The 57,671-nt window shown below is 64.5% G+C and carries 45 protein-coding genes and 1 tRNA gene (1 of these 46 running past the window's edge); 20 read left to right on the forward strand and 26 right to left on the reverse strand.

Annotated elements, in window-relative coordinates:
- Positions 1 to 178: 178 nt before the first annotated feature.
- Positions 179 to 1,501 carry a M20/M25/M40 family metallo-hydrolase gene (locus tag WP12_RS11805; RefSeq protein WP_046193921.1) on the reverse strand — a complete coding sequence of 441 codons (1,323 nt, stop codon included), beginning with the start codon at positions 1,499 to 1,501 and terminating at the stop codon, positions 179 to 181.
- Positions 1,502 to 1,694: 193 nt separating this feature from the next.
- Here WP12_RS11805 and WP12_RS11810 point away from each other — a divergent pair, with 193 nt between their 5' ends.
- Positions 1,695 to 3,062, forward strand: coding sequence for a DEAD/DEAH box helicase (locus WP12_RS11810; RefSeq protein WP_046193922.1), 1,368 nt, complete (start codon positions 1,695 to 1,697; stop codon positions 3,060 to 3,062).
- A gap of 97 nt (positions 3,063 to 3,159) precedes the next feature.
- Here WP12_RS11810 and WP12_RS11815 read toward each other — a convergent pair whose 3' ends face one another.
- The 6 genes from WP12_RS11815 to WP12_RS11840 all read right to left on the reverse strand — a co-directional run bounded on the left by WP12_RS11815 (position 3,160) and on the right by WP12_RS11840 (position 16,687).
- Positions 3,160 to 4,320, reverse strand: coding sequence for an aminotransferase (locus WP12_RS11815; RefSeq protein ID WP_046193923.1), 1,161 nt, complete (start codon positions 4,318 to 4,320; stop codon positions 3,160 to 3,162).
- A gap of 8 nt (positions 4,321 to 4,328) precedes the next feature.
- On the reverse strand, positions 4,329 to 4,961 hold the full coding sequence (locus tag WP12_RS11820) for a DedA family protein (protein ID WP_046193924.1): 633 nt from the start codon (positions 4,959 to 4,961) through the stop codon (positions 4,329 to 4,331).
- 44 nt (positions 4,962 to 5,005) lie between these two features.
- Positions 5,006 to 6,823, reverse strand: a complete 1,818-nt coding sequence (locus WP12_RS11825) for a CHASE3 domain-containing protein (RefSeq protein WP_235399109.1) — start codon at positions 6,821 to 6,823, stop codon at positions 5,006 to 5,008.
- A gap of 123 nt (positions 6,824 to 6,946) precedes the next feature.
- The gene (gene ligA, locus WP12_RS11830) at positions 6,947 to 9,073 is read right to left on the reverse strand and encodes an NAD-dependent DNA ligase LigA (protein WP_046193926.1); all 2,127 of its coding nucleotides are present in this window, start codon (positions 9,071 to 9,073) and stop codon (positions 6,947 to 6,949) included.
- A 169-nt stretch (positions 9,074 to 9,242) separates the two neighbouring features.
- Positions 9,243 to 11,312 carry a response regulator gene (locus WP12_RS11835; protein ID WP_052730353.1) on the reverse strand — a complete coding sequence of 690 codons (2,070 nt, stop codon included), beginning with the start codon at positions 11,310 to 11,312 and terminating at the stop codon, positions 9,243 to 9,245.
- Positions 11,309 to 16,687 (reverse strand): HAMP domain-containing protein, encoded by a 5,379-nt coding sequence (locus WP12_RS11840; RefSeq protein ID WP_046193927.1) that lies wholly within the window; start codon positions 16,685 to 16,687, stop codon positions 11,309 to 11,311. The genes WP12_RS11835 and WP12_RS11840 overlap by 4 nt, the downstream gene beginning before the upstream one ends.
- 198 nt (positions 16,688 to 16,885) lie before the next feature.
- Between WP12_RS11840 and WP12_RS11845 the strand changes: the two genes are divergently transcribed.
- From WP12_RS11845 to WP12_RS11855, 3 genes are read left to right on the forward strand one after another with little or no spacing between them, the layout of a single operon-like run.
- Positions 16,886 to 17,254: a hypothetical protein gene (locus tag WP12_RS11845; RefSeq protein ID WP_046193928.1), complete on the forward strand. Its 369-nt coding sequence runs from the start codon at positions 16,886 to 16,888 to the stop codon at positions 17,252 to 17,254.
- Between the two features lie 2 nt (positions 17,255 to 17,256).
- On the forward strand, positions 17,257 to 17,529 hold the full coding sequence (locus tag WP12_RS11850; protein WP_046193929.1) for a DUF5985 family protein: 273 nt from the start codon (positions 17,257 to 17,259) through the stop codon (positions 17,527 to 17,529).
- Positions 17,530 to 17,793, forward strand: a complete 264-nt coding sequence (locus WP12_RS11855) for a DUF5985 family protein (protein ID WP_235399110.1) — start codon at positions 17,530 to 17,532, stop codon at positions 17,791 to 17,793.
- A gap of 1 nt (position 17,794) precedes the next feature.
- On the opposite strand, the gene recN is transcribed toward WP12_RS11855, so the two are convergent.
- Positions 17,795 to 19,456: a DNA repair protein RecN gene (gene recN, locus WP12_RS11860; RefSeq protein ID WP_046193930.1), complete on the reverse strand. Its 1,662-nt coding sequence runs from the start codon at positions 19,454 to 19,456 to the stop codon at positions 17,795 to 17,797.
- Between the two features lie 93 nt (positions 19,457 to 19,549).
- On the opposite strand from recN, the gene WP12_RS11865 reads away from it, so the two are divergent.
- From WP12_RS11865 to WP12_RS11875, 3 genes are read left to right on the forward strand one after another with little or no spacing between them, the layout of a single operon-like run.
- Complete coding sequence (locus tag WP12_RS11865) at positions 19,550 to 20,512, forward strand: acyltransferase family protein (RefSeq protein ID WP_046193931.1); 963 nt, start codon at positions 19,550 to 19,552, stop codon at positions 20,510 to 20,512.
- A gap of 58 nt (positions 20,513 to 20,570) precedes the next feature.
- Positions 20,571 to 22,121, forward strand: coding sequence for a hypothetical protein (locus WP12_RS11870; RefSeq protein ID WP_235399111.1), 1,551 nt, complete (start codon positions 20,571 to 20,573; stop codon positions 22,119 to 22,121).
- 4 nt (positions 22,122 to 22,125) lie between these two features.
- Positions 22,126 to 22,914: an FkbM family methyltransferase gene (locus WP12_RS11875; protein ID WP_046193932.1), complete on the forward strand. Its 789-nt coding sequence runs from the start codon at positions 22,126 to 22,128 to the stop codon at positions 22,912 to 22,914.
- Between the two features lie 3 nt (positions 22,915 to 22,917).
- Here WP12_RS11875 and WP12_RS11880 read toward each other — a convergent pair whose 3' ends face one another.
- On the reverse strand, positions 22,918 to 23,784 hold the full coding sequence (locus WP12_RS11880; protein ID WP_046194011.1) for an alpha/beta hydrolase: 867 nt from the start codon (positions 23,782 to 23,784) through the stop codon (positions 22,918 to 22,920).
- Positions 23,785 to 23,887: 103 nt separating this feature from the next.
- Here WP12_RS11880 and WP12_RS11885 point away from each other — a divergent pair, with 103 nt between their 5' ends.
- Positions 23,888 to 24,313 carry an OsmC family protein gene (locus tag WP12_RS11885; RefSeq protein WP_046193933.1) on the forward strand — a complete coding sequence of 142 codons (426 nt, stop codon included), beginning with the start codon at positions 23,888 to 23,890 and terminating at the stop codon, positions 24,311 to 24,313.
- 82 nt (positions 24,314 to 24,395) lie between these two features.
- On the opposite strand, the gene WP12_RS11890 is transcribed toward WP12_RS11885, so the two are convergent.
- Complete coding sequence (locus tag WP12_RS11890; RefSeq protein WP_046193934.1) at positions 24,396 to 24,731, reverse strand: hypothetical protein; 336 nt, start codon at positions 24,729 to 24,731, stop codon at positions 24,396 to 24,398.
- Between the two features lie 194 nt (positions 24,732 to 24,925).
- On the opposite strand from WP12_RS11890, the gene WP12_RS11895 reads away from it, so the two are divergent.
- The 3 genes from WP12_RS11895 to recJ all read left to right on the forward strand — a co-directional run bounded on the left by WP12_RS11895 (position 24,926) and on the right by recJ (position 29,158).
- Positions 24,926 to 26,218: a homoserine dehydrogenase gene (locus WP12_RS11895; RefSeq protein WP_046193935.1), complete on the forward strand. Its 1,293-nt coding sequence runs from the start codon at positions 24,926 to 24,928 to the stop codon at positions 26,216 to 26,218.
- 75 nt (positions 26,219 to 26,293) lie between these two features.
- Complete coding sequence (gene glpX, locus WP12_RS11900) at positions 26,294 to 27,268, forward strand: class II fructose-bisphosphatase (protein ID WP_046193936.1); 975 nt, start codon at positions 26,294 to 26,296, stop codon at positions 27,266 to 27,268.
- Between the two features lie 123 nt (positions 27,269 to 27,391).
- A complete protein-coding gene (gene recJ / locus WP12_RS11905) occupies positions 27,392 to 29,158 on the forward strand; it encodes a single-stranded-DNA-specific exonuclease RecJ (RefSeq protein WP_046193937.1) in 1,767 nt (588 codons plus the stop codon).
- 7 nt (positions 29,159 to 29,165) lie between these two features.
- Here recJ and WP12_RS11910 read toward each other — a convergent pair whose 3' ends face one another.
- Together WP12_RS11910 and WP12_RS11915 are read right to left on the reverse strand one after the other, a co-directional pair.
- Positions 29,166 to 29,750 (reverse strand): ClpP family protease, encoded by a 585-nt coding sequence (locus tag WP12_RS11910; RefSeq protein ID WP_046193938.1) that lies wholly within the window; start codon positions 29,748 to 29,750, stop codon positions 29,166 to 29,168.
- Between the two features lie 113 nt (positions 29,751 to 29,863).
- Positions 29,864 to 29,939, reverse strand: a tRNA-Glu gene (locus WP12_RS11915).
- Positions 29,940 to 30,189: 250 nt separating this feature from the next.
- On the opposite strand from WP12_RS11915, the gene WP12_RS26225 reads away from it, so the two are divergent.
- The 3 genes from WP12_RS26225 to yghU all read left to right on the forward strand — a co-directional run bounded on the left by WP12_RS26225 (position 30,190) and on the right by yghU (position 32,179).
- Complete coding sequence (locus WP12_RS26225; RefSeq protein WP_268794731.1) at positions 30,190 to 30,321, forward strand: hypothetical protein; 132 nt, start codon at positions 30,190 to 30,192, stop codon at positions 30,319 to 30,321.
- On the forward strand, positions 30,318 to 31,271 hold the full coding sequence (locus WP12_RS11920) for a methyltransferase (protein ID WP_046193939.1): 954 nt from the start codon (positions 30,318 to 30,320) through the stop codon (positions 31,269 to 31,271). Before WP12_RS26225 ends, WP12_RS11920 begins: the two co-directional genes overlap by 4 nt.
- A gap of 65 nt (positions 31,272 to 31,336) precedes the next feature.
- Positions 31,337 to 32,179, forward strand: a complete 843-nt coding sequence (yghU, locus tag WP12_RS11925; RefSeq protein WP_046193940.1) for a glutathione-dependent disulfide-bond oxidoreductase — start codon at positions 31,337 to 31,339, stop codon at positions 32,177 to 32,179.
- Positions 32,180 to 32,392: 213 nt separating this feature from the next.
- On the opposite strand, the gene WP12_RS11930 is transcribed toward yghU, so the two are convergent.
- From WP12_RS11930 to WP12_RS11955, 6 genes are all read right to left on the reverse strand, one after another.
- Positions 32,393 to 34,654 (reverse strand): CHASE2 domain-containing protein, encoded by a 2,262-nt coding sequence (locus WP12_RS11930; protein ID WP_046193941.1) that lies wholly within the window; start codon positions 34,652 to 34,654, stop codon positions 32,393 to 32,395.
- Positions 34,605 to 35,738 carry a FecR family protein gene (locus WP12_RS11935; RefSeq protein WP_052730354.1) on the reverse strand — a complete coding sequence of 378 codons (1,134 nt, stop codon included), beginning with the start codon at positions 35,736 to 35,738 and terminating at the stop codon, positions 34,605 to 34,607. Before WP12_RS11935 ends, WP12_RS11930 begins: the two co-directional genes overlap by 50 nt.
- 6 nt (positions 35,739 to 35,744) lie before the next feature.
- The gene (locus WP12_RS11940) at positions 35,745 to 36,449 is read right to left on the reverse strand and encodes a response regulator transcription factor (RefSeq protein ID WP_046194013.1); all 705 of its coding nucleotides are present in this window, start codon (positions 36,447 to 36,449) and stop codon (positions 35,745 to 35,747) included.
- A gap of 392 nt (positions 36,450 to 36,841) precedes the next feature.
- A complete protein-coding gene (locus WP12_RS11945) occupies positions 36,842 to 38,113 on the reverse strand; it encodes a DUF445 domain-containing protein (RefSeq protein ID WP_084691119.1) in 1,272 nt (423 codons plus the stop codon).
- A gap of 90 nt (positions 38,114 to 38,203) precedes the next feature.
- On the reverse strand, positions 38,204 to 41,296 hold the full coding sequence (locus tag WP12_RS11950) for an efflux RND transporter permease subunit (RefSeq protein ID WP_046193942.1): 3,093 nt from the start codon (positions 41,294 to 41,296) through the stop codon (positions 38,204 to 38,206).
- A gap of 13 nt (positions 41,297 to 41,309) precedes the next feature.
- Positions 41,310 to 42,485 carry an efflux RND transporter periplasmic adaptor subunit gene (locus WP12_RS11955; RefSeq protein ID WP_046194015.1) on the reverse strand — a complete coding sequence of 392 codons (1,176 nt, stop codon included), beginning with the start codon at positions 42,483 to 42,485 and terminating at the stop codon, positions 41,310 to 41,312.
- Between the two features lie 234 nt (positions 42,486 to 42,719).
- Here WP12_RS11955 and WP12_RS11960 point away from each other — a divergent pair, with 234 nt between their 5' ends.
- Positions 42,720 to 43,433: an SIMPL domain-containing protein gene (locus WP12_RS11960; RefSeq protein WP_443027867.1), complete on the forward strand. Its 714-nt coding sequence runs from the start codon at positions 42,720 to 42,722 to the stop codon at positions 43,431 to 43,433.
- 176 nt (positions 43,434 to 43,609) lie between these two features.
- On the opposite strand, the gene WP12_RS11965 is transcribed toward WP12_RS11960, so the two are convergent.
- The 4 genes from WP12_RS11965 to WP12_RS11980 all read right to left on the reverse strand — a co-directional run bounded on the left by WP12_RS11965 (position 43,610) and on the right by WP12_RS11980 (position 45,611).
- Positions 43,610 to 44,365, reverse strand: a complete 756-nt coding sequence (locus WP12_RS11965; protein WP_046193944.1) for a DUF6065 family protein — start codon at positions 44,363 to 44,365, stop codon at positions 43,610 to 43,612.
- Positions 44,366 to 44,492: 127 nt separating this feature from the next.
- The gene (locus tag WP12_RS11970; RefSeq protein ID WP_046194016.1) at positions 44,493 to 44,741 is read right to left on the reverse strand and encodes a GlsB/YeaQ/YmgE family stress response membrane protein; all 249 of its coding nucleotides are present in this window, start codon (positions 44,739 to 44,741) and stop codon (positions 44,493 to 44,495) included.
- 177 nt (positions 44,742 to 44,918) lie between these two features.
- Entirely contained in the window at positions 44,919 to 45,218 is a 300-nt protein-coding gene (gene sciP, locus WP12_RS11975; protein WP_046193945.1) for a CtrA inhibitor SciP, read from the reverse strand.
- 111 nt (positions 45,219 to 45,329) lie between these two features.
- Positions 45,330 to 45,611 (reverse strand): hypothetical protein, encoded by a 282-nt coding sequence (locus WP12_RS11980; protein ID WP_046193946.1) that lies wholly within the window; start codon positions 45,609 to 45,611, stop codon positions 45,330 to 45,332.
- A 111-nt stretch (positions 45,612 to 45,722) separates the two neighbouring features.
- On the opposite strand from WP12_RS11980, the gene mnmA reads away from it, so the two are divergent.
- Complete coding sequence (mnmA, locus tag WP12_RS11985; RefSeq protein WP_046194017.1) at positions 45,723 to 46,847, forward strand: tRNA 2-thiouridine(34) synthase MnmA; 1,125 nt, start codon at positions 45,723 to 45,725, stop codon at positions 46,845 to 46,847.
- A gap of 3 nt (positions 46,848 to 46,850) precedes the next feature.
- Here mnmA and WP12_RS11990 read toward each other — a convergent pair whose 3' ends face one another.
- The 4 genes from WP12_RS11990 to WP12_RS12005 are packed head-to-tail and all read right to left on the reverse strand — an operon-like array spanning position 46,851 to position 50,502.
- Positions 46,851 to 47,645, reverse strand: a complete 795-nt coding sequence (locus WP12_RS11990) for a PhzF family phenazine biosynthesis protein (RefSeq protein ID WP_046193947.1) — start codon at positions 47,643 to 47,645, stop codon at positions 46,851 to 46,853.
- Positions 47,642 to 48,532 carry a cation diffusion facilitator family transporter gene (locus tag WP12_RS11995; protein WP_046193948.1) on the reverse strand — a complete coding sequence of 297 codons (891 nt, stop codon included), beginning with the start codon at positions 48,530 to 48,532 and terminating at the stop codon, positions 47,642 to 47,644. The genes WP12_RS11990 and WP12_RS11995 overlap by 4 nt, the downstream gene beginning before the upstream one ends.
- Before the next feature lie 13 nt (positions 48,533 to 48,545).
- Positions 48,546 to 49,124, reverse strand: a complete 579-nt coding sequence (pdxH, locus tag WP12_RS12000; RefSeq protein ID WP_046193949.1) for a pyridoxamine 5'-phosphate oxidase — start codon at positions 49,122 to 49,124, stop codon at positions 48,546 to 48,548.
- A 4-nt stretch (positions 49,125 to 49,128) separates the two neighbouring features.
- A complete protein-coding gene (locus WP12_RS12005) occupies positions 49,129 to 50,502 on the reverse strand; it encodes an aminotransferase-like domain-containing protein (protein ID WP_046193950.1) in 1,374 nt (457 codons plus the stop codon).
- Between the two features lie 266 nt (positions 50,503 to 50,768).
- Here WP12_RS12005 and WP12_RS12015 point away from each other — a divergent pair, with 266 nt between their 5' ends.
- The 4 genes in view from WP12_RS12015 to WP12_RS12030 are tightly spaced (at most 41 nt apart) and all read left to right on the forward strand, a layout consistent with a single transcriptional unit that may run on beyond the window.
- On the forward strand, positions 50,769 to 51,380 hold the full coding sequence (locus WP12_RS12015; RefSeq protein ID WP_046193952.1) for a LysE family translocator: 612 nt from the start codon (positions 50,769 to 50,771) through the stop codon (positions 51,378 to 51,380).
- 41 nt (positions 51,381 to 51,421) lie between these two features.
- Complete coding sequence (locus WP12_RS12020) at positions 51,422 to 54,754, forward strand: transglutaminase family protein (RefSeq protein ID WP_046193953.1); 3,333 nt, start codon at positions 51,422 to 51,424, stop codon at positions 54,752 to 54,754.
- A gap of 8 nt (positions 54,755 to 54,762) precedes the next feature.
- A complete protein-coding gene (locus WP12_RS12025; RefSeq protein ID WP_046194018.1) occupies positions 54,763 to 57,294 on the forward strand; it encodes a circularly permuted type 2 ATP-grasp protein in 2,532 nt (843 codons plus the stop codon).
- Between the two features lie 10 nt (positions 57,295 to 57,304).
- Positions 57,305 to 57,671 carry the 5' end (the start) of a transglutaminase family protein gene (locus WP12_RS12030; protein ID WP_046193954.1) on the forward strand. The gene runs 512 nt beyond the window's last position, so the window shows 367 of its 879 coding nt (coding positions 1–367); the start codon lies at positions 57,305 to 57,307; its stop codon lies beyond the right edge, outside the window.

Here is a 57,671-nt window from a genome sequence, read left to right on the forward strand (position 1 = left end):
CGGCTTACCCAGACAATGCGGTTCCATCTTTGCCCACTGGGCGTCGGTCAGTACGAAGCGTTCCATCCAAAGTGTGAATCACATCTCCCCAAAAATGTGAATCCTAAATCCCCACAACCCCTAGTCTCCTCGGGGCGCTTTGACCTTTTGGCGGCCCCGGCCTCCGCCGGGGCGACGATTATCTTGCACGCCGCTCCGCGCTCAGCCGTGACATCAATATCGCCGCACGCTTGGCCTGAAGCGGGACCGACGTCAGGTCGACCGTTTCGCCCGGCGCGTGATCGCCGGTGCTGTACGGTCCCATGCCTGCAAAGCTGTCGACGTCCTTCGCCACGAAGCTGACATCGCCCGCGCCGCGCTTCAAAGGGTCGAGCACCGGCATTTCGGGCAGGCCCATGTCGCGGTTGACGATGTTGAGCCGGTCCAGGATCGCCTTGTTGCCCGGCGTCGGCGCCATCGCCGGATAGCCGCCCGCCGGAAATTCGATCGTCGCGCCAGTGCCCGGAAGATGATCGGCAACGATTGCCTTCATCTTCGTGCGTGCCCGTTCAGTCTGCTCGTCGGACAAGGTGCGCAGGTCGCCGCGCGCTTCGGCCAGCGGCGCTATTATGTTGGTCTTGCCGGTCGCGGTCGCGCGGATGCCCTCCGCATCGGTCGACTGGGTCGCGCCGCCTGCGATCAGGCCGACATTATAGGTCAGGTTGGTCTCCGGCAGTTCGCGGCGGAAGCGGTCGATGATCCGCGCCAGTTCATAGATCGCGCCATAGCCGGCCTTATCGCTGAATATGCCGCTCGAATGGCCGGTCTTGCCGGTCGCCCGCAGGATCCAGCTGTTCGAGGAGCGCCGCGCGATGGAGCCCATGTCGCGGCCATTGTCGCGCACCAGCCCTTCATAATCGAGCGCGACATCGGCGCGCTTGCCCGCCGCGATCAGGTCCGCGCGGGCGATCTCGATCGGGTCGCCTGCGTCCTCCTCGTCGCCGGTCAGCACGACTTCGATATCGGCGCCGGCCAGCGTTCCGGCCGCCTTCATCGCGCGCAAGGCGGCGATCATCACGACCATGCCGCCCTTGTCGTCGCCCGCGCCGGGGCCCTCTGCCTTGTCGCCTTTCACCGTCCATGTCTGGAACGGGCTGTCCGGTTCGAAAACCGTATCGAGATGGCCGATCAGCAAAAGGCGCTTGCCACGCCCATTGCCCTTGTGGGTCGCGACGATGTGGCCAGCGCGCCCGGCCTTTTCCATCGGCACCCACTTCACCTTGAAGCCCAGTGGTTCGAATTCCGCGCGCATCATCTCGCCTACCCTGGTCACGCCGGCAATGTTGCGCGAACCCGAGTTGGTCTCGACCAGCGTCCTGAGCAACTCGATGCTGCGCGCCCGTTCGGCGTCGACGGTGCGGACCATCTGCATTTCGCTCTTGCTCAACGCCGCGACAACGGGGGAGGCGGTTGAGATAAATAGGACACAGGCCGCGAGTTTCCGCCAGTTTCGGGTCGTCATGAACAGCTCCGCTTGTAATCTGGATCAGGATGGATCATATGCAGCGCTGCGTCGATGCTGTTTTGCAGCATTTGGCCGATGAGCAGCGTGATCTCCTGTCCATTCCAAGGGACAGGCCGGCTCGGGCCCGCAGGACGCAAACCAAGCTGAGGCTTCCCAATTCACGCGGGTCGTCATGTGAACCCGCTGTCGCATGAACGCCCGTTCGTGCGCCCGCACCTTTGAAAGTGCATCTGTGACCAAATTTTCCGAACTCGGTCTTATCGAGCCCCTGCAGCGCGCGCTGGCCGCCAAGGGCTATGACATTCCCACCCCCATTCAGTCGCAGGCGATCCCGCCGCTGCTGGAAGGCCGCGACCTGTGCGGCATCGCGCAGACCGGCACCGGCAAGACCGCGGCGTTCGCGCTGCCGTCGCTCCACCATCTTTCCGAAAATCTGAAGCATACGCCGCCGCAGGGCTGCCGCATGCTGATCCTGGCGCCGACCCGCGAACTGGCGAGCCAGATCGCCGAGAGCTTCGTCCAATATGGCAAGTTCCTGCGGCTGAGCGTCGCCACCGTCTTCGGCGGCGTGCCGATCAACAAGCAGATCCGCCAGCTGTCGCGTGGCGTCGATGTCCTCGTCGCCACCCCTGGCCGCCTGCTCGACCTGATCGATCAGCGTGCGCTGAGCCTGAAGTTCGTCGAGATCTTCGTCCTCGACGAGGCCGACCAGATGCTTGACCTGGGCTTCATCCATGCGCTCAAGCGCGTCGATCAGCTGCTGCCGAAGAAGCGCCAGTCGCTGTTCTTCTCGGCGACGATGCCCAAGGCGATCGCCGAACTGGGCGACCGTTTCCTGACCAACCCGGCCAAGGTGTCGGTCGCGCCCGCCGCGACGACCGCCGAGCGGGTTGAGCAGTACGCAACCTTCTGTAACCCGGCCGAGAAGCAGGCGCTGCTGACGCTGCGCATCCGTTCGGAGCCGATCGACCGCGCGCTGGTGTTCACCCGCACCAAGCACGGCGCCGATCGCGTCGTGAAGAATCTGCGCGCCGCCGGCATCGAATCGGAGGCGATCCACGGCAACAAAAGCCAGCCGCAGCGTGAACGCGCGCTGGGCCTGTTCCGCAAGGGCGACATCCGCATCCTCGTCGCGACCGATATCGCCGCGCGCGGCATCGACGTCGGCGGGGTCAGCCACGTGTTCAACTTCGAGCTGCCCAACGTTGCCGAGCAATATGTCCACCGCATCGGCCGCACCGCGCGCGCAGGCGCGGCGGGCATCGCCATCGCCTTCGTGGCCGATGACGAGCGGCCCTACCTCAAGGCGATCGAGAAGCTGACCAAGATCCAGCTGCAGATCCAGCCGCTGCCGGAGAACTTCATCAGCGAGAAGGCCAAGCTGCCCAAGCCCGTGCCGAGCGCGCCGCAGCCGCAGGGCGACCGCCGTCGTCACGATGCCGCCGGCGGCCGCAATGGGGCCGAGGGCCAGCCCAAGCGCCGTTTCAGCCGTCCCAAGGGTGCGCCCGGCGCGCATAAGGGCGCGGTGCGCCGCTTCGGCGGTGGGGGCGGACGGTAACTCTCAATCCTAAGGCGTCATGCCAGCGGAGGCTGGCATCTCGGGAGGCTAGGGCGCTCGTCCACCTCCTGAGACCCCAGCCTTCGCTGGGGTGACGTCATGAGTGGGTGAGTTTCGCCCGCATCTTCGCCAGGCGCTCGATCGCCGCGTCAAGGACGGCATCGTCCTTGCAATAGCAGAGCCGCACGATGTTGGTGACGGCGCCTTCCTCGAAGAAGGCGGATACCGGGATCGTCACGACCCCGCCTTCGATCGCCATCCGGTCGGCAAAGGCCGCATCGTCGAGGGTAATTCCCGAGGCGGTCAGGTCGACGGAGACGAACCAGGTCGCCTGGCTCGGCAGCACCGCATAGCCGGCGGCCTCGAGCCCCGCGATCAGTCGGTCGCGTGAGCGCGCAAAGGCCGTACGCATCTCCATGAACCAGCTCGCGGGCTTCCCGAGCCCTTGAGTGACCGCGACCTGCAGGTTGGGCGGGGTGGTGAAGGTCATGAACTGGTGCGCTCTTGCCACCTGCGCGGCCAGCGCCTTGCCGGCGACCATCCATCCGACCTTCCAGCCGGTCAGCGCGAAGATCTTGCCCGCCGAGCCGATCTTGACGGTGCGATCGCGCATGCCGGGCAGGGTGATCAACGGTATATGTTCGCCGCCGAAGATGACATGCTCCCAGACCTCGTCGCAAACCGCGACGACATCATGACGGATGCAGCGGTCCGCGATCAGTTCGAGCGTGGCCCGATCGTACATCCTGCCGGTGGGATTGGCGGGATTGTTGAAGATTATCAGCCGGGTCTTCGGTCCGACCGCGGCGTCGAGCGCCGCCGCATCGAGCGTCCAGTGCGGCGGTTCGAGGCGGATCAGCCGGGGAATGCCGCCAGCGCGGCGCACCATCGGCATATAGGCGTCGTAGAGGGGCTGGATCAGCACCACCTCGTCGCCTTCGGAGACAAGGCTGAGTATCGCCGCGGCGATCGCCTCGGTAGCGCCCGACGTCACGACGACTTCGGATTGCCAGTCGACATCGAGGCTATGATGGTCGCGATAGTGGCTCGCGACCGCGCGGCGCAGCTCGGGGAGGCCGAGCATCGGCGGATATTGATTGTAGCCATCGATCAGCGCATCGGCTGCGGCGCGGCGGACATCCTCCGGCCCCGGCGCGTCGGGAAAGCCCTGACCGAGATTGATCGCGCCGGTTTCGCGGGCGAGAGCCGACATCTTCTCGAATATCGTCGTAGGCAGCGCGGCGTAGACGGGGTTCATGCGATCTCTCAGGCGTTGGGAACCGGCTTTTTCAGCCGGTGCCAGATGAACCAGACGCCGCCGACCACGATCGAGCCGACGATCACGAAATCAATCATGTGGAGTATTCCGCTCAGCCGTGGATCGGTGCGCCATTGCTCGCCCAGCTTCATCCCTATCCAGGCGAGACCGTAACACCACGGCCACGATCCGATGAAGGTATAGAAGTGGAAGCGCCACAGGTTCATCCGCGCGACTCCTGCCGGAAATGCGATGAACGAGCGGATCGCGGGAAGCAGGCGGCAGACCAGAACGGTCAGGTCACCCCAGCGGGAAAAGAAGCGCTCTGCCCGGTCAAGATCGCCATGGCTCATCAGCACATAGCGGCCCCAGCGGTCGATCACTGCACGGCCCCCGCGCTTGCCGAATTCATAGGCGAAGATCGATCCGACATTGCAGCCGATCGCCCCGGCGGTTGCGGCCATATACAGATCGAACCGCCCCGTGGAGACCAGATAGCCCGCGAAGGGCATGATGATCTCGGACGGCAACGGGATGCAGGCGCTCTCGATCGCCATCAGGATGACAATCCCGGTATAGCCGGTCGTCGAGATCACGGTGATGATGAAGCCAGCGACGATGGCTATGATCTTGTGAAACATGACTATCGGTTAACGGCGGCGGCAGGGGATGGCAAACCGGTCACTCAGATGGGCCGGTTCGCCCCCTTGCCGTCGAGGACTTCCCGCACTTTGACGCCCAGTTGCGTGACGCTGAACGGCTTCGGCAGGAAGGCGACCCCGGCGTCGAGCATGCCATTATGGACGACTGCGTTGCGGGTATAGCCGGTGGTGAACAGGACCTTCACATCGGGCCGGATTTTCAAGGCGGCATCGGCGAGCTTGCGGCCATTCATCTCGGGCATGACGATATCGGTGAACATCATCGTGATGGACGGCTGCTCGCCGAGAGCCTTGAGCGCATCGCTGCCGTTGGCTGCCGAAATCACGACATAGCCGAGCTCGCGCAACGCATCGACCGAGAAGTGGCGGACCCGCTGCTCATCCTCGACCACGAGCACCGTCTCGCCCGGCCGCGCGGTCGGCACGACGGCCTCGCTTATCGCAGGGCGGCTGCGCGTATCGGCAATCTGGCCGATATGACGCGGAATATAGAGTTTTACCGTGGTGCCATGGTCAGGCTCGGAATAAATCGCGGCATGGCCACCAGTCTGCTTCATGAAGCCGAAAATCTGGCTGAGACCCAGGCCGGTGCCCTTGCCCACGGGCTTGGTGGTGAAAAATGGGTCGAAGGCCTTGGCGATGACATCGGCGCTCATGCCAGTGCCTGTGTCGGTGACGCTGAGCATGACATATTGGCCGGGCGTCACATCGCCGCGCGAGCGGGCGTAATCATCGTCGAGATAGGCGTTCGCGGTTTCGATCGTGATATGGCCGCCCTCGGGCATCGCATCGCGCGCGTTGACGGCGAGATTGATCACAGCATTTTCGAGTTGGCTTGGGTCGACGAAGGTACGCCACAACCCGCCCGCCAGCACGGTTTCGACCATATATTGCTCGCCTACCGTGCGCTGAAGCAGTTCGGACATGCTGGCGACGAGCTTGTTGACGTCGACTGTGAGGGGCGCGAGCGGTTGCTGGCGGGAAAAGGCGAGCAGTCGTGCTGTCAATGCCGCCGCGCGCTCGGCGCCCTCATGCGCGTTATCGATATAGCGCAGTAGCCGGTCGGGATCGCCGAGCCGCCGGCGGGCGAGATCAAGGCTGCCGATGACGATAGCCAGCATGTTGTTGAAGTCGTGCGCGATGCCTCCGGTCAGCTGGCCGATCGATTCCATCTTCTGCATCTGTCGCATCTGTTCTTCAGCGTTTTCGCGCGCGGTCATCTGATCGCGCAGGGCGGCTCCGGCGGCAAGCGCCTCGTCGCGCGCCTTCAATATCTCGCTCTCGCGCCGGACGCTATCGTTGATCACGACCGCCGCGGCCACCAGCGTAATCAGCACCGCGCCGACCAGCATCAGGCCAAGGCCCTGTACCAGCAGATCGGTCTGACGCCGCCGCTCGCTCAATAGCCGTTCCTCCTCGTTCACCATCTGCTGCATGATGGTGAGGGCCACCTTCATGCGGCGCACGCCTTCACCGGTTTCGATGCGAGAGGTCTCGCCCCGCTGCTCTCCGGCATCCGCGGCCACGACGCCTTGCCTGGCGAAGGCGAGCTTCGCAGCGATGGCGCGGCGCAACCTGGCCACGTTGGAGATCTGAAGCGGATTGTCGCTGACTTCGAAGGCCAGACGGTCGAGCGAAGGATCTATCTCATCGGCAAGCTTGTTAAGGTTCGCCTTCATCGCGGGACTGCGGGTCAGCACATAGCCGCGATGCTCGGACTCGATCGCGCGGACGTGATCGGTCAGGCCGGTCAGCAATATCTGCACACGGAGCGAATGTTCAGACCAGTCGCCCGCCCGGCTTTGCGCGCGCGCAAGAAAGAGCGCTGCGACCGTCGCCAAGATGGCAACGATCAATCCGGCAAGTGCAAGATAAGGAACGCGTCTTCTAGCCAACCCCATGACGTTTTCTTAGGGCCGTTCCGCCGGGTCGCAAGGGAAATCCCGTTTCCATGCGAGCTGAATTCATTGCGAATTCGCAACGATATCCGCCCAGCCGGCCTCGTCCGTCACCGCGACGTCCAGGTCTTGCGCCTTCTTGAGCTTTGATCCCGCGCCTGGGCCGGCGACCAGCAGGTCGGTCTTGGCCGATACCGAACCGGCGACCTTTGCGCCCAGCGCCTCGGCCTGCGCCTTTGCCTCGTCGCGTGACATCGTTTCCAGCGTGCCGGTGAAGACCACCGTCTTCCCACTGACCGCAGAGGCGCGGGTTTCGTGGATCACATCGGCGGGCCGCAACTGGGTGAGCAAATCCGCCACGGCGTCGGCGTTATGTGGCTCGGCGAAGAAGTCGATCAGGGTCAGCGCGACCTCCGGTCCGACGCCGGGCGTTTCGATGATCGCCGCCAGCTCCTTGGCGATCCTTATCGCGAACTTCTCGTCGGTCTCGCCGACGGCCTGCACTGCCGCATCGCGCGCCTCGATCGCCTGATCGATCATCGCCTTGAGCGCGTCCCAGCTCCGGTAGCGGCGGGCGAGATCGCGCGCGGTGACTTCGCCGACATGGCGGATGCCCAGCGCGAACAGGAAGCGATCGAGCGGCGGGTTCCGCTTGGCATCGATCGCCGCGACGAGATTCGCTGCCGACAATTCGGCCCAACGTTCGCGGCCAAGCAATACCTCCTTCGTCAGCCGGAAGATGTCGGCAGGCGACTGGACCAGTGCGTCTCGGAAGAAGGTCTCGATATGGACGATGCCCAATCCCTCAATGTCGAGCGCGTGACGTGACACGAAATGCCGCAGCGATTCGACCCGTTGAGCGGGACAGGTGAGGCGGCCGGTGCAGCGATAGTCGACCTCGCCGGGCTCGCGCTCGGCACTCGATCCGCATTCGGGGCAGACCAGAGGGAAGGGCCATGCCCCGCGATTCTCGTCGCGCGACAGGTTCTCGACGATCTGCGGAATGACATCGCCCGCGCGTTGGACGATCACGCGGTCGCCCGGCCAGACGTTGAGCCGGCCGATCTCGTCGGCATTGTGCAAGGTCGCGTTGGTGACGACGACGCCGCCGACCGTGACGGGCTCGAGGCGCGCTACGGGGGTGAGCTTGCCGGTGCGGCCAACCTGGATGTCGATCGCGTTGAGCAGGGTCTGCGCCTTTTCCGCCGGAAATTTATGCGCGATCGCCCAGCGCGGCGCGCGCGCGACGAAGCCAAGCCTTTTCTGCCAATCGAGCCGGTCGACCTTGTAGACGACGCCGTCGATATCGAACGGGAGGTCGGCGCGGCGCGCCTCGATGCCGCGATAATGGGCGAGGGCGGGGCCTTCGCCGTGGACCCGGACGAGATCGTCCGCCACCGGTACGCCCCAGGCGGCGATCGCATCCATTACGCCCTTTTGCGTCTCGGCGGGCAGGGCGGATGCTTCGCCCCAGCCATGGGCGAGAAAGCGTAGTGGCCGCGATGCCGTGACGGAGGGGTCCTTCTGGCGCAGCGAGCCGGCGGCGGCGTTGCGCGGATTGGCGAACTGACGTGCCTTGGCGGGGTCTTCGGCTTCTTCCAGGAGGCGGGCGTTAAGCGCGGCGAAATCGTCCTTCGCCATATAGACCTCACCGCGTATCTCGAAAATCGCGGGGGGCTGATCGAGCAGGTTCGCGCTCTTCAGCCGCTCGGGGATATCATCGATGGTGCGGACGTTGGCAGTCACGTCCTCCCCGACTGCTCCATCGCCGCGCGTTGCGGCGAGCATCAGAACGCCCTTTTCGTAGCGCAGCGAGCAGGACAGGCCATCGATCTTGGGTTCGGCGGTGAGCGCGACCGGCTCTTCGGGGGAAAGACTCAGATAGCGGCGGACCCGCCCCACGAAGTCCGCGACATCCTCGTCGTCGAAGGCGTTGTCGAGGCTGAGCATCGGCTGCGCATGCGCGACCTTCGAAAGATGTCCCGATGGCGCCGAGCCGACCAGCTTCGAGGGGGAATCGGAGCGGACCAATTGCGGAAACTCCGCCTCCAGCGCGGTGTTTTCGCGCGTCAGGGCGTCATAGTCGGCGTCGGAAATCTCCGGCGCGTCCTCGCCATGGTAGAGCGCATTGTGCCGGGCGATCTCGGCGGCAAGGAAAGCGAGCCGCTCGGCGGCCTGGGATTCGGTCGTCATTTCGCCCTTCTAGGCGGTACGGCGCGCTATCGCCAAGCTTCGCTGTGATCCCGCCGACCAGGCTTAAAGCGACGAGCATCATCATCCATGTGCCAGGCCGGGCGCGGTGATTGGTGAGGCTGGCATTATCGCACCGAAGCCCGCGCACCCGAAGGAATAGTCGCTGCCGTCAGGCGACCTTGGCTTCGACGGGACCGGCGGTGATCATCACGATAGCGCGCAGGATCTGCTCGGGCGTGAAGGGCTTAAACAACATCGCCGTTCCCTCGGCCAGGTCGGCATTCTCCACCGCATCGGCATTGCCGGTGATCATGATGGCCGGCAGGCCGGGGCGGCATTCTCGCGCGCGGCGGACGAGTTCGCTGCCCGACAGATGCGGCATCGCATAATCGGTAATGAGCAGGTCGAACGCGGCATCGGCGTCGGACAGCAGCATAAGCGCCTCCGGCCCGTCGCCTGCGGTCATGACCTTATGGCCGAAGTCGCTCAGCATCGCCTCGGCCGTCGCGCGAACGCCCTCATGGTCGTCGACCAGCAGGATGCTGAGACCCGCGGCGGTGGGCGTGGGGAGGGCTGATGCCTCGATCACGGCGGCCGGCGCCATCGCGCTGGCGGGAGCGCGGGGCAGCCATATCTGCACCGTCGTGCCCTGGCCAAGCTGGCTGGCGATCCGGATCGTGCCGCCCGATTGCTGGGCGAAGCCATAGACCATGCTGAGGCCAAGGCCGGTGCCTTTGCCGATATCCTTGGTCGTGAAGAAGGGCTCCATCACCCGCTCGAGCATCTCCGGGGCGATTCCGGACCCATTGTCGGCGACCTCGAACACTACATAATTACCGGCGGGAAGCCCGCCCTGATCGCCTAGGATGGTGTCGTTGTGAACAGAGACGGTGACAGTGCCGCCCTGCGGCATGGCGTCGCGTGCGTTGATGATCAGATTCATCAGCGCCAGTTCGAGTTGCGCGTCGTCGGCATAGGCCGGCCATACCGCCTTGTCGGTCTCCCAGGCGAGCGTGGTCAACCCACCCAGCGTATGCTCCAGCAGATCGCTCACCGATTTCGCCAAGGCGGCGGCGTCGATCGGGGCAGGGGCGAGCTTCTGCTTGCGGGCGAAGGAGAGCAGGCGGGCGACCAGCTCGGCGCCTTGCTCGGCGGCATGTTTGGTCATGGTGATGATCTTGCGCTGATCGTCCTTCAATTCGACGCGCCGCTCGATCATGCCCAGTCCACCGAGGACGGCAGCCAGCAGATTGTTGAAATCATGGGCAATTCCGCCGGTCAGCTTCCCGATCGCATCCATCTTGCGCGACTGGAGGAGCTGGAGTTCGAGTTGCTTGCGGTCGGTGATGTCGAGCAGGGTGCCGGCAATCTCTACCGCTTTGCCATCTTCGTCGCGCAGTGTGACGGCCTGGTCCAGGAAATGCTTGTAGTCGCCATTGGCGCATTGCCAGCGATATTCGACACCCGAGCTTTCGCCGCTCACGCGCGCCGCCAATGCCGTTTCGACCCGTACCCGATCGTCGGGATGCAGCCTTTCCCGCCAGAGCTCCGGCGATCCCCGGACCTCGTCGAGCATGAATCCCGTCAGCGCCTCGAAATTGCCGCTGACATATTTGGGAACGCGCGGGGCGGCCTCGGGCTCTTCTAGATAGAGCGCGATCGGCAGCGAATCGATGATCGCCAGCTGACGCTTCTCGGCGAGACGCAATTCCCGTTCGGTGCGCAGTAATTCGGCGTTGGCGCGCAGATTTTCGTCGAGCAGCGCCTGTTCGGCGCGCGCCTTGTGCTGGATTTCCCGGCGCATCCGGTAGAGATCGACGAACACCGCGACCTTGGATTGCAGTACGACAGGTTCGACCGGCTTGAACACATAATCGACCGCGCCCATCGAATAGCCGCGGATCAGATGTTCGGTCTCCTTGTTGACCGCGGACAGGAAGATGATCGGAATGCGTTTGGTCTGTTCGCGGCTGCGGATGATCTGGGCGCACTCATAGCCGTCCATCATCGGCATATAGACGTCGAGCAGGATGACTGCGAACTCGTCCTTGAGGAGATGGCGTAATGCTTCCTCGCCCGAGCGCGCCAGGACGACCTCCGCGACATCCTCCAGCACGGTCCGCAACGCGAGCAGGTTGCGCTCGTCGTCATCGACCACGAGAATCCGCGCGGGTTCGTCGTTGCTATCGTCGAGCAGCTTCAGCCGGCTGTCGTCTTTCACCGGGAGCGACACGATCATTCCGCCGCCGTACCGGCCAGTTCGGCCGACCATTCGCGTGACCGCCCGATCCACACGCGCAGCAGCGCGAGCAGCAGTTCGATATCAACCGGTTTGGCGATGTAATCGGACGCACCGGCGTCGAGGCATTTCTGCCGGTCGCCCTTCATCGCCTTGGCTGTCACCGCGATCAACGGTAGCTCGGCCAGTTCCTTGCGCTGCCGGATCTGCTGCATCGTCTCATAGCCGTCCATCTCGGGCATCATGATGTCGATCAGCGCGATATCTATCCCCGGAGTCTGTTCAAGGATGATGATGCCGTCCTGGCCACGCTCGGCATGGAGAACCTCGACATCATAGCTCTCCAGCACGCTGGTGAGCGAATAGATGTTGCGGATATCGTCATCGACGATCAGGATTTTTGCTCCGGCCAACTCCGGTACCGTCCGCAACGCCGACGCTGTCTCATTGCCGTCGACCAGCGTCAGCGCCGGTGCGTGCGGCTGATTGTGCACCAGCGCCGCAAGATCGCCGAACACCTGTTTGAGCTGTTCGGGCGTCGCCGGCTTTTCGGTGATGCCGATCGCGCCCAGGCCCTGCGCTTCGGCGAGCCGGTCGCGGCCGGACACGACATGGATCGGGATGCGCATCGTCTGGGGATCGTGCTTGAGCAGATCGAGCAGCACGAAGCCGTCGATATCGGACAGGCCGAGATCAAGGGTGATCGCGTTGGGTTGCATCTTGCGCGCCATCGCCAGCGTGCCCGCGCCTGCGGTCGAGATTACGCCCTTGAGCCCCGCCTCATGTGCGACGTCGAGCAGGATCGATGCGAACGTCGGATCATCCTCGATGATCAGCACGAAGGGCGCCGCGTCGAGCGCATCGCGATCGTCGGTAACTTCCATCGGCGCGGGCAGGGCGGTGGGGACGTTCGCCCCGCTATTGTCATAACGCGCCGTCGTTCCGCTGCCGATCACCGCCGCCGGGGCGACGGCCTGTATCGGCACGAACAGGGTAAAGGTGGAGCCTTCGCCCGGAGTGGAGCTTACCTGCAACTCGCCGCCGAGCAGGCGCGCGATTTCGCGGCTGATCGAGAGGCCGAGGCCGGTGCCGCCATATTTGCGGCTGGTGGTGCCGTCGGCCTGCTGGAACGCCTCGAAGATCAGCTTCTGCTTGTCCTGCGGAATGCCGATACCGGTGTCGGTCACGGCGATCTCGATCACGCCGTTTGCGTGGCGCAGCACCGGATGGTTGGTGCTCCACCCCGCGGCCACGTTACGCACCGCGAGCGTCACGCTGCCATGCGCGGTGAACTTGAACGCGTTCGACAGCAGGTTGAGGACGACCTGTTGCAGGCGCTTCTCGTCGGTGCGGATCGCGCCCGGCAGCGTCTCATCGAATTCGACGCGAAAATCGAGATTCTTGTCGGCGGCGAGCTGGCGGAAGGTGCGTTCCATATGCTGCCTGAGGCTGCCCATCGGCATGTCGCCCAGCTCGATCGACACCGTGCCCGATTCGATCTTCGAAAGATCGAGGATGTCGTTGATCAGGCTGAGCAGATCCGACCCCGCCGAATTGATCGTCCGCGCGAACTCGGTCTGCTTTTCGTTGAGGTTGCCCTGCGGATTGTCGGCCAGCAGCTTCGAGAGGATCAGCAGCGAGTTGAGCGGCGTGCGCAGCTCGTGCGACATATTGGCGAGGAACTCGGACTTGTATTTGGAGGTCAGGGCGAGCTGTTCGGCCTTCTCCTCGACCGCGCGGCGGGCCATGTCGATTTCGAGGTTCTTCGCCTCGACCTGACGCTTTTCATTTTCGAGCAGCTGCGCTTTTTCCTGCAATTCCTCGTTGGTGGCGTGCAATTCCTCCTGTTTGGTGGTCAGTTCGGTCTGCCGCGCCTGAAGCTCCTGGGTCAGGAGCTGTGACTGCTTGAGCAGGCCCTCGGTGCGCATTGTCGCTGCGATCGTGTTGAGCACGATGCCAACCGATTCCATGAGCTGGTCGAGGAAACTCTGGTGCGTCTCGTTGAACTCGCTGAACGAGGCCAGCTCGATCACCGCCTTCACATCATCTTCGAACAGCGCCGGCAGGATGTTGATGTTGGCGGGGGCGGCATGCCCCAGGCCCGACCCGATCCGGACGAAATCCGCCGGCGCATTCTGTAGCAGGATCGGGCGTTTGTCGGCGGCGGCCTGCCCGACCAGGCCCTCGCGCAGATTGAAGGTGGGCTTCAGCTCGTCGCGCTTCTCGGCGCCATAGCTTGCGGCCAGTTCGAGAACGGTCTCGTTCTCCTCACGCTTGGCGACGTAGAAGACCCCATATTGCGCGTTCACTAGCGGCGCGAGCTCCGACATGATCAGGTTCGACACGGTGGTGAGATCGCGTTCGCCCTGCAGCATGCGGGAGAAGCGCGCGAGGTTGGTCTTGAGCCAATCCTGCTCCGCATTCTTCAAGGTCTGTTCCTTGAGGTTGCGGATCATCTCGTTGATATTGTCCTTGAGCGCGGCCATCTCGCCCGACGCCTCCACCGCGACCGATCGGGTAAGGTCGCCCTTGGTGACGGCGGTCGCCACGTCGGCGATCGACCGCACCTGATTAGTCAGGTTAGTCGCCATCGCGTTGACGTTGTCGGTAAGGTCGCGCCACAGGCCCGACGCGCCGGGCACGCGCGCCTGACCGCCCAGCTTGCCCTCGATGCCGACCTCGCGGGCCATGTTGGTGACCTGGTCGCCGAAGGTCGACAGCGTGTCGATCATGAAGTTGATCGTCTCGGCGAGCGCGGCGATTTCGCCCTTGGCGTCGACGGTCAGCTTGCGCTTGAGGTTGCCCTGGGCCACCGCGGTCACCACGTCGGCAATACCGCGCACCTGGTTGGTCAGGTTGGTCGCCATCAAGTTGACGTTGTCGGTCAGATCCTTCCACGTGCCGCCCACGCCGGGCACCTGCGCCTGACCACCGAGCTTGCCTTCGGTGCCGACCTCGCGGGCGACGCGCGTCACTTCCGACGCGAAGCCGTTGAGCTGATCGACCATGACGTTGATCGTGTCTTTCAGCGCGAGGATTTCGCCCTTCACGTCGACGGTGATCTTCTTGGACAGATCGCCGCGTGCCACGGCCGTGGTCACGTCGGCGATGTTGCGAACCTGGCCGGTGAGATTGTCAGCCATCAGGTTGACGTTGTCGGTGAGATCCTTCCAGGTGCCGGCGACGCCGCGCACCTGCGCCTGTCCGCCCAGCTTGCCCTCGGTGCCGACTTCGCGGGCGACGCGGGTCACTTCCGACGCGAAGGAGTTGAGCTGATCGACCATCGTATTGATGGTGTTCTTCAGTTCGAGGATTTCGCCCTTCACATCGACGGTGATTTTCTTCGACAGATCGCCCAGCGCCACGGCCGTTGTCACCTCGGCGATGTTGCGGACCTGACCGGTAAGGTTGGCCGCCATTGCGTTCACATTGTCGGTGAGATCCTTCCAGGTGCCGCCGACACCTTCGACCTGCGCCTGACCGCCGAGCTTGCCCTCCGAACCAACTTCACGCGCCACGCGGGTCACTTCGGATGCGAAGCTGTTGAGCTGATCGACCATCGTATTGATGGTGTTCTTCAGTTCGAGGATTTCGCCTTTCACGTCGACGGTGATCTTCTTGGAAAGGTCGCCGCGCGCGACGGCGGTGGTCACCTCGGCGATGTTGCGGACCTGTCCGGTCAGGTTGCCCGCCATCAGGTTCACATTGTCGGTAAGATCCTTCCAGGTGCCGCCGACGCCTTCGACCTGCGCCTGACCGCCGAGCTTGCCCTCCGAACCCACTTCGCGGGCCACGCGGGTCACTTCGGATGCGAAGCTGTTGAGCTGATCGACCATCGTGTTGATGGTGTTTTTCAGTTCGAGGATCTCGCCCTTCACGTCGACGGTGATCTTCTTGGAAAGGTCGCCGCGCGCCACGGCGGTGGTCACATCGGCGATGTTGCGGACCTGTCCGGTGAGATTGTCGGCCATCAGGTTGACGTTGTCGGTGAGGTCCTTCCACGTCCCGGCGACGCCGGGCACCTGCGCCTGCCCGCCGAGCTTGCCTTCGGTGCCGACCTCGCGCGCCACGCGGGTCACTTCGGATGCGAAGCCGTTGAGCTGATCGACCATCACGTTGATGGTGTTCTTGAGTTCGAGGATTTCGCCCTTCACGTCGACGGTGATCTTCTTGGACAGATCACCCGATGCCACGGCGGTGGTGACTTCGGCGATGTTGCGGACCTGTCCGGTGAGATTGTCGGCCATCAGGTTGACGTTGTCGGTGAGATCCTTCCACGTGCCGGCGACGCCCGGCACCTGTGCCTGACCGCCGAGCTTGCCTTCTGTGCCGACCTCGCGCGCCACGCGGGTCACTTCGGATGCGAAGCCGTTGAGCTGATCGACCATGACATTGATGGTGTTCTTGAGCTCGAGGATCTCGCCCTTCACGTCGACGGTGATCTTCTTCGATAGATCGCCGGACGCCACGGCGGTGGTGACTTCGGCGATGTTACGCACCTGCCCGGTCAGATTGTCGGCCATCAGGTTGACGTTGTCGGTGAGATCTTTCCACGTGCCGGCGACGCCTTCGACGCGTGCCTGGCCGCCGAGCTTGCCTTCGGTACCGACCTCGCGCGCCACGCGGGTCACTTCGGATGCGAAGCTGTTGAGCTGGTCGACCATCGTATTGATGGTGTTCTTGAGTTCGAGGATTTCGCCCTTCACCTCGACGGTTATCTTCTTGGACAAATCGCCCGACGCCACGGCGGTGGTCACCTCGGCGATGTTACGGACCTGCCCGGTCAGATTGGCCGCCATCAGGTTGACGTTGTCGGTAAGGTCCTTCCAGGTGCCGGCGACGCCCTTCACGGTCGCCTGGCCGCCGAGCTTGCCTTCGGTACCGACCTCGCGCGCCACGCGCGTCACTTCGGAGGCGAAGGAGGCGAGCTGGCCAACCATCGTGTTCACGACATTGCCGATGCGCAGGAACTCGCCACGCAGGGGGCGACCGTCGATCTCGACCGTCATGGATTGCGACAGATCGCCCTTGGCGACCGCGCCGATCACGCGCGCGACCTCAGCGGTCGGCTGGACCATGTCCTCGATCAGCTCGTTGACCGACCGGATCGCATTCTCCCATCCGCCGGTCGCCGATTTGACACGGCCGCGCTGGGTGATCTTGCCTTCCTTGCCGACCACGACGGAAAGCCGGCCAAGTTCCTCGGCGATCTGCTGGTTGATCTCTACGACTTCGTTGAAAAGTTGCGCGATCTCGCCATCGGGACCGGCGATATCGTCGCGGAGCCGAACGGAAAAATCGCCGCGCCGCAGGCTGCGCAGGGCGGACACCAGATGACGGCGATCGAGGCCGTCGATGGAGGTTTCGGCGTTCACTAACGGCTCCCGGTTTTCTCCCCCCGGTTAGAAGTGTCGCTCGGCCCCCCGGCCCGCGAGACGGTACATAGCAACGTCGAGTTGAGTGGTCTCGCAAAATTTTCGAGCCGTAACGTCTTGCCATCATGGCCTTGCCGATCCTATTGCTCAATCCGCTTTGGGGAGCCTGCGTGGAAATTGCGACGAGCACCGTAGCGAATGCCCAGCCAAGCCCTTGCCACGTTCATCCGGTCGACCTTCCGGTCGGTGTGGGCGCTCGAGCTGTTGCTGCTGATCGCCGGGGAAGGGGCGAGAAGCTGGTCGCAGGCCGAACTCGTCGCGGCGTTGCGGGCCAGCGAGCTGATTGTCGCCCGCGCGATCGAGGAATTGGCGGCGGCCGGCCTGGTCCTGATCGAGCAGGACATGCGGGTGCGCTTCGGGCCGGTATCGGATGATCTGCGCGATATGACGGCAATGACCGGGGCGCTCTATGCGCGATCGCCCGACAAAATTCGGCGCATGATCGTCAGTGCAGGCACCGACGGGCTTACCGCTTTCTCCGACGCCTTCCGGATACGGAAAGACTGACGATGTTCGCCTACCTTCCCGCCGCGGTTTATCTGCTATGTTTCGCGACCAGTGCGCTGTGCGCGATCATGCTGGGCGGCAGCTATCGGCGGTCGGGCGCGTCACTCCTGTTCTGGAGTTCCTGTTGCTTCGTGCTGCTCGCGATGGGCAATCTGGTCCTGGTGTTCGACTTGCTGGTCATCCAGTCGGTCGATCTGCGGATACCCCGCATCCTGCTGAGCCTGGCGGCGATATCGACTTTGCTGTTCGGCTTTATCTGGAATGGGGAGGACTGAGTGCCGCTGGTCGATTTCCTCAGCGGCGCGGTGATGTTCGGCCATCTGATCGCCGGCCTGTTCTTCCTGCGCTTCTGGCGACGGACGGGCGATGAGCTGTTCCTGGCCTTTGCGCTCGCCTTCGCGCTGTTCGGCGTCGCGCAGGGGGCGATCATGCTCGCGAACAATTATTTCGAGGAGCGCAGCTGGGCCTATCTTCCGCGTCTGATTGGGTTCGCGATCATCATCGCCGCGATCTTGCGCAAGAACCGCCGGCGGACCTAGCTCAAACCGCTTCGAGCAGCCGCATCGCCTGCGCGCGCGCTTCGGCGGTGACTTCGGCGCCCGACAGCATGCGTGCAATTTCCTCCCGGCGTTCCTCGGAGTCGAGTGGGCGGACCCCGGTGCGGGTAACGAGACCGTCATGGCTCTTGGCGATCAGCCAGTGATGGCGGCCGCGCGCCGCGACCTGCGGGCTGTGGGTGACGACCAGCAGCTGCGCGCCGCTGGCGAGACGCTGCAATCTTTCGCCGATCGCGCTCGCCACCGCGCCGCCGACGCCGCGATCAATCTCATCGAAGATCATCGTCGTGGCGGCGCCTTCCTCGGCGAGCGCGACCTTTAGCGCGAGGATGAAGCGCGACAGCTCGCCGCCGCTCGCGATCTTGATAAGCGGCGCGAAGGGCGCCCCGGGATTGGTCGATATCTCGAACTCGACCCGGTCGCGGCCCGATGGGGACCAACCGCTCTCAGGCAGAGTCTCGACCATCGTGCGAAAACGCGCGGCGTCGAGCTTGAGCGGGGCCAGTTCGCCGGCGACCGCCGCGTCGAGCCGCGCGGCGGCGGCGCTCCGTGCCTCGCTGAGCCGTATCGCGGCGTCGGTGTAGGTTTGACGGGCGGACTTTGCGGTGGCTTCAAGCTTGGCGAGGCCCGCATCGCCTGCCTCGATCCGGTCGAGCCTGCCCGCCAGTTCGTCGCGTAGCGCCGCGAGTGTGTCGGGATCGACGCGGTGCTTGCGGGCGAGAGCGCGCAGCTCGAACAACCGGGTCTCGGCCGCGTCAAGGCGGGCGGGATCGAAGCGCATCGCATCGGCAGCGGCGGCGAGCCGATCCTCGGCCTCGCTCGCCTCGATCACCGCGCGGTCGAGTGCGGCGAGGGCTTCACCAAGCAGCGGATGTTCGGGAGCGATCCGGTCGAGCCGGCGGGCGGCCTGACGCAGCGCCGAAAGCCCGCCTTCGGACCCATCGAGATGCGCCGACACCGCTTCGAGGTCATCGGTGAGCTTCGCGCCCTTCTGCATGTCCGAGCGTTCGGCTGCGAGAATGGCCTCCTCGCCGGGTTCGGGCGCGAAGCGGGTAAGTTCGTCGACTGCGTGGTCGAGCCATTCGCGATCTCGCGCGGCATTCTCCAGATCGGTCCGCGCGGCTTCCAGCGCGTCTTCGGCCTGACGCCAGGCGCGGTGCGCAGTGGCGACCCCGGCGACGTCGAGCCGCCCGAAGCTGTCGAGCAGCGTGCGGTGACCGCGCGGGTTGATCAGGCCGCGATCGTCATGCTGCCCGTGGATCTCGACCAGCATCGCGCCGAGTTCGCGCAACGTCGCCGCCGATGCGGGCTGGTCATTGATGAACGCCCGGCTGCCGCCGTCGGCCTTGACGACGCGACGGATCACAAGCGCTTCGCCGGCTTCGGTGTCGAACCCGTTTTCGGCGATCAGAGCGAAGGCAGGATGGTCCGGTGCGAGTTCAAAGCTGGCCGATACCATCGCCTGTGCCGCACCGTTTCGCACCAGTCCGCTGTCGGCGCGCATGCCGAGAGCGAGGCCGAGCGCATCGAGCAGAATCGACTTGCCCGCGCCAGTTTCCCCCGTGAGGGTGCCGAGTCCGGGCCCGAATTCGAGATCGAGCGCCTCGATCAGCACGACGTCCCTGATGGCGAGCGCAGTCAGCATGGGACATCTGTAGAACATCGCCCCCCGCACCGCCAAGAGGCTGATCACGGCAACGGGTCTTTCCTTCAGCCGGTTTATATCAATAGATAGGCCATGGAATCCCGGCGGATAGAAATTCTCGATGGCTGGCGGGCGCTCAGCATCCTCCTCGTCCTGACAGGTCATTTCATTCCCATCGGTCCGAAAAACTGGGAGATGAACAGCGCCTTCGCGCTGTCCGGGCTCGCACTATTCTTTGTCCTGTCGGGTTTCCTGATCACCCGATTCCTGCTGGAACGGCAGGATATCCCGGACTTCCTGCGCCGGCGCTTGTTTCGTATCGTTCCGCTTGCGTGGTTGGCGATGCTGATCCTGGCGATCTGGAACCGACCCGATTCGATCAGTCTGGCCGCCAACCTGCTCTTCATTTCCAACCTGTTTCCCGGCCAGCTTATGAATGGCGGCGGACATCTGTGGAGCCTGTGCGTCGAAGCGCAGTTCTATGTCGGTATCGCCTTGCTGGTCGCCCTCTGCGGTCGTCGAGGGCTGTATCTGCTTCCCTTGCTGTGCGTGGCCGTGACGGGCCTGCGCGTTCATGCCGACGCGCAGATCGACGTCGCGACCTGGCTGCGCGCCGACGAGATATTGGCGGGAGCGACACTCGCGCTGGTCTGCCATGACGAGCGTGCGACGGCGTGGATGAGGAAAGCGCCGGCCATTCTTCCGGTCCTGTTGCTGATCCTGCTGCTCGCGTCCGGCCGCCAGAGCGCGGGCATGTTGCACTTCGTCCGGCCTTATGCGGCGGCGAGCGCAGTCGGCTTGTCGATCTTCGCCTTTCCCGCGATTTTGCGTCGGTTGTTCACGTCCCGCCCCGCCGCATATGTCGCGAGCATCTCCTATGCCCTGTACGTCTATCATGGGATGCTGGCGGTGACGTGGCTGGGAAGTGGCGACATGCTGGCGCGCTATCTGAAGCGTCCGTTGCTGATCCTCGCGACCTTTGCCGCCGCGCATGTCTCGACCCGCTATTTCGAAAGGCCCGTCCTCGTCTGGGGCAAGCGGCGGGGGCGGCGCTGACACTTTCCTTTTCGGCGGCCAATGTCCATTAGAAGGCATGGCTTGGGTGGAGACGATAATGCGGCGGTTACTGGTGCTGGCGTTGGCGGCGCTGCTCTGCATCGGCATCGCTGTCATCGCGAACTATAGCAAGCAGCAGCCTGCCTCCAACGCCGTGGAAGCTCCTGCGACGGCCGCCGCGCCGCTGCCCCGGCAGCCGACGGCGTTCGGTATCAATCTGTCGACGGTCGCTTATTGGAGCAAGCAGCGTGCCTTCATGAACCTGGCGGTCGGGGGCATCTGGCAATCGATCAACGCAGGCTGGGCCGAGTTCGATCATGACCGGATCGACGGGAACGGCACCGTCTTGTCGTTGAAGCCGGGCGAGAATGTCGCGATGGCGCTGATCCGGCCGCCGCGCTCCTATCTGGGCGACATCGCGATCCGCTGCCGTTTCGACGGCAAGGGGGTCATCGACGGGATCGGCATGGTCAGCCCTGTGGCGTCGCCCGGACGGCTCGACTTCATCTGGCGTCACGACATAGAGACCGCGCAGTTTCGGCTCAACGCGACCGACCCGGCCGATCCGATCCGCAACATCGATTGCCGCGAGGCCGATGCCGATCCGAAGCTGCTGTTCGACTCCGCCTTCGTAGAGACGCTGACGCCGTACAAGGCGGTGCGGTTCATGGACTGGCAGCAGGCCAACGGCAACGTTGCCGGAACATGGTCCCAGCGCACATCGCCCGGTGCGACGATCCAGTCGAGCGGGCAGGGCGTCGCGATGGAGCATATGGTGACGCTTGCCAATCAGGCGAAGACCGATCCATGGTTCGTGATGCCGTGGAACGCAGACGCGACCTATACGGAAAACTTCGCGCGTTACGTGCACGACCACCTCGATCCCTCGCTGACGGTCTATGTGGAGGTCGGCAACGAGATCTGGAACATGGATTTCCCGGCCGGCAAGCAGGCGCGCGCCGAGGGTATCCGCGACAAGCTCAGCGCCAATCCCGACGAGGCCCGGATGCGGCGCTATGCGGTGAAGGCTGTCGCGGGGTTCAAGATCTGGTCACGCGTCTATGCGGACCGCCCGAAGCAGCTCGTCCGGATATTGTCCGGCCAGAATGCCTGGCCCGATCTGCTGCGCTATGCCGTCGACTACAAGGATACCGCGGCAAATGTCGATGCGCTCTCCACCGCAGTCTATTTTGGGCAGCAATTGCTGGAAACGCCGCCCGCCGACACGCGCGACGCCGGGCCGCTTTTTCCGCCGCTGATGGCGTCGATCGACGCGACCTTCGCTTCGGCGCGGACCTTCAAGCAAATGGCCGACAGCCATGGCCTGCGTTATGTCGCTTATGAAGGCGGCCAGCATGTCAGCTGGCATGGTGCGGACCCGACGCTGATCGGCCGCATCAACCGCGATCCGCGCATGGGCGACGCCTATCGCAAGTTCATGACCCTATGGGCGCGCGATTTCGGTGACACGCTGATGCTGTTCCATTCGGTGAGCCCGCCGGGCAGTTCGATGCATTTCGGTCTGGCCGACTATAGTGGCCAGCCGATATCCGAGACCCCGAAGCGCAAGGCCGTCCTCGACATGATCGCCGCGACGAAGGGCAAATGACCGGATGATCCGGCAATGGCTGCTGGGATCGGCCGCCGGACGGCTTGCCCTCTCGCTACGCGATGGTTTCGATCTGCTGACGGCGGGGCGTGAGGAGATCGGCGCCGTCGCCAACGATCAGCTCGCCGGCATGCTGGTCGCGCGCCTGACGGATGAAGGCGGCACCTTCATCGATATCGGCGCACATATCGGATCGGTGATCGCGGCGGTGCGCCGTCATTCGCCCGGCGCGACGATCGTCGCGGTCGAGGCTATCCCGGAGAAGGCCGAGCGGCTCCGTGCGAAATTCCCCGGCGTCCGCGTCGAATGCTGCGCGCTTGCCGAGCGCGAAGGGACGGCGAGATTCTTTATCGACCTCGATCGATCGGGCTACAGCTCGCTGGCGAAGGGCGAGGGGCGGCAGCGCGAGATCGAGGTGCCGTTGCGCACCCTCGACGGCCTTATCGCCGATGGCCGCGCCGATGTGATCAAGATCGACGTCGAGGGCGCCGAACTCGGCGTCTTGCGTGGTGCGGTGGCGCTGCTCGAGGCGTCGCGGCCGCTGATCATGTTCGAGAGCGGACCGCATGAGGTGCTGGGTCATGGCAAGGAGGCGATGTGGCGCTTCCTGCGCGAGCGCGACTATGCCGTCTTCGCACCTAATCGCCTCGCCCATGAAGCGCCGCCGTTCAGTGTGGAAGGTTTCCTCGACAGCCATCACTATCCGCGTCGGACGACAAATTATTTCGCGGTTCCGCTCGAAAAGATCGAAGCGATCCGCGCTAAGGCACGGAAAATCCTGAATATAAGATGAGTGTTAGCTGCCGGTCACTCGTCTGGCAAAGCGGGTGACATCGTCAAGCACGGGGGCTTTGTCACGGAAGGGTCTGGCCAGCGCGGTGACGATACCGACATGGCCGAGGCCGGGATAGACTTTCAGTTCGGACGACGCGCCCAGCGACCGCAGCTTGCGATCGAGGTTGATCGAGTTCTTAGGCCAGACGGTGTCATCCTCGCCGCCATGCAGCAGCAGCATCGGCGGTGCGGAGGCGGCGGCATAATGGATCGGCTGGGTCTCGTCGGGCTTTGGCCAGCCCCCGAAGGTGTTCTTCACCACCGCCCCGTTGAAGGGCAGGAAGTCATAGGGTCCGGCCAGACCGGCGAAACCCTTGATCGCGGCGCGGTCCCCACCCAGGAACTGCGGGTCGAGCGCCAACATCGCGGCGTTATAAGCGCCCGCCGAATGGCCCACGAGGACGATCCGGTCGGGATCGGCGCCGTATTGCGTGGCGTGGCCGCGGGTCCAGCGGACCGCTTCGGCGCAATCCTGAACGAAGCCGGGAAAATGGACCTCCGGGACCAGCCGGTAATCAGGCACCACCGTGACGAAACCCTGCGCCGCCAGCGCGCGCGCCGCGAAGTGATAGCCCTCACGCGTGCCATTGGCCCAGGAGCCGCCATAGATGAAGACGATCACCGGCAGAGCGCGTTGCCCCGCGTTGACCGGCGCGTAGATGTCGAGCTTCCGGCGTGGGCCGTCGCCATAGGATATGTCCGACGCGACCTTCCGGCTACCGCCGTCCTTGGGCATGACGGTGTCGAACGCCCGCACCGGCGAACAGGCGGCGGCTACCAAAGCGCCGCAGAGCATCGCCGCCAGTCCGGCCAAGGTCAGCTTCGTCATCATATCTCCGCATTATTGGATACCGTCATCTACGCCAGTTGCTACTGTCTGGTTGCGCCGTGCGTTGTGAGGGGCGTCACTTGATCAAGCATAGGAGGCAAGCATGATAGTTCGGAGCGGATCGGCCCATTATTCGGGGCTCGGCAAGGATGGAAAGGGGCATGTCTCGACCCAGTCGGGCGTGCTCGACAAGCAGCAATATGGGTTCAACACCCGGTTCGAAGATGGGAAGGGCACAAATCCCGAGGAATTGATCGCGGCGGCGCATGCCTCATGTTTCACCATGGCGTTGAGCTTCGGGCTCGCCAACGCAGGCTATAGCGACGGTGAGCTCGATACCACCGCCAAGGTATCACTCGACAAGGAAGGCGAGGGCTTCAAGGTGAGCAAGTCTGCGCTGACGCTGCAAGCAAAGGTGCCCGGCATCGATGCGGACGAGTTCGCGAAAATCGCCGATGACGCAAAGGCGAATTGCCCGATCTCGAAACTGCTGAATGCAGAAGTAACGCTAGAGCGCACGTTGCTGTAACGCCATAACGAAGGGGGCCGGAAAACGGCCCCCTTCTCCCAGTCGGCTCATAAAGCCTTGGCTCTAAATCCGCAGCAGCGGATTATTCGCCATTATTCCCGTAGCCGCCGGGCTGACCGCCCTGCTGGCTGCCGTCACGCTCACTCTGCTGTCCGCCCTGCTGGTTCTGCTGGCGGTCAACCGAACCGGAGCGCTGCTGTTCCTGATCTTCCCAGTCCTGTCCGCCTTCGGTGCCTTGGCCGGCTTGGCCGGCCTGGTTATTCTGCGAACCCTGGTCGCCTTGCTGACCCTGCTGATTCTGCTGCTGGCGGCCCATTTGACCTTCGCGCTGTTGATCCTGCTGGCCGTTAGGATTGGGATTCTGGCTCATCTCATTCTGGTCACTGCGGTCGTTGCCGCCCTGGCGATTCTCGCCCATGGCATCTTCTCCTGTGAATATCCTGTTGGAAGGACACTGGAAGAACGGACAGCTACCGGCCGCGTTCCGGTCATAACGGCCAAGTGACTGAAAACGCGATATTCTGATAACGAAACGAGCTTGACGGGATCAGCGGCGTTGCGGAGGAGGGCTGCTATCCGTAGGACGCTCGCCGTGACTCGGAAGGGATATATATGTCGCAGCCGTTGAGGGTGGCACTTGCAGGCCTGGGCACCGTGGGTGCGGGCGTCATCAAGCTGATCGACGAGAATAGAGCGCTGATCGAGCGCCGTGCTGGTCGCGCGATCGAGATTGTCGCGATTTCCGCGCGCGACCGGTCACGCGATCGTGGTGTCGACCTCAGCCGTTTTGCCTGGGTCGACGATGCGACGACGCTTGCCGCCGCGCATGATGTCGATGTCGTGGTCGAACTGGTAGGCGGCGCCGACGGCCCTGCGTTGACGCTGGCGCGCGAGACGCTCGCCGCGGGCAAGCCCTTCGTCACCGCCAACAAGGCGATGATCGCGCATCACGGCCTCGAACTGGCGGGCCTCGCCGAACAGCGCGGCGTCGCGCTCAAATATGAAGCTGCGGTCGCGGGCGGCATTCCGGTGATCAAGGGGCTGCGCGAGGGCGCCGCCGCCAACGTCATCTCCGAGGTGTCCGGTATCCTCAACGGCACCTGCAACTACATCCTCACCGAGATGGAGGAGAAGGGCAGCGACTTCGCCGATGTCCTCGGCGAAGCGCAGCGGCTGGGCTATGCCGAGGCAGACCCCAGCTTCGACATCGACGGCGTCGACGCCGCGCACAAGCTGTCGATCCTCGCGAGCCTCGCCTTCGGCACCGCGGTCGACTTCGACGCGGTCCAGATCACCGGTATCCGGCACGTCATCGCCGCCGATATCGCCGAGGCGGCGGCGCTTGGTTTCCGCGTGCGGCTGGTCGGCCATGGCGAGGCGAACGCCAAGGGGCTGTTCCAGCGCGTCCACCCTTGCCTTGTGCCGCTCAGCCATCCGCTCTCGCATGTCTCGGGATCGCTCAACGCGGTGGTGGCGCACGGCAATTTCGTCGGCAGGCTGTTCTTCCAGGGGCGCGGCGCGGGCGAGGGGCCAACCGCCTCTGCCGTCGTCGCCGACCTGATCGACATTGCCCGTGGTGAGACCGGCCCCGCCTTCGCGATGCCGGTCGCCGCGCTCGCCAAGCCCGCCGCCGCGGCCGCCGGGGATCGCCGCGGCCGTTCCTATCTGCGCTTCACCGTCGCCGACCGCCCCGGCGTGCTGGCCGAGATCACCGCCGCGATGCGCGATGCCGGGGTCTCGATCGAGAGCCTGATTCAGCGTGGCGTCACCGATGAGGATCATGTCCTGATCGCCATGGTCACCCACGTCGGACCCGAACGCGCGGTCTCCGACGCCCTCGAAAGGCTCGACGGGTCGCAGAGTCTCACCGGTAAGCCGATGTTGATGCACATCCTGGACGATTGAGGCGCCGGGCTTCTCGACAATGTCATGATGCTCGCTTAATCGCGTCCCACTCCAATTAAGAAAAAGGTGAACCGCATGGTGAAGGCAAGTAACGCGCTCGACCGGGTTCTCGTTCTCGAGATGGTCCGCGTCACCGAGGCTGCGGCGATCGCCGCGTCGAAGCTGGTCGGACGCGGTGACGAAAAGGCTGCCGATCATGCGGCGGTCGAAGCGATGCGCGCGGCCTTCAACGAACTCGAGTTCGACGGCACCGTGGTGATCGGCGAGGGCGAACGGGACGAAGCCCCGATGCTCTATATCGGCGAGAAGGTCGGTTGCGGTCAGGGCACTGGCCCAAAGATCGATATCGCGCTCGACCCGCTCGAAGGCACGACGATCACCGCCAAGGCTGGCCCCAACGCACTTGCCGTGCTGGCGATCGCCGAGGAGGGCGGCCTGCTTAACGCGCCCGACGTCTATATGGACAAGCTGGCCATCGGCCCGGGCTATGAGACGGGCCTTGTCGGCCTCGATCGCACGCCGACCGAGAATGTGAAGGCGCTGGCCAAGGCCAAGGGCGTGCAGCCGGACGAGATCATCGCCTGCGTGCTCGACCGTCCCCGCCACGAGAAACTGATCGCCGAGCTGCGCAGCCTGGGCTGTGGAATCGTTCTGATCCCCGATGGCGACGTCGCCGGCGTGATCGCGGTGACCAACCCCGATACGACGATCGATATCTACATGGGTTCGGGCGGTGCGCCCGAAGGCGTGCTCGCGGCGGCGGCGCTTAAATGCGTCGGTGGCCAGTTCCAGGGCCGCCTGCTTTTCCGCAACGATGACGAGAAGGCTCGTGCCCGCAAATGGGGCGTAACCGATCTCGACCGGATCTATCAGCTCGACGACCTGGTGAAGGGCGATGCCATCTTCGCAGCGACCGGGGTGACCGACGGTTCGCTGCTCGAAGGCGTCAAGCGCCGCAAGGGCGGCTGCATGACCACCGAGAGCGTGGTGATGCGCGCTTCCAGCGGAACGGTCCGCTGGGTCAAGGGCGAACACTTCAAGCAGAATTGAGCTGCCACATCGCCCCGGCGGAAGCCGGGGCCGCCAGAGGCTTATCCACCACTTATCCGCTAGCGACCCGGCCTCCGCCGGGGCGACGTTGCGGATGGGAGGACTAGCTTCTAAGCACCTTTCATGCGCTCTCCCGTTCTGAACATCACCCGCTCGATCCTTGGTCAGCCCTGGCATTGGCGGGGCGGGGCGGGCGACGGGATCGACGCCAATTTCGAGCCCGACGATCTCGTCGCGCAGCTGCTGCTTGCGCGCGGCTGTCCGCGCGACGCAATCGAGGAGCATCGCAGCCCCACGATCCGCAACTTCATGCCCGATCCGTCGATCTTCCGGGACATGGACGCCGCCGCCGAACGGCTGGCCGACGCGGTCGCCAGAGGGGAAGCGATCACTATCTTCGGCGATTATGACGTCGATGGCGCGACATCGGCGGCGCTGCTGATCCGGCTGTTGCGCGATCTCGGTCTGTCCCCGGCTGCTTATATCCCGGACCGGTTGATGGAGGGCTATGGGCCCTCGGGTGAGGCACTGCTCAAGATCGGGGAAAGCGGCACCAAGCTGATCGTCACCGTCGATTGCGGCGCACAGGCGTTCGAGGCGCTGGCGCTGGCGCAGGACGCGGGGATCGAGGTGATCGTCGTCGATCACCACAAATGCGCGGCGGCGCTGCCGCGCACCTTCGCGCTGGTCAATCCCAATCGGCTCGATGAGGGCGAGGGCGCGGTGCATGGCCATCTCGCTGCAGTCGGCGTCGCTTTCCTGCTGGGTGCGGCGCTGCTGCGCCTGTTGCGGGCGCGTGGCTGGTTCGCGACCCGGGCCGAGCCGAAGCTGATGGACCTGCTCGATATCGTCGCGCTGGGTACCGTAGCCGATGTCGCGGCGCTACGCGGCCTCAACCGTGCCTTCGTGGCGCAGGGGCTGAAGATCATGGCAGGCCGCCGCAACATCGGCATCGCCGCGCTGATCGAGGCATCGCGGCTCGATCGCGCGCCAACCTGCACCGATCTCGGCTTCGCGCTGGGCCCACGGATCAATGCGGGCGGGCGGGTCGGCAAGTCGGACCTCGGCGTGCGCCTGCTCACCACGACGGACCCCGAGGAAGCGCGCGAGATCGCCATCGAGCTCGACCGCCTCAACGAGGAGCGCCGCGCGATCGAGAAGGTCGTGCAGGACGAAGCGGAGATCGCCGCGCTCACCCAGGGCAACCGCGCTGTCGCGGTCGTCGCCGGCGGCGGCTGGCATCCCGGCGTGATCGGTATCGTCGCGGGCCGTCTCAAGGAGAAGCTCGGTCGTCCCGCGATCGTCATCGCGCTCGACACCGGCGGGATCGGCAAGGGATCGGGCCGATCGATCGGCGGGGTAGATCTTGGCGCGGCGGTGCTCGCCGCCAAGGATATGGGCCTGCTCGTCGCGGGAGGCGGCCATGCCATGGCCGCAGGGCTCACCGTCGGTCCGGGCGGGATCGATGCGCTTGCCGACTATCTCGACAGCCGGCTCGCGAGCGACGTCGCCACGGCGCGCGACGATCGCGCATTGCTGCTGGATGCCGTTGTCGCGCCCGGCGGGGTCACACCCTCGCTGGTCGAGGCGTTGGAAGCTGGTGGCCCCTATGGGGCTGGCTGGCCCGCTCCGCGGATCGCGGCGGGCGCGGTGCGGGTCATCAAGGCCGATGTGGTGGGGCAGGGGCATGTTCGCACGATCGTTGCGGGCCGTGACGGCCGATCGATCAAGTCGATCGCGTTCCGCGCCGCGGATAACCCACTCGGGCAGGCGCTGCTGGGCGCGGGCCCCGATCGAACCCTGTGGATCGCCGGCCGCCCGAAGATCGACGACTGGGGCAGCCGCCCCGCTGCAGAGCTTCATATCGAGGATGCCGCCTGGGCGGATTGACACGGGGTCAGATAACGGCGGTCACCAGACCCAGCTCCACCGCCTCATCGGCCTCGATATACCAGTTGGATGGCGCTTTCCGCAGAACCTCTTCCATCGTCACCCGACTACCCCGGACGAGATTTTCGAACCCTTCGTTCTGGATGGCGATAGAGCTTTCGATCTCGTGCAGCGTGGCCTTCACGCTGGCGATACACGACGTCAGCGGCCCTTCTATGTTCAGTTCCTTGGATAGCTTGCGCTCATGCACCATCAGCCGGGTGCCGCGGGTAAGGTAGCGGTTCTCGATTGCGAAGAAGCTCATGAACGTCGTCCCCGCCGAATAGATCGCGGCCTTGCCCAGAAAAATAAGCCGGCGGGAGGGAATGAGATCACTGTGAAAGCGGATATCCTCCCCCATCATCCGCGCCACTTCGGGATCACCGCCGAGCGTCGACAGTTCGACGTGGATACGCCCATCGTCGGGCGTGTCGGCCAGCGCCAGTTCAAGCTTCTCCCGGAAATCCCGATACATCTCGTAATCGACCGGGCCGGAAAGCAATATGGCGGGCTTCGCGAAATCTGGCGCGGCAAGGGGGGCTGCTGTGGACATGGATATTCCCGTCTAACCTGCCCGTCGAGCGGTCGCGAGAAGACGCAGTGGCCCGCGAGTTGTTCCATAGGTGAGGGAAAGACGCCGAACCGGTGCCTCGCACCTGATTTTGTTGGTGACCCCAACGGGACTCGAACCCGTGTTTTCGCCGTGAAAGGGCGACGTCCTAGACCGCTAGACGATGGGGCCGTGTAGCATCGAGCGCGCCGATTAGGGCAGCAGCCGCAACCGGTCAAGGCAGCTTTTCGGATATTTCCGCCGCTATGGCCGGTGATCTGTCTGGATCGCGGCCCTGGCCGGATAGTCGTCGGGCATGACGGTGCTCACTGTTGGGCGATCCTCCGCCGCTTCCTGGGGCTGGCCGCGCTAGGTGCGGGCCGGCATGGAACCTCCAGGCCGTCATGAGGTTCTCTCTTCGGTTCCGGGACGAAGATATCTGATGAAGTTCGATTTTTTCTGCCAGCGAGTGTCTGGGCACAATTCGTCGCTGGGTCGACGCCTTATGATGATTGAAGCTCTGGCCGTCGAAACGATCGCACCGATGGCCTTAAAGCCGGCGGTGCTGGCATGACCGCACATCAGCGACATCGTCCGCCTGAGGATATGGCGCTGCTGGCGCTGCTCGCACAGCTGAAATCTCGCGGATATCACTTTGTAACGCCTACTCCAGCCAGCCACGCGCGGGTTGTCGCGCGAGTGGATCGGCGCGTTGCGCGTTCGTTGCGCGACATATTGGGATGGAGCCTGCCCTTTGAGCCCTCGCTGCCTGATCCTGCAATCCTGGCCACGCTCGACGGGGCGGGAGCGATCGAAAGTGTCGGTGGCGGATTGCTGCACAGCCGGGTGCGAGTTTCTTCCCTGCAGAATGAGCTGTTCCTGCATTCGGCCTATCCCACCGATGCGAGGGATGCAGTATTTTTTGGTCCCGACAGCTATCGTTTTGCCGATTTGATATGCGCCGAATTGGGCCGTAGACCTCCAAATCACGGCGCACACATCGTCGATATTGGAACGGGCGCCGGGGTTGGCATGGTCGCAGCCGCCCGTATTTGTCCCGGCGCCAGCCTGACGATGACGGATATCAACCCCAAGGCCTTGCGCCTGGCTGAGCTCAATTTGGCTTCGGCAGGCCTTCGCGCACGGGCCGTGCTGAGTGGCGATCTTACCTGCATCACCGATCCGATCGACATCGCGCTCGTCAATCCGCCCTATATTTTCGATGCGGCCGGCCGCGACTATCGCGATGGTGGCGGCATGCATGGCGGATCGGTGGCATTGGACATGGCGCGGGGTGCGGTGAACCGGCTCGCGCCGGGCGGCCGGCTGATCCTCTATACGGGAAGCGCTATCGTCGACGGCGAGGATCGGCTTGGCCGGGCGCTCGCAGATTTGGCCAGTGAGACGGGCTGCGCGCTGCGCTACCGGGAAATTGATCCCGACATCTTCGGCGAGGAACTAGATCAGCCGGCCTATGCCGACGTGGAGCGGATCGCTGTAATATCCGCCATATTCGACCGATAGGCTGACGCAGCCCTTTTGTCCCCCGCGCTGCTGTGCCATTTCTGAACCGAGATGGAGCGCGACTCATGAATTTTCCGGCCGATTATGAAGTTCCTCGCGTCTGGCAATGGACTCGGGAAAATGGCGGGGAGTTCGCGCATATCAACCGGCCGATCGCTGGGCCGACGCATGACCGGGAGTTGCCTGTTGGCCAGCATCCGCTGCAGCTCTATTCGCTCGGCACCCCGAACGGGGTGAAGGTTACGCTGATGCTGGAGGAACTGCTGGCGGCTGGCCATGAGGGCGCGGAATATGATGCCTGGCTAATCGATATTCGCGCCGGGGATCAGTTCGGCAGCGGCTTTGTCGGGGTAAATCCCAATTCGAAGATCCCCGCGCTGATGGACCACAGCACGGCTACGCCAACGCGCGTGTTCGAATCGGGCGCGATCCTGCTCTATCTCGCGGAAAAATTCGGGGCCTTCCTACCGCGTGACCACGCCGGGCGTACCGAATGCCTCTCCTGGTTGTTCTGGCAGATGGGCAGCGCACCCTTTCTGGGTGGTGGTTTCGGGCATTTTTACGCCTATGCGCCGATGAAGATCGAATATTGCATCGATCGCTTCACGATGGAGGTTAAGCGTCAGCTCGACGTGCTCGACCGCCATCTCGCCAAGCGGGATTATATGGCCGGCGACGAATATTCGATCGCCGATATCGCGATATGGCCCTGGTATGGAAATGTGATCGCAGGAGAAGCTTATGGCGCGGGCGAGTTCCTCGACGTCGCCAGCTATACCCACGTCGCGCGCTGGCAGAAGCAGATCGCCGCGCGCCCTGCCGTCCAGCGCGGAAGGCGCGTGAATCGCATCACCGGTCCCGAGGACGAGCAGGTTCGTGAGCGTCACCAGGCGAGCGACATCGCCTAGCCGATTTATCGACAGGACAAAAAACCGCGATGACGCAATATGGTGACAATCGCCTCCCGGTGATCCCGTGACGCCAATATCACCGAACTGCGTCTCGGCAGCGATGTGGTTGGCGTGTCGCCTGATATCGGCGGCGCTCGTCGCAACGCCGGCGACGGTCTCTTATTGCCCGGTCGAGCGGCGCGCTATCTATGGCGGGGTGTGCGCCAGCTTCTAATATTCGGCATAGGGATCGGCGTCGCTTTTCGGCAGATCGATGATGAAGGTCGTGCCCTCGCCGGGCGCGCTCTCGCAATCGATCTTGCCGTTGTGGCGCGCGACGACGGTGCGGACCAGCGCGAGGCCGAGGCCGATCCCCTCGCGCGGTCCCTGCTGGAAACGTTCGAACAGTTTGGCACGCTGCTCGTCGCTCATGCCGATGCCCTGATCGGCGATGGTCAGGCGGACGCTTCCGTCGATTTCGGCGAGAGTGCAGCGGATCACGCCAGCGTCGCTATATTTGATCGCGTTGCCGATCAGGTTGATCACGGCGCGGGTGAGCAGCTGGCGGTCGCCATCGACCATGTGGGGATCATCGATCCCGCCCACATCAACACGAATACCGCGCGCCTTCGCCTCCGGCCACAGCGCGTCGGCCGCGTCGATCGCGACATCGTTCAGGTCGATTGGTTCGGGTTCTAGCGGCTTGGCCTCCGCACGGGCGAGCTGGACGAAGTCCTCGGCCAGTTCGAGGGTACGGTTCGCCAGACTCTCGATCCGGGCCGAGATTGGCTTGGGAACGAGCGCCTCCGGCCCGCGCAGCAGCGTCAGGATAGCCGATTGCGGCGCGCGCATGTCATGGCTGAGCAGTTGGAGAGCTTCTTCGCGATGGCGTTCGGCCTGCTTCAGCGGGCTGATATCGACGATGCGCATGATCCATCCAACCTGCGCGTCGCTGGCGTCGCGCTGCGCGACATAGCGGACCTCGAAACTGCCGCCATCTTCGGTTGCTGCCTCTGCGCCGCCCTGATCGGAGGTCTTGTCGACGAAGGGGGAAAGGACGCCATTATCGGTGACGCGGAAGCGCGCCAGCAGGTCGCGCAGATCCGATCCGGTCGTCATAGGCGCGGCGAGCCGCGCCGCCAGCCGTCGCCCCTCGGCGTTGGTGAGCGCGATCCGCCCGTCGAGATCCGTTACGTAAAGCGCATCAGGCAGGCGGCCGATCGCGTCCGACAGGAAACGGCGAAGATCGCGCAGCCGATCGATCGCCTGGCCGAGCAGGTTGGCCTGCAATGTGATCTCCTGGCCGCTGTCGGCGCGACGTTGGCGAGGAAAGGCATCGCCTTCGCTCTGCAACAGACGGAGTTCGTCGGTCATGTAGCTGCTGATCGCCTGCAACCGCCGCCAGCCCCAGAGCGGATAGACGAACAGCATGCCGATCAGCGCACCGGCGGGAGGCAACCAGACATGCGCGAAGCGGATGAGCCCGAAACTCGTCGCTAAGATGAGGAAGGCCAGTGCGAGCGCCAGATTCGCGGTGCCACGCGGGCTGAGCCGCAGGAAGCCGATCAGCAGCAGCCATAGCGGGGCCAGCGCGCCGGCAAGCACCCAGCCCTCGGCAGCGGGCGTGATCGCGTCGCCGCGCAGCAGGGCATCGAGCAGGTTGGCCTGGATCTCCACTCCCGCCATCTGGCTGGTCGTACCCGATGTCGGGGTGGGATAGCTGTCGCCCATGCCGTCGGCGGTCGCGCCGATCAGGATATGGCGGTTCGCCAGCAATTCGGGCGGAATATGCCCTTCGACCAGATCGATGAAGGAGAAGGTGCGGATGTTGCCCGCCGCGCCGCCATAGGGGATCAACACGGGCCTCGCCTGCCACAGGCCCTGCCGCGCGGCCTGCGAGCCGTCGGCTACCTTCAGGCCAGCCATCAGCGCGCCGAGCTGGAGCCACGCCTGTCCATCGCCGCCTTCTTCGAGATAGGCCTTTCTGATCACCCGGTCGCCGTCGAAGTGGAGATTGACCTGCGCGATGCCGGCGGCCGCCGTCGCCAGCGGTCCTGCGGGCAGGGCGATGGCATAGGCAGCACCGTTGGGGCCAGGCACATCGATCACTTGCGGCAGATAGGTCGGGCTGCGGCGGACGGCGGCGGCGAGTATCGCGTCGTCGTCGGTCGGCTCGACGAACAGCACATCATAGCCGACCGCGCGGGGCCGGGCCTCCGCGAGCCGATCAAGCGCCTCGGCATGGACGCGCCGCGGCCACGGCCAGCGGCCGATCGCCTGCAGGCTGCGATTGTCGATCGCGATGATGACGATGTCGTCGGGCGGCGGGCGTTGCGACGCGGTCAGCGCCCGATCATAGACGATATGATCGAGCCGTTCGGTCAACCGGCCGAGCACCAGCGCCGTGACCAGCAAGGTCGCGACGAGCGCGACCGCCAGCCATTCAGCGTAGAGTCGGGTAGGGACCGAAGGTCGCGGACTGGCTTCGGCCATCGCCGGTCATGCTAATCTGAATAGGCCGTGGCGCGGCAGGGATTTCGTCTGGCCCGAGTTCCGCGACGCGCGTTTCGAAGGCATAGGTTGCGGGCAGCCCCTCCATGCCCGATGGCGCGATTGCGGTCAGCCGGACGAAGAAGGGGACGCTGCCGAGCCCGCTGAAGCTGGCGGAGTCGGTTTCGGTCACGGCTTCCTTGAATATCTGCTGGAACTCAAGATCGGTCGCGAGCTGGACGCGGTAGCTTTTCGCTCCCTCGACGGGCTTGACGGAGACGCGCACGCCATTCTCCCCCTCGCGCCCTATCGTCAGCAATCGCGGCGGCGGCAACAGCGCCACCGGCGGTTCGGAGCCGCTGGGCGTGCTGATGATGCCGAACGCCTTGGGCACGGCGGTTTCCGTCTTGTCTGAGGCGGCCTGTACACCCACCGTGCCGCCCACCACTTCGGTGAGCGCGCGTCCACCGGACTCGTCCACCGCCACGCGGAAGTCGGTGCCGCGCACCGCCGATACCGACAGCGGCGTCGTAACCTGGAAGCTACTGCCTGGATCCCGGAACGGCTTGACGCTCGACTGCGAGCGGCCCGCTTCGAGCCGGAACCGGCGCTGAAGCCCGCCGGTCAGGAGGATCTTGCGCAGTCGCTGCACATGGATGCGGCTTTGCGAGGGAAGGGAGATGGTGCTGCCATCCGGCAACTTGACGGTAACGAAGGCGTCGGCGCCGGTTTCGACCTTCATGCCCTGCCGCACCATCATGCCAACGGCGGCGGGCTGACCGTCCACCGTCACGGCGCCGCGAAAAGAAGAGATCACGCCATCGACGAGTTCGATCCGCAGTAATTCCGCGGGGATCATCAGCGTCGCGCCGATCGGCAAGCGGTACGGATCCTTGACCTGATTCAGTTGCTGAACCGCCTGATAATCTTCCTTCCTGGTCAGATATTTAGTGCTCAGCGCGATCAGCGTGTCGCCCGGCCGCACCTGGTAGGCGACGGGCGCTTCAACGCGTTGCGCTTCGGCCATGCCGCCCAGCAGGATAGCCAGTGCGGCGCCGAGCACCAGCAGGAAAGAGAGACGGTTCATAACAGGTCAGCTGTCTTCGGTTTCAGGCTCAAGCGCCTCGAGCCGATAGCCGTAGCTATAGACGGGGACGAGGCGGAAGCCGCGTTCGGGGCGCAGGCCGAGCTTGGCGCGGATCCGCGAGATATGGGCGTCGAGGGTCCGCGTGGGCAGGTCTGGGTTCCGGCCCCACACCATCTCCAGAAGGTAGGAGCGCGACAGCGGACGATGCAGATTGCGGAAGAGGGTGGCGGCGAGCTCGAACTCCTTCGCCGTCAGCGTGACCGTCTCCTCCTCGACCGTCACTGTCTGGCGCGCAGGGTGCAAGGTGTAGGGGCCGTAGCTCTCGTTTGCGGTGGTCGTCTCACGCGGGCCGGTGCGTCGGTGAATCGCATTGATGCGGGCCAGCAGCACCGCGGGCTGGACCGGCTTGATGATATAATCGTCGGCCCCGGCGGAAAGGCCTTTGACGATGTCCTCATCGCTGTTGCGGTTGGTGAGCAGCAGCGAGGGGACGGGCTTGTCCATATTCTCGTGCATCCAGGCGATGATCTCGGGCCCGCTCTTGTCGGGCATGTTCCAGTCGAGGATCACGAGATCGAAGGTGTCCTGCCGCAGCCGCGATGACAGCGAGCGGGCGTTGTGGAACTCGTAGCAATAGTGCCCCGCTTCAATCAGCGTCTGGCTGACAAAGGCCAACGCGGCGGCTTCGTCGTCGAGGACGGCGATACGCATGCTATCGGCCGTCGGATTTGCCGGAGTTTCGGGTCGAGCCATGAAAGGGACAATGCCCGCCATGGTCGCCGAAGCCAAGAGCACGCAGGGATGCTCGGTTCATAATCATACTCCATCCGGTCCGATATGGAGATTGCATTAACCAATGAGGGCCGTTCCCGGATGTCATGAAATGCAAAGTTGCAATTGTTTACAACGACTTTGGCCGGTCCTTGCTTATGGTTAAGGCGGCGATGCTGGCATGTGCGAGGATCGGGGGTGCCGGGTGTGGAGATTGCTCCTCTCTATCCGGCGGGTCTGTCTGCCCTGACAGGCCAACGGTCGACGCGCGGTCGGCATCGCCACCCTTTTTCCAGTAGCTTTGCGTTCTGTTTCTCTACCGTGATTCGCGCTCAGATCAGCTGGGCGATCCCGTGGAGGCCGATACCGATAAGCCCACCGACCAATGTGCCGTTCACCCGGATATATTGCAGATCGCGCCCCACCGCATTTTCGAGTTGCAGCGTGACGGTGCGTGCATCCCAGCTGCGGATCGTTTCGGACACCAGCCTGACGATCCCATCGCCATAATCGGCGACAAGACCGGCGGTCAGCCGCCGGGCGAAACGGTTGATCGTCCGCCTGAGACCGGCGTCGTTCTGCAATGTCCCGCCGAGCTGCCGGAAAGCCTCGCCAACCTGTCCCCCCAAGGCCGCATCGGGGTCGCGTGCGGCGTCGATCAGCCGTAACCGCGCGCTTTGCCACAGGGTGTCGAGCCAGGCCGCGACGGCAGGACTCTCAAGCAGATCGGCCTTGAGGCCGGCGACCTTGGCCCGGGTGTCGGGATCGTGCTGCAGCTTGTCGGCGAGTTGCTCCAGCCCTTCCTGTGCCTTGAGGCGTAGCGGATGCTCCGTATCGCTCGACATATCATCGAGCAATTTGTGCAGCCCTTCGACAATCGCGGTCGACAGTTTCTCGTCGAGACCGGTCCATTTCATGAATTTGCCGGTGCGCGATTGCACCATATCGTGGATCATGCCCTCATTGTGCAGCAATATCCGGCTCGCCCAGCCGATGATGCCGTCGAGCATCTCGGCATGACGGTTCTCGACGATCGCTGCGTCCAGCGTGCGGCCGAGCAGGGGGGATATGTCGAAACCGCGCAGCCGGGTGGCGAGCGCCCCCTTGATCATCGCGCCTAGCTTGTCGTCGCCGAGCGATTCCAGAATGGTGGCGAGCGCCCGGCCGATGCCTTCGCGGGTTCGTCCGCCCTGCGGCGGATTAGCGAGCAGCCGCCCGATCGCGCCTGCAACGTCGACCTGGTTCATCCGTCGCGCGACCACCGATGCTGTGAGGAAATTGACGCGCAGGAAAGCGGCGAGGCTGGTGCCGATACGGTCCTTGTTCCGCGGGATTATCGCCGTGTGCGGGATGGGCAGGCCGAGTGGATGACGGAACAGCGCCGTCACCGCGAACCAGTCGGCAAGTCCGCCGACCATTGCGGCTTCGGCGAAGGCGCGCAGATAGCCCCAGCCAGCTGCCGCCTCGGGCCCCTCATGTCGGCGGGCGAAGAGATAGAGACCGGCCATGATGACCAGCAGCCCGGAGGCGACAATCCGCATGCCGCGCACCCCGCCCTGGGCAGGGTTGAAGCGGTCGAGTCCGATTGCCTGGAAAAGGTTCATGTGAACAAAATGGCTGTTGGCGCAGAATGTTCAACCGAAACGAATTTTAAGCACGGTTTCGTCGCCCCGGACGGGGCGGGGCGACGATAATCACTCCGCGGGCTGCGGACGCGAGCCATCTATCTTATGCTCCTCGCTGTTGACGAGGAGACGGCCGAGCTTCGGTCCGATCCATTTCTCGAGATCGTCGGCCAGAGTGAAGCCCGCCGGCACGATGATCAGCGTAAGCAGGGTCGACATAGCGATGCCGCCGATCACGCAGACCGCCATCGGCGATCGCCAGCTGCTGTCGCCCGACAGGCCGATGGCGATAGGGATCATGCCCGCGATCATCGCGACCGAGGTCATCACGATCGGCTGCGCGCGCTTGTGCGCAGCCTCTAGGATCGCGGCGGTGCGATCTGCGCCGAGCCGCATCTCCTCGATCGCGAAATCGACCAGCAGGATCGAGTTCTTCGCGACAATGCCGAACAGCATCAGCAGGCCGATATAGACGGGCATCGAGATCGGCATGCCGCAGATCTTCAGGAACAATATCCCTCCCAGTGGGGCGAGCAGGAGCGAACCCATGTTCACGAAGGGCGGCAGCACGCGCTTGTAGAGCAGCACCAGCACCGCGAAGACCAGCAGAACGCCGGACACCACCGCAATGATGAAGCCGGAGATAAGGTCGCCTTCGAACTCCTGCTCGCCGAACTTCACCTCGCGCACGCCCGAGGGGAGGTTCTTCATCGTCTTGGTCGCGTAGATATATTTATAAGCCTCGCCGCTGATCGAGCCGGTGGTGAGATCGCCGCCGATGACAAGGCGCCGCACCTGGTTATAGCGGCGGATTTTCGAGGGCCCGGCGCCGAACTCGATATCGGCGACTACCTTGAGCGGGACTGTGCCGCCGAAGGTCGTCTGGACCGGCATGTTCTGGATCGTCGACAGGTCGCGGCGCGATTCCTCGCTCAGGGACACGCGGATCGGGATCTGGCGGTCAGACAGCGAGAACTTCGCCATATTCTGCTCGATATCGCCAAGCGTTGCGATGCGGATCGCCTGGCTGAGCGCGGCGGTCGTCACGCCGAGGTCCGCGGCGAGATCGAGCCGTGGCTTGATGATCAGTTCGGGGCGCTGGATGTCGCCGTCGATGCGCGGATCGCGGATCATCGGGCTCTTGCGCATTTCCGCGATCAGGTTGTTCGCGGTCTTCTGCAGCTTCACCGGATCGTCACCGGCAAGCATCACGGTCAGATCACGACCGAAACCGCCGGACTGCGACTGAAAATTGACCCGCGCATCGGGGATCTTGGCGAGTAGCGGCGCGGTCTCGCGCTCGAACTCGATGCTCGAGCGCTTGCGCTCCTTGGCGGGCTTCAACGTGATGTAGATTGTCGCGAAGCGCGTGTCGCCATTGTCGCCGATATCAGCAAAGGCCGCATCGACTTCCGGCTGCTCGCGCAGGATTTTGCTCGCCTGGTCGGCGACCCTTTGCGTGTCTTCCGTGAGACGTGCGCCCGGAGCCAGCTCGATCTTCACCGAACTATAGTCGAGGTCGAGTGCCGGCTGGAATTGCGATGGTGTGGTGGCGAACAGGACGACGGTCAGGGCAAGCGCGCCGCCGCCTCCGACCAGCAGCGTCTTCCAGCGATTGTTGAGCGACCATTTCAGCAGGTCGATATATTTATCCATGACCCTGCCGCCGCCATGCTCCTTCACGCCCTCTGCCTTGAGGAAATAGGCGGCGATCATGGGAGTGAGGAGACGCGCCACGGCGAGGCTCATCAGCACCGCGACGGCGACCGTGAGGCCGAACTGCTCGAAGAACTGACCGGGAATGCCGGGCATGAACGACACCGGCACGAACACGGCGACGATCGCCATCGTCGTGGCGACAACAGCGAGGCCGATTTCGTCGGCGGCGTCCATCGAAGCCTGATAGGCGGTCTTGCCCATGCGCATATGCCGGACGATATTCTCGATCTCGACGATCGCATCGTCCACGAGAATTCCCGCCACCAGGCTAAGCGCGAGCAGGCTGATCGTGTTCAGCGTGAAGCCCATCAGATCCATGAACCAGAAGGCGGGAATTGCCGACAGCGGGATCGCCAGCGCGGAGATCAGCGTGGCGCGCCAGTCGCGCAGGAACAGGAACACCACGATGACCGCAAGTACCGAACCCTCGATCATCGCATCGATCGCGGAGTGGTATTGCGCCTTGGTATACAGGACGCTGGTATACAGCTCCTTATACTCGATCTTCGGGTTCTCCTTGCGGAGATCGGCGAGGACCTTCTGCGTGGCGTCGTAGACCTTGACGTCCGAAGCGCCCTTCGCCTTCTGAATCGCGAAGGACAGCACCTGCCTGTCGTTCATCTTGCTGAGCGAACGCTGCTCGCCATAGGCGTCGCGCACCGTGGCGATATCGGCGAGTCGGACGGTGCGTCCGTCGCCGACCGATATCTGGGTCTGTCCCAGCGTATAAGCGGAGGAGGCGTTGCCGAGAACGCGCACCGACTGTTCCGAGCCGGCCACTTCGGCCCGCCCGCCCGCGGCGTTGAGGTTGACCGCGCGGAGGACGTTGTTGACCTCGCTCGCGGTGACACCCTGTGCCTGCATTCGCGCCGGATCCAGGATCACCCGGATCTCGCGGGTCACGCCACCGCCACGGAACACCGCAGCCATGCCTTCGACCGCCTGAAGCCGCTTGATCACCGTATTGTCGGTGAACCAGCTCAGTTCCTCCAGGGTCATGTCGACGCCCGTCACCGAATAATAGGCGATCGGGCCGCCCTCGACGTCCATGCGCTTGACCTGCGGTTCCAGGATGCCGTCAGGAAGCTCGGAACGGATCTTCGCGACGGCGTCGCGCACGTCGTTGACCGCGCGGTCCACCGGCGTGCCGAGCTGAAACTCGACGTTGGTGCCCGTCAGACCTTCGGTGACATAGGAGGTGATCGATTTCACGCTGCCGATCGACGCGACCGCCGCCTCGACCTTGCGGGTGATCTGCGTTTCCATCTCGGTCGGCGCTGCGCCGGGCTGGACGATCTCGACCTGCGCGCCCGGGAAGCTGATGTCGGGCATGTTGTTGATGTCCATGCGCGCGAAGCTGATCAGGCCAGCCAGCGTCAGCGCAATGAACAGCACGATCGGCGGAATCGGATTCTTGATCGCCCAGGCGGAGATGTTACGCATCGTTTAGTTCCGATCAGCGGCCAAGAGTGGCGGGGTCGGCCATTTGCGGCGTCACCTTGTCGCCCGGATTCAGGAACGCGCCGGCAGACAAGACAATCTTCTCGTTGCCTTGGAGCCCTGACAGGATGACCACGCCGGCGTCGGTCACGTCACCGGTCTTCACGTCGCGGCGCACCACCTTGCTATCGGGACCGACGGCATAGGCATAAGAGCCTTTCTCATCATGCAGTACCGCCGATTCCGGCAGCCTGGGGGCCGATACGCTGCCGCTGGTGATCGTCACCGCGGCGAAGCCGCCGGGGCGGAGCGCGGGATCGTAGCGCATCTGGACGCGGGCGGTGCCCTGGCGCGACTGCGGGTCGATAATCGGCGAAATCTGCCAGACGGTGCCCTGGAAGGCGCGCTTGCCGCCGATCGGCGTGACCTCGGCCTGATCTCCAACCTTGAGACGGGCGATATCCTGCTCGGCGAGGAGAGCGCGGATTTCGAGTTCGCCGCCCTTGGCGACGCGGAACAGGGCGCCGTTGCCGGGGCCGACCACCTGGCCGGGCTCGGCGGCGCGGGTCAGGACGAGTCCGGCGGCGGGCGAACGGATGTCGAGACGCCCGATCTGGGCGCGCGACTGGCCATATTGGGCGCGGGCCACCGCAACACGGGCGGTCGCGGCGTCGCGGGTCGCGGTCTTGCGATCGATGTCGGCCTTGGAGATGAAGCCGCGTGCGACCAACGCCTTGGCGCGATCGAGTTCGGACTGTGCGAGATCGGCATCGGCCTGTGCGACACGGATCGATGCGGCGAGCGAATTTGCTTCCTGCGCCTGGACCGAGCGTTCGATCACCGCGAGCGTCTGACCGGCAGCGACCCAATCGCCAGGTTCGACCAGCACGCGCTGGACCATGCCGCCTTCGCCTGCGATGCCGACCGGCATCTCGCGCTTGGCGAACAGCGTGCCCGTCGCGGAGACAGAGGCGGCAACGGTGGTGCGTCCGGGGACGATCACCGTGACGCCCGGCGCGGGTGGCGCGGGCGGCGCAGCCTTCTCGCCGCCGAAAATCATCATGCCGGCGATAACCGCAACGATGAGCAATGCGACAGCGCCGCCGATGATCACCCAGCGTCGGCGACGGGCCTGCGCATCATCATAGTCATAGACCGAATAATCGGTCTCGATGCCGGATTCGACGTTCATCCCCATAGCTTTCAAACTGCCGGCCCTGACGAGCCCTTTGATTAAGATCGAACTGTATTATATCAATATGTCACCTCGCTCAAGAGTGCGGCGCATAAATGCCGTTTCCGGGCGCGAGGGGATCATTTCGCAGCCGAAAGGCGTTAAGCCTCCATGCAGCGACGATCGCGTAGAACCCGTAGCACGTCGCGATCATTGCGGCAAAGCAGGAGCGGAACCGAAATGGGAGAGATCATGTCGAAACTTGGTGTTGCGGCGCCCCTGGCGCTGGCGCTGATGAGCCCCGCTGCGGCGCAGGAGCCGGCGAAGGCGTTCATGACCGGCACGCGGCTCGACGTGGTGGCGAGCGGCGAGGTCAACGCGGTTCCGGACGTCGCCACCGTGGGCGCCGGCGTCGTCAGTCAGGCCGAGACGGCGGCGGCGGCGATGAGCGATAACGCCCGGCGGACCGCGGCAACGGTGGCAACAATCCGGAAGGCCGGGGTTGCCGACCGCGACATCCAGACCACGTCGATCAGCCTGAGCCCGCAATATCGCTACGCGGAGAATAAGCCCCCGGTGATTATCGGCTATCAGGCATCGAGCAGGGTGAGCGTGCGTTTTCGCGATATCAAGGCGGCGGGGCCGATCCTGGATTCGCTCGTTGCCGCGGGCGCCAACCAGATCGACGGACCAACCTTGTCGATCGACAAGCCCGAGCCGCTGCTCGATCAGGCGCGCAAGAAAGCGATCGTCGCCGCGCGCGAGCGGGCGGCGCTCTATGCCGGCGCAGCGGGTCTCAGGGTCAAGCGGATCGTCGCGATCAGCGAGGGAAGCTTCGAGAGCCCGATGCCCCGCCCGATGCCGATGATGAGCATGGCCCGCGTCAAGGAAGCCGCCGACAGCTCGATCGAGGCGGGCGAGCAGAAGCTCGCGATCAGCGTATCGGTGACGTTCGAGCTCGAATAAGCCCGTCGTTCCCGGATTTCAAAATGGCTCTCTCCCGCGCCGGCGCGGGAGAGAGCCATTTCGCTTTCCAGCCGCCTCGGCGCTGAATATCGCCGCGCGTGCGCATGCCGAGCAATCCCTCGGATTTGTGATGGCGATGCGGCCATCGCGTTCGTTTGACGACGTCCGACAGCGCGTTAGTCATCCCGGCCGGGCGGAGCGAACGGCCAGAGGCGGATTCGGGTGCGATGGTCATCGCCCGCGAGGTCGGTTCCATCGAGGGTCTGGCCGCGATAATAATGCTTTTGCCATTTCGCGGCCTGCGCATCGGCATCCTGCTCCCGCAGGCCGGTATTGAACTTGGCCCTGCTTTCGGACCAGGCGTTGAACTCGGCGTGGAGCTTCGCGTCGTCGGTGATCGGGCGGATCACGGGCTCGAAGCTTTCGAGCTCGCCGCGCTGGATCGGAAAGACATGGCAGATGGGCTCGCCGGCCTCGAACCGGACCTTTCCGGGACGGGTGAACATCCAGTTCATCGTGAAGGTGAAGGGCGCCCAATCCGTCTCGACCACCCCCGATAGCGGGCCGATGCCGTCCTTTGGCCGGTTGATCGGCCCCTGCGCCATCAGGTCGTAGCCGGGCTCAGTGCGGAACACCGCGGGAATGTGGAAAGTGAGGATGCCGTGGCCGAAATGGCTGAGTGCGGGGGCAGTGCTGTCCTTGTCTGGGGTTATGCTGATCGCGTCGATCTTGACGCTGCCATGCCAGCTGGCGGTGAAGCCGGATGGGCAGAGGATTTCCCAGCCATGGGCGTTTGCGATCGCCAGCGGCAGGCAGCGATAGGCGTAACGCTGGTTGGTCTCATCCATCCATTCGCGCTCGTGTGGAGCGGGCCGGATGTCGAGCGACCGGTTCGGCATGGTAAAGGCTGTGAGTTTGGCGCGCTTGGTCATCGACGGACGGTCTAGCTTCGGTCTACCCGCCCAACAACCATCCGCGTGGTATCTACCGGAATAACGGAATGACATGAAAAAGGCCGCCGGATCGCTCCGGCGGCCTTTTCACCCGATGGGTCGCGGATCAGCGCATCGCGCCGCGACGGACGAGGTTGACGATCGCGAGCAGGATAACCGCACCCAGGAAGGCGCTCAGCCAGCCATAGATGCCACCGCCACCCAGCGACGGTCCGAACAGTACGCCACCGATGAAGGATCCGATGATCCCGACGATGATGTTGAGAATGACGCCCTGTTGCGCGTCGGTACGCATCAAGATGCTCGCCAGCCAGCCGATGATGCCGCCCACGATAAGGAAAATGATCAGATTCATGCCGTCCTCCTGCACTCCGGGTGGCTCTCGTTGTGGCGAAAGCCGTCATGCGAATAGTACGTTCGAGGGCGGCGCTTGTTCCTTTTTCCGCGACGAGGAACGGATCGTTGCTGGTCCGAAACGGAAAAGGCCCGCTTCCTCGGGAAGCGGGCCCTGTTCATCCGGCATCGTGGCGCGTCAGTATTTCTGCTGGCGCTCGTACAGCGACTTATAATGTTGAATCCGGGTGACGCGCAGGCCGGGCATGCCCGACCGGTCGACCGCGCGTTGCCAGCCGGCGAACTCCTCGACGCTGAGCGAGTAACGCTCGCATACTTCGTCGACGGTCAGGAGACCGCCACTGACCGCCGCCACGACCTCGGCCTTGCGGCGGACCACCCAGCGGGTCGTACCGGGAGGCGGAAGCGAATCGACCGTGAGCGGTTCGCCCAACGGGCCGATGACCTGATGCGGACGGATCTTCTGATTCTCAAGCATGCGATACCTCAAACTTGGTCGGTCGACCTGAACTTGTTCCCCGAAGCTGTCCTAGCTGCACGGCTCTGAAGGAAGATTTGCGTGGAAGGGTAAATGTGCGGATCATCTTTATTACCGGGATCCGTCGTTGAAGCGTGCGGCGGCGGCGGCATGGAAGCTGCCATGGGCGCCATTCGCTGCCGCAGCCGTCTGCCCCGGAGCCGCCAGCAGGACCGCGACCGCCGGGTGGGCGGGGTCGAAGGGCTCGGTATGGCCCGCGCCACCACGGGCGAGTCGCGCGGTCGGCGTTTCGGCCTGATGCTGGGCAAGAAAGGCGCAGAGCGTGGTAAAGTCGAGAGGGGTTTCGACCTGCTCGGCTGCATCGATACGGAATTCGTCGATCTTGATCTTCATGGGGCTTGTCCGTTTTCCGTGTCAGCACAAGAAACGGCGCGGCCGGACAAATCTTTAGCCGACTTTCGTCTATTTTTGCGGGAACTTACGCTTGCTGCTATGGCCCGCGCGATGAACCCGGAATTTCAGCTTTCCAGCGCCGATGGCGTATCGCTCAAAGGCCGCCGCATCGTCGTCGCCATGTCCGGCGGGGTCGATAGTTCGGTCGTGGCCGCGCTTGCCGCGGCGAGCGGCGCGGAGACGATCGGAGTCACCCTTCAGCTCTATGATCATGGCGCGGCGGTCGGCCGCACCGGCAGCTGCTGTGCAGGGCAGGATATCCGCGATGCTCGCGCGGTCGCCGATCGCCTCGGGATCGCACATTATGTATTTGATTATGAAAGCCGTTTTCGGGATTCGGTGATCGCCGATTTCGCCGATGAATATGCGGCGGGCCGGACCCCGATCCCCTGCGTTCGCTGCAATCAGGGCGTCAAGTTCACCGATCTGTTCGGCATTGCCCGCGACCTGGGCGCGGATTGTCTCGCGACCGGCCATTATGTCCGCCGGGTGATCGGGCAGGGGAAGCGCGCCGAACTGCACCGCGCTGTCGATCCCGCGCGCGACCAGAGCTATTTCCTGTTCGCGACCACCCAGGCCCAGCTCGATTATCTGCGCTTTCCGCTCGGCGGCATGCCCAAGCCCCGCGTTCGAGAGATCGCCGCCGAACTCGGCCTCGGCGTCGCCGCCAAGCCCGACAGCCAGGACATCTGCTTCGTGCCCGATGGCGATTATGCGAGCATCGTCAGGAAGCTGCGTCCCGAGGCTGCCGACGAGGGTGACATCGTCGATCTCCAGGGCCGGGTCCTCGGACGTCACAAGGGATTGATCCACTTCACCGTCGGCCAGCGTCGGGGGATCGAGATCGGCGGCAGCCCCGAGCCGCTCTACGTCGTTCGGCTGGAGCCGGCGGCCAAGCGTCTGGTCGTTGGTCCGCGCCGTGCCCTGGCGGTGTCGGCGGCGATGCTCGAGGATATCAACTGGATCGGCGACGGCCATGAAGGCCCGATTACCGCCAAGGTTCGCTCACTCGCCAAGCCGGTACCGGCGCATTTCGACGACGGCGTGCTCCATTTCGATCAGCCCGAATATGGTGTCGCGCCGGGGCAGGCGGCTGTGCTTTACGCCGGCGACCGTGTTCTCGGCGGTGGCTGGATCAGCCAGACGGTGGCTGCGGAGTTGACCGAAGCGGCTTGACGATCAGGAGAGCGTGAACGCGCCCTCGATCACCGTCACGCATTTGCCGCTGAGAATGACCCGCTCGCCATCGAGTTCGCAGCCCAGAGAGCCGCCGCGTTCCGACGCCTGATAGGCGGTGAAGCCATTCCGCCCGAGTTGCTCGGCCCAGTAAGTGGCGAGAAGGCAATGCGCCGATCCCGTCACAGGGTCTTCGTCGATACCGGCGCCCGGCGCGAAGACGCGGCTGACGATATCGGTATCGGTGCCCGGCGCCGTCGCGATGAACAATATGTCGCCCAGGGGCCGCATCGCGCGGAAATCGGGCATCAGTGCCCGCACCTCCTCCGCGCTCCCATAGCGAAACAGCGAATAGCCGCCGTCGCGCCAGAAGGTTTCGATCGGCGAACCGCCCAAAGCCGCTGCCTGTTCGGGCAAGGGCTTCGGGGCGAGATGCCAGGCGGGGAGGGCGAGCTTATACCCGTCGCCATCGCGAGTGACTTCGAGCGGCCCGGCACGACGGGTCATGAAGCGAATCTTGTCGACCGCATCGTTGCGGCTGAGCAGGACGTGACCGGTTGCAAGCGTCGCATGACCGCACAGCACGACTTCGACCGTCGGGGTGAACCAACGTAGCTCATAATCGGCCTCGCCGCCTGCCCAGGGCACGATGAAGGCGGTTTCGGGGAGGTTGTTTTCGGCGGCGATCGCCTGAAGGATGGGATCGTCGAGCCACGCTTCGAGCGGCATGACTGCCGCCGGATTGCCGGTGAAGGGGCTGTCGGCAAAGGCATCGACCTGCTGGAACGGAATTCTCACGGAAATGTCTCCTCGCCATGATCGATATGGCCGGTGGGATCAGGGTGGATCAGTATCTCGACGCCCGGAAAGGCGGCCCGCAGCTTGTCTTCGACCTCGTCCATGACGCGGTGCGCGTCACCGACGGTCATCTCGGGATCGACCCAGACATGGAACTGCACGAAGTCCCGATTGCCGGCGGTGCGGGTGCGCAGGTCGTGAATGCCGCGCAGTTCGGGATGGCGGTTGGCGACCTCGACAAAGGCACGGCGGCGCTCCTCGGGCCATTCCTTGTCCATCAGCTGATCGATCGCCTCGTGCGACGCGCGGTAAGCGCCGTGCAGCAGCCATAGCGCTATAGCCATCCCGGCCACCGCATCCGCGCCGCCGATCCCCGCATAATGATCCATCGCCAATGCGCCGATCACCGCGGCGTTGAGCAGCAGGTCGCTCTGATAATGCATCCGGTCGGTGCTGATCGCGATCGATCCGGTGCGCGCGATCACCCGGCGCTGATATGTAACGAGCGCCAGCGTCAGCACGAGGGCGATGGCCGATACGGCAATCCCGGTTTCCGCCGCCTCGGGGCGGTCGCCGGCCAGCAGGCGCTGGACGGCGCTCACCGCGATCCAGAAGGCCGAGAGGCTGATCAGCACCACCTGGAAAAAGGCGGCGATGGCCTCGGCCTTGCCATGGCCGAAGCGGTGCTGCTGGTCCGCCGGAGTAGCGGCGAGGCGCACGCCGTAAAGCGTGACCAGCGAAGCGATCAGGTCGAGCGTCGTATCGGCCAGCGAACCCAGCATCGCCGCAGAACCTGTCTCCCAGCTCGCATAGCCCTTGAGCGCGATCAGGATCAGCGCGACCGACGCCGATGCGATGCCCGCCCGCACATTCAACGGCAATGTCATGACGCCACGACCGTCATGGATACAGCATGCCTTCGGTCCAGCCATCGGCCGTCCGCGTGTAGAGATGGCGCTCGTGGAGGCGATGCGCGCGGTCCTGCCAGAACTCAATCCGTTCGGGGGTGACGCGCAAACCGGACCAGTGCGGTGGACGGGGTATGTCATGTCCCTCGAAACGCGCCTGCATCGCCTCGAATCGTGTTTCGAAGGTAGTGCGGCTGTCGAGCGGGCGCGACTGATCCGATGCCCAGGCGCCGAGCTGCGAGTCGCGCGATCGGGTGGAAAAATAAGCGTCGCCCTCGACATCGCTGACCTGGTCTACCGGTCCTTCGATGCGGATCTGCCGGCGCAGCGATTTCCAGTGGAACAGCAAGCCGACGCGCCGATTCTCGAATATTTGTCCAGCCTTGCGGCTTTCGAAATTGGTGTAGAAGACGAAGCCGCGCTCATCATGGCCCTTGAGCAGCACCATCCGCACCGACGGTTGCCCGTCGGTGCCCACGGTGGCGAGCGCCATCGCATTGGCATCGTTGATCTCCGCGGCTTGCGCATCGGCATACCACGTCTCGAACAGGGGGAAGGGGCTGGTCGTCATGCTGTCAGATCACCGTCGCGGCGACTTCGGTGCGTCCGGCATCGAGCGCGGCCACAACACGGTCGAGCGCGACGCCCAATTGCGCGCGATCGGTCGCCATGCCGAGGCATAGGCGAACCCCCGAGATCGAGCTAGGGTCGATGAGTGGCGCAGAGGGCGGCGTCACCTCGACCCCGGCGCGCATCGCGCGCGCCGCAAAGCGTTCGGCCTCAAGCTCGGGCATCGGCAGCCACAGATGCGGGCAGCGCGGATCGGCCGGCGGGCTCAGCGCGGACCCCAGGCGCTCAGCGGCGATCTGACCGCGCGCCAGGACCTCGGCCTGGATTTCCCCGACGATCTCGTCGGCGGTGCCGTCTTCCATCCACTGACTGCCGATCAGCGCCCCCATCGCCGACGGTGCGTAGACATGGGCGCGGATACGCCGCAGCGCGCGGTCGAGATGGTCGTTGTCGGGAAGGATCAGGAAACCGGTGCGCAGGCCCGGCGCGAGCGCCTTCGACGTACCGTTGATGTAGAAGCAGCGTTCGGGGGCATAGGCGGCGAGCGGGGGCGGGGCGTTGCCGATCGCGAAGGCCGAATAGAGATCATCCTCGACGATCCAGACACCGTGCTTGCGGGCGATCGCGGCTATCTCGGCGCGGCGCTCGCTGCCCATGATACGGCCGGTCGGGTTTTGCAGTGTCGGCAGCGTGTAGAGCACGCGCGCGCCGGCAGCGGCGGCTCGATCGAGCGCTTCGGGGAGCAGACCCTGATCGTCCATCGCCAGCCCGGCGGTGCGATAGCCGCCCTCCTGCGCGATGGAGCGGACCCCGAAATAGGTCGCCGCTTCGGTCATGATCATATCGCCGGGGCGGCACAATATGTCGAATGTCAGCGCCATCGCCTGTTGGCCGCCGGTGGTGATCAGAAGGCGGTCGGGGCGAGCGTCGCTCAGGCCGCTTACCCGGCGCAGCCAGTTGGCCGCCGAACGGCGATGCGCCTCATGGCCGGCGGGCGGGGCATAGTCGATGAACTGAGCGAGATCGCTCCGCTTGCTGAGCTTGGCAAGAGTTGGGCCGAAGCGGCGCTGCGAGAAGGTGAGCGGTGGCAGATTGCGCGAAAGTTCGATCGGGCCATCGCCGCCTCCCGGCTTCGACATTGTCTCCGCCACGAAGCTGCCGCGTCCGACTGTTGCGGTGAGCAATCCCTGCCGCGCTGCCTCGCCATATACCGAAGTCACCGTGCCTATGCCGACACCCAGCCGGTGCGCCAGATCGCGATGCGGTGGCAGCCTGGTGCCGGGCATCAACACCCCTTCGTCGATATCGCGCCGTAGGGCGGCGAGCAGGCGCCCCGACACCGTCGTCGCGTCATCGTCCAGTACGGGAGTCCAGTTCATCGGGCGGCCTTTAATGTCACTATGACAATATGATCTTTGACATAGGTGACAATGCACGGCAATCGGTCCATGTCAATCGCAATCGGGACAGGGACTGTGAAGCATATATGGACGACAGCCCTCGCTGGCCTTCTTCTGGTCTGCTTCGCCGCAATGGTGTCCACGACAGCGATTGCGGCGGCTGCTGAGCAAACTGCGCGTCATGAAGGTCGCAATATGATGATCGACGCGGGCTATCGGCTCGCCATGACATTGCGACGGTGACAATGCCGATCGACACGCTCATCGCACTGGCGACATTCTGTATTGTCTCGACCGTCACGCCCGGTCCGAACAATATGATGCTGCTGTCCTCCGGGGCGACCTTCGGATTCCGCCGGACGATCCCGCACATGTTCGGGATCAGCATCGGCTGCGTAGTGATGGTGTTGCTGCTCGGGTTCGGACTAGCGAGCGTCATCGGGCGGCTGCCGTGGCTCTACACATTGCTCCACATCGTATCGACCGCTTATCTGCTCTACTTGGCCTGGCGTATCGCCACGTCGGCCGGACCGGGTGGTGCATCGGCGCGCGGCGAACCGCTGAGCTTCCTGCATGCCGCCGCCTTCCAGTGGGTCAATCCCAAGGCGTGGGCGATGACGCTGGGGGCCGCGACGAGCTTCTCACGGCCCGATCACCTCGCTGGCGACGTCGCGGTCATTGCGATCGCGCTGACGGTTTGCGGGCTGCCCTGCATCATGCTTTGGGCGGGCGGCGGCACAGTGGTCCGTCGCCTGCTCACCCGCCCCGTGATGTTGCGCGCCTTCAATGTCGGGATGGCGGCGCTGTTGGTAGTCTCGCTGCTGCCGGGCGTGCTGGAGCTTGCCGGTAAGGCATAACTTCATTGCACCGCACAACGGGATGTGCTGACTCTATCGGCATGATTCAGGCTGCGTTGCACCATCAGACAATCTACCGCTACGATCATCCGGTCCAGCTCGGCCCGCAGGTCATCCGGCTGCGCCCGGCCGCGCACAGCCGGACCGCGGTGAACAATTATTCGCTGCGCATCAGCCCCGAAAATCATTTCATCAACTGGCAACAAGATCCGCACGGCAACTGGTTGGCGCGACTGGTCTTTCCGGAGCGGACCAACGAGTTCTCGGTGACGGTCGACCTGATCGCCGACATGATCGCGGTCAACCCGTTCGACTTTTTCGTCGAGGAATATGCCGAGCAACGGCCGTTCACCTATGCGCCCGATCTCGCGTCGGATCTTGCCGCCTATTTCGAGCTGGAGGCTCAGGGGCCGCTGTTCGAGGCGTTCGTCGCTGAATTCGCAGATGTGCGCATCCGCACGATCGATTTTCTCGGCAATCTCAATATCGCGATCAATCAGCGCGTCGGCTATGTCATCCGGCTCGAAACAGGGGTGCAGACGCCGGAGGAGACACTGGCGATCGGCACCGGAAGCTGCCGCGATTCTGCCTGGCTGCTGGTGCAGGCGGCGCGGCGGCTCGGTCTCGCGGCGCGTTTCGTCTCAGGCTATTCGATTCAGCTGACACCGGACATCGTGCCGATCGATGGCCCGAAGGGCGTGGCGCAGGATGTCTGCGACCTCCACGCCTGGGCGGAGATCTATGTTCCCGGCGCGGGCTGGATCGGCATGGACGCGACATCGGGCATGTTCGCGGGCGAGGGGCACATCCCGCTCGCCGCCACGCCGCATTATCGCTCGGCGACCCCGATCGAAGGTGCTCTGTACGAGCCTGCCCATGTCGACTTCCATTTCGACATGAACGTTCAGCGCATCGCCGAGGCGGTGCGGATCACGAAGCCCTTCACCGACGCGCGCTGGGACGCGCTCGACACGCTGGGCGAAAAGATCGACGGCGATCTGGTCGCGCAGGACGTTCGGCTAACGATGGGGGGTGAGCCGACCTTCGTCGCGCTCGACGATCCCGAAGCGCCCGAATGGAATGGCGATGCGGTGGGCCCGACCAAGGCGGGCTATGCCGACCGGCTGATCCGCAAGCTGCGCGAGCGCTACGCGCCCGGCGGGATGCTGCATCATGGGCAGGGGAAATGGTACCCCGGCGAAAGCCTGCCGCGCTGGGGCTATTCGGTATATTGGCGGACCGACGGCGTCCCCGTCTGGAAGGACGCCAGCCTGATCGCGGGCGGCGAGACCGGCAAGGCAGTCAGCAGCGACGACGCCGGCACCTTCCTCGCTACGATCGCCGAAAGCCTGGGCGTCGGCCGTGAGATGGTTCAGGAGGCCTATGAGGACGGCATCGAATGGGCGGTCAAGGAAGCTCAGCTGCCCGAGAATGTCGATCCGACCGATCCCAAGATCGACGACCCCGAAGCTCGCCACCGGATGGTCAAGGCATTCGAGCATGGCCTGAGCAAGCCGGTCGGCCATGTGCTTCCAATCCAGCGCTGGAACGTGAAGCAGGAAGCGAGCCCGGGGCGCTGGCGCTCCGAACGTTGGCAGGTGCGGCGCGGCAAGTTGTTCGTGATGCCCGGCGACGCGGCGATCGGCTATCGCCTGCCGCTCGGCTCGCTGCCCTATGTGCCGCCGGCCGACTATCCCTTTCTCCACGTCCAGGACACGACCGAGCTGCGGGGTCCGTTGCCCGATTTCCCGGCGGAGCGCAGCGAGGCGCTGGCGCAGCGGACTGAAGCTGTCGCTCCGGCCGCCGGCGGCGCGGTGGCCCAGGAACGGCAGGAACAGAAGATCATCGAAGGCGCGGTGCGCACCGCGATGACGGCCGAATCGCGCGGCGATTATATCGCGGTCTTCCTGCCGCCGACTGAAAAGCTCGAAGATTATCTCGAACTCGTCGCCGAGATCGAGGCGACCGCGGCGCGGACCGGGGTGCCGGTCCGTATCGAAGGCTATGGCCCGCCGGCCGATCCCCGGCTCAACGTCCTGAAGGTCACACCCGATCCCGGCGTGATCGAGGTCAACGTGCATCCCGCCGCGAGCTGGGCCGAGACGGTCGATATCACCACCGGCCTCTACGACCTGGCGCGCGAAAATGGCCTGACCGCCGACAAGTTCATGATCGACGGCCGCGCGATCGGGACGGGAGGCGGCAATCATATCGTCCTCGGTGGCCGCTCGGTGAACGATTCTCCGTTCATTCGTCGGCCCGACATGCTCAAGAGCTTCGTGCTTTATTGGCAGCGACATCCGTCACTTAGTTACCTTTTCTCAGGTTTGTTCATAGGGCCGACCAGCCAGGCGCCGCGCATCGACGAGGCGCGCCACGATGGCCTTTATGAACTGGAGATCGCGCTGGCGCAGGTGCCCGCACCCGGAGAGGGCGATGCGCCGCCGCCATGGGTGGTCGACCGGCTGTTCCGCAACCTTCTCGTCGACGTAACCGGAAACACCCATCGTACCGAGATCTGCATCGACAAGATGTTCTCGCCCGACGGGCCGACCGGGCGACTCGGCTTGCTTGAGTTCCGCGGTTTCGAGATGCCGCCGGAAGCGAAGATGAGCCTCGCCCAGCAACTGCTGCTGCGCGCGCTCACCGCGTGGTTCTGGCGCGAGCCGCAGAAGGGCGGGCTCGTCCGCTGGGGCACCACGCTGCATGATCGTTTCCTGCTGCCCCATTTCGTCTGGGCCGATTTCATGGAGGTGCTGAGCGATCTGCGCCACGCCGGCTATGATTTCGATCCGGCCTGGTTCGAGGCGCAGCGCCAGTTCCGCTTCCCGGTCCATGGTACGGTCTCGGCGGGCGGCGTGACGCTGGAGATCGCCCATGCCCTCGAACCCTGGCATGTGCTGGGCGAAACCGGGGCGATCGGCGGCACCGTCCGCTATGTCGACAGCTCGACCGAGCGGCTTCAGGTCAAGGCGAGCGGGCTAGTGCCCGGCCGCCACATCGTCGCGGTCAACGGGCGTGCGGTGCCGATGACGCCGACCGGCGTGCCCGGCGAGGCAGTCGGCGGGGTACGCTACAAAGCGTGGAAGCCGGCTAATTGCCTCCACCCGCTGCTCGATGCCGATGCGCCACTGACCTTCGATCTGCTCGACAAATGGAATGGTCGTTCGCTAGGTGGGTGCGTCTATCATGTCGCGCACCCGGGGGGACGCAGCTATGACACCATACCGATCAACGATCTGGAAGCCGAGGCGCGACGCCGCGCCCGCTTCCAGGACCATGGCCACACACCGGGGCCGGTGACGATGCCGCTGACGGAGCGCCCGAGCGAGTTCCCGATGACGCTCGACCTGCGCGCGCCGCCCAGTTGGTGAGCGCGGCCATGCAGGGGGACATGATGGCCGAGTTGCCGGGGATGCCCAGCCTCGGCCAAGGCTGGCTGCACAGCTATATCGGAAAGGCGGGCCTCGCCGACGCGTTGCGTGGCGATGTCGGACGCGGCGCGAAATGGTGGCATGGCCTGTTCGAGGGCGTCGGACAGCTGAGCGACGGGCGGCTCGACTTGCTCCAGCAGCGCATGGCCCGTCAGGTTCAGGAACTGGGCACCGCGTTCCGTCTGCCGGGCGAAGAGCGTGAGCGCGCCTGGCCGGTTTCGGCGATGCCGCTGCTGATCGGCGAGGACGACTTCGCAATCATCGCCGCCGGCGTCGCGCAGCGCGCCGAACTGCTCGAAATGTTGCTCGACGACATCTTCGGCGACCAGACCTTGGTCGCTTCGGGTGCGCTTCCCGCCGCCCTGATCACCGGCAGCCGCGCCTATTGGCGGTCACAGATCGGCGGCAAGCCCCCCGGCGGCCATCGCCTGCACATTTATGCGGTCGACCTGTGTCGCGATCCAGGCGGGGAATGGCGCGTGCTCGACGACCATGTCCGCGCGCCGGTTGGCGCCGGCTATGCGCTGGAGAACCGGCTTGCTTCGACCCGGCTGATGGGTGCGCTCCAGACGCGCCTCCACGTCGAGCGGCTAGCGCCGTTCTTTTCGGCATTTCGCGAGGGGCTGGCCGCGGCGTGCCGGCGGTCTGAGCCACGCATCGGCCTGCTAACTCCGGGCCGCTATAATCAGAGCTATGCCGAACAGGCGCATCTCGCCCGCTATCTGGGGCTGCTGCTCGTCGAGGGCAGCGACCTGGCGGTGCGCGAAGACGGGTTGTTCGTACGCACGATCGAGGGGCTGAAGCGGGTCGACGCCCTGTGGCGGCGAATCGATTCGCGGCTGCTTGATCCGCTCGCGTTCGACAGCAATTCGGCGATCGGCGTGCCGGGGCTGATGGATGCTATGGCGGCGGGGCAGGCGGTGATCGCCAATGCGCCTGGCGCGGGCGTGGTCGAATCGACCGCGATGGCTGCCTTTCTTCCGGCACTTGCCCGACGTCTGCTGGGCGAGAATCTCAAGCTTCCTAACATTGCGACATGGTGGTGCGGGCAGGAGCGTCCGCGCGCCGAGGTCGAGGCCCGGCTAGACGAACTGCTGATCGGTCCTGCCTTCTCGGAAGCGCCGGTCGGACTGCCGCGCGGGCGGCCGGTGCTGGCCTCGACGCTCAGCGGCGCCGATCGCGCCGCGCTGCTGGCGGACATGCGCCGCCGCCCGGAGGATTATGTCGCGCAGGAGGACGTCCACCTGTCGACAGCTCCTGCCGTGCAGGATGGCCAGCTCGTGCCGCGCCCCTTCACCGTGCGTGTGTTCGCCGCGCGCGATGGTCAGGGACAATGGGCGGTCATGCCGGGCGGTTTCGCACGGATCGGCGACGATTCCGACGCGCGTGCGACGGTGATGGGCGAAGGAGCTTTCTCCGCAGATGTCTGCGTAGTCGGGACGCGCCCGGTCGAGCCGGTGTCGCTGCTGCCGCAAAAGGTGCCGATCCGCCGCAATCCCGGCACCTTGCCGAGCCGCGCCGCCGATAATCTCTACTGGTTCGGCCGCTATCTCGAGCGGGGCGAGGCAACCCTGCGGCTGGTGCGCGCGACCTTGGGCGGATCGATTGTCGCCGACGGCGGCGCGGCGCTCTTTCCGCTGACGCTCGACCGGCTCGGCACGATGCTGGTCGCCTCGGGCGCAGCAGCTTCGGACCTTCAGGACGAGGAGGATGAGGAGGAGCTGGACGAGGGTACGGGCGAAACCCACGACCTGCGCGAACTGGCGCTGCTCGCGCTCGACGGGCGGGGGGCGGCCAGCGTGGCCAGCTTGATGCGTCATGCGCGGTCGATCGCCAGCGGTACGCGCGATCGTCTCTCCGCCGACGTGTGGCGGCTTGTCGATGCGCCGCTGCCGCGCGTGACCTCGGAGGACGCCGAAGCAACCCTGGCGCGGGCAATCGACTTGCAGGAGCGTTTCTCGGCGCTCTCAGGTCTTTCCGCCGAGAATATGGGCCGCACGGCCGGCTGGCGCTTCCAGGATATGGGCCGGAGAGTCGAGCGCGCGCTGTGGGCGTGCCGGCTCGTCCGTATCTTTGGCGGCAAGGAAGCGTCGGCCGACGATCTCACCACGCTGCTGGACCTGTGCGACAGCCAGATCAGCTACCGGGCGCGCTATCTCGCCGGGCTCGCGCTCGAACCGGTGCGCGACCTCGTCACGCTCGATCCCTATAACCCACGCTCGCTAGCCTATCAGGTCGAGCGGATCTCCGAGCATCTCAAGGCGTTGCCAGCGTTGCGCGATGACGGAATGTCCGAGCCGCACGTCACGATCTTCTACCGGATCGAGGCGGCGATCCGGACCGCCAGTGCCGAGACGCTCGACGGGACGATGATGCTGGGGATCGAGAATATGCTGTCCGAACTGTCCAACGCGATCAGCGCGCGCTTTTTCCTGCAGGGCAGCGAGGGCTTCCGCATGGCGGGGATGACTCTCGCATAATGGTCTTCTGATGCTTTACCAGGTTAGACACAGGACACGCTTCCGCTACGCCCATCCGGTGACGTTCGCGCGGTGCAATCTGCGGTTGCGTCCCATCGAATGGGCGGGGCAGACGCTCGAACGCTATGATCTCGAGCTTTCACCCGCGGCGCGGATAACGGGCACCCGGCCGATAGGCTATCTTGGCCATGTCAGCCGCATGGTCATGGAGCGGCCCACCCGCGAACTCGCCATCGAGAGCCGCTTCCGTATCCGGGTCGATCGGCCGATGCCGGTGCCCCGGGCCGACGATGCCACGATTGCCGAGATTGCTGTGGCGGCCCGGATGACACGCGATCTCGGGGTCGAGAGCCCGGCCAATTATCTCTATCCATCGC

Source organism: Sphingomonas sp. SRS2 (genome assembly GCF_000971055.1).
Taxonomy (GTDB): domain Bacteria; phylum Pseudomonadota; class Alphaproteobacteria; order Sphingomonadales; family Sphingomonadaceae; genus Rhizorhabdus.

Coding starts and splice junctions, on each gene's coding strand:
- WP12_RS11935 (WP_052730354.1), bottom strand. CDS start 35,738: ATGAACCGTCTCTCTTTCCTGCTGGTGCTCGGCGCCGCACTGGCTATC.
- WP12_RS11940 (WP_046194013.1), bottom strand. CDS start 36,449: ATGCGTATCGCCGTCCTCGACGACGAAGCCGCCGCGTTGGCCTTTGTC.
- WP12_RS11810 (WP_046193922.1), top strand. CDS start 1,695: ATGAACGCCCGTTCGTGCGCCCGCACCTTTGAAAGTGCATCTGTGACC.
- ligA (WP_046193926.1), bottom strand. CDS start 9,073: ATGACGACCGAATCCCAGGCCGCCGAGCGGCTCGCTTTCCTTGCCGCC.
- WP12_RS11875 (WP_046193932.1), top strand. CDS start 22,126: ATGATCCGGCAATGGCTGCTGGGATCGGCCGCCGGACGGCTTGCCCTC.
- WP12_RS11865 (WP_046193931.1), top strand. CDS start 19,550: ATGGAATCCCGGCGGATAGAAATTCTCGATGGCTGGCGGGCGCTCAGC.
- pdxH (WP_046193949.1), bottom strand. CDS start 49,124: ATGACGACCAGCCCCTTCCCCCTGTTCGAGACGTGGTATGCCGATGCG.
- WP12_RS11870 (WP_235399111.1), top strand. CDS start 20,571: ATGCGGCGGTTACTGGTGCTGGCGTTGGCGGCGCTGCTCTGCATCGGC.
- yghU (WP_046193940.1), top strand. CDS start 31,337: ATGAATTTTCCGGCCGATTATGAAGTTCCTCGCGTCTGGCAATGGACT.
- WP12_RS11920 (WP_046193939.1), top strand. CDS start 30,318: ATGACCGCACATCAGCGACATCGTCCGCCTGAGGATATGGCGCTGCTG.
- WP12_RS11895 (WP_046193935.1), top strand. CDS start 24,926: ATGTCGCAGCCGTTGAGGGTGGCACTTGCAGGCCTGGGCACCGTGGGT.
- WP12_RS12020 (WP_046193953.1), top strand. CDS start 51,422: ATGATTCAGGCTGCGTTGCACCATCAGACAATCTACCGCTACGATCAT.
- WP12_RS11815 (WP_046193923.1), bottom strand. CDS start 4,320: ATGAACCCCGTCTACGCCGCGCTGCCTACGACGATATTCGAGAAGATG.
- WP12_RS11945 (WP_084691119.1), bottom strand. CDS start 38,113: ATGAACCTTTTCCAGGCAATCGGACTCGACCGCTTCAACCCTGCCCAG.
- WP12_RS11890 (WP_046193934.1), bottom strand. CDS start 24,731: ATGGGCGAGAATCGCCAGGGCGGCAACGACCGCAGTGACCAGAATGAG.
- WP12_RS11835 (WP_052730353.1), bottom strand. CDS start 11,312: ATGATCGTGTCGCTCCCGGTGAAAGACGACAGCCGGCTGAAGCTGCTC.
- WP12_RS11995 (WP_046193948.1), bottom strand. CDS start 48,532: ATGACATTGCCGTTGAATGTGCGGGCGGGCATCGCATCGGCGTCGGTC.
- recN (WP_046193930.1), bottom strand. CDS start 19,456: ATGCTGACTGCGCTCGCCATCAGGGACGTCGTGCTGATCGAGGCGCTC.
- WP12_RS12025 (WP_046194018.1), top strand. CDS start 54,763: ATGCAGGGGGACATGATGGCCGAGTTGCCGGGGATGCCCAGCCTCGGC.
- sciP (WP_046193945.1), bottom strand. CDS start 45,218: ATGCTTGAGAATCAGAAGATCCGTCCGCATCAGGTCATCGGCCCGTTG.
- WP12_RS11820 (WP_046193924.1), bottom strand. CDS start 4,961: ATGTTTCACAAGATCATAGCCATCGTCGCTGGCTTCATCATCACCGTG.
- mnmA (WP_046194017.1), top strand. CDS start 45,723: ATGAACCCGGAATTTCAGCTTTCCAGCGCCGATGGCGTATCGCTCAAA.
- WP12_RS11980 (WP_046193946.1), bottom strand. CDS start 45,611: ATGAAGATCAAGATCGACGAATTCCGTATCGATGCAGCCGAGCAGGTC.
- WP12_RS11960 (WP_443027867.1), top strand. CDS start 42,720: ATGTCGAAACTTGGTGTTGCGGCGCCCCTGGCGCTGGCGCTGATGAGC.
- WP12_RS11970 (WP_046194016.1), bottom strand. CDS start 44,741: ATGAATCTGATCATTTTCCTTATCGTGGGCGGCATCATCGGCTGGCTG.
- WP12_RS12015 (WP_046193952.1), top strand. CDS start 50,769: ATGCCGATCGACACGCTCATCGCACTGGCGACATTCTGTATTGTCTCG.
- WP12_RS11880 (WP_046194011.1), bottom strand. CDS start 23,784: ATGACGAAGCTGACCTTGGCCGGACTGGCGGCGATGCTCTGCGGCGCT.
- WP12_RS11850 (WP_046193929.1), top strand. CDS start 17,257: ATGTTCGCCTACCTTCCCGCCGCGGTTTATCTGCTATGTTTCGCGACC.
- WP12_RS11950 (WP_046193942.1), bottom strand. CDS start 41,296: ATGCGTAACATCTCCGCCTGGGCGATCAAGAATCCGATTCCGCCGATC.
- WP12_RS11845 (WP_046193928.1), top strand. CDS start 16,886: ATGCCCAGCCAAGCCCTTGCCACGTTCATCCGGTCGACCTTCCGGTCG.
- WP12_RS11965 (WP_046193944.1), bottom strand. CDS start 44,365: ATGACCAAGCGCGCCAAACTCACAGCCTTTACCATGCCGAACCGGTCG.
- WP12_RS11885 (WP_046193933.1), top strand. CDS start 23,888: ATGATAGTTCGGAGCGGATCGGCCCATTATTCGGGGCTCGGCAAGGAT.
- WP12_RS11805 (WP_046193921.1), bottom strand. CDS start 1,501: ATGACGACCCGAAACTGGCGGAAACTCGCGGCCTGTGTCCTATTTATC.
- WP12_RS11930 (WP_046193941.1), bottom strand. CDS start 34,654: ATGGCCGAAGCCAGTCCGCGACCTTCGGTCCCTACCCGACTCTACGCT.
- glpX (WP_046193936.1), top strand. CDS start 26,294: ATGGTGAAGGCAAGTAACGCGCTCGACCGGGTTCTCGTTCTCGAGATG.
- recJ (WP_046193937.1), top strand. CDS start 27,392: ATGCGCTCTCCCGTTCTGAACATCACCCGCTCGATCCTTGGTCAGCCC.
- WP12_RS26225 (WP_268794731.1), top strand. CDS start 30,190: ATGAAGTTCGATTTTTTCTGCCAGCGAGTGTCTGGGCACAATTCGTCG.
- WP12_RS11910 (WP_046193938.1), bottom strand. CDS start 29,750: ATGTCCACAGCAGCCCCCCTTGCCGCGCCAGATTTCGCGAAGCCCGCC.
- WP12_RS11955 (WP_046194015.1), bottom strand. CDS start 42,485: ATGAACGTCGAATCCGGCATCGAGACCGATTATTCGGTCTATGACTAT.
- WP12_RS12005 (WP_046193950.1), bottom strand. CDS start 50,502: ATGAACTGGACTCCCGTACTGGACGATGACGCGACGACGGTGTCGGGG.